The organism is Alitibacter langaaensis DSM 22999 (assembly GCF_003096995.1).
In the GTDB taxonomy this organism is placed as follows: Bacteria; Pseudomonadota; Gammaproteobacteria; order Enterobacterales; family Pasteurellaceae; genus Exercitatus; species Exercitatus langaaensis.
This window is the reverse complement of sequence record NZ_QENU01000012.1, coordinates 1-50,758: the sequence shown is the minus strand read 5'-3', so window position 1 is coordinate 50,758 and position 50,758 is coordinate 1. Positions and strand designations below refer to the sequence as shown.

Genomic DNA, 50,758 nt, shown 5'->3' with positions numbered 1-50,758 from the left:
ATTAACTTTGTTCAGCACTTTAAGTTTCTGTTTTAATTTTTTTCAAAACGAATCTTACTCGTGCCCACACAGATTGTCTGATAAATTGTTAAAGAGCAAATAAATTGGTCGGCGAGATAGGATTTGAACCTACGACCCACTGGTCCCAAACCAGTTGCGCTACCAAGCTGCGCTACTCGCCGATAATGGGGTGGCTAATGGGATTCGAACCCACGACAACTGGAATCACAATCCAGGGCTCTACCAACTGAGCTATAGCCACCATTGTAGTTGTTGTTTGCATTGTCTCTGGCGCGCTCGACAAGATTCGAACTTGCGACCTTTGGCTCCGGAGGCCAACGCTCTATCCAACTGAGCTACGAACGCGTGTTTAAGTTAATGCGTCGCAACGGGGGCGTATATTAATGATTTCCCCAAAGCTTGTCTAGCACTTTTTTATAAAAATTTGCATTTATTACATTGTTCGGCGTTATTTTGTGCAAACTGTCGAAAAACTCACAAATTTTTGTCTAAATTTTAATTCAAACTTTGATTTTTCTTTTCTTCTAACGCTTCCCAACGTAAGAAAGCATTTTCTGATTCTTGTTCTTTTTCAGCTAATTCTTGTAATTTGGCTGCGGTATATTCATGAGATTGTTGAAAAAACTCAGGTGAACTCACTTCTTCTTGAAGTGCGGTCAGTTTTTCTTCTAATTCTTCTAACAATTGCGGCAATTGCTCAAGTTCTCGTTGTTCTTTATAAGAAAGTTTCACTGTACGTTGGCGAACGGGCTGAGAAATTGGCTTAATTTCGACCGCACTTTCTGTTGTTTTTGGGTTTTGCGCTTGTTGTTCGGCGGCTTTAATCGCTAACACATTTGCCTGCTGCTGTTTGGCATCAAAAAAACCACCTACATATTTATTTAAAACGCCATTGCCTTCAAACATATAACATTCGGTTGCTACATTATCAATAAATTGTCGGTCATGGCTGACGATAATCAAGGTGCCTTGATAATCCGCAAGAATTTCCTCTAGCAATTCTAATGTTTCTACATCCAAGTCATTGGTAGGTTCATCAAGAATGAGCAAATTATTCGGTTTTAGTAATAATTTGGCTAATAATAAACGGTTACGTTCACCGCCAGAAAGCGCTTTTACTGGCGTCATTGCACGTTTAGGCGGAAATAAAAAATCTTGTAAATAGCCTAATACATGGCGTTTTACCCCATTGACTTCAACATCTTGTTTACCATCGGCGACATTGTCCATCACTGTTTTTTCAGGATCAAGATCGATTCGGTATTGATCAAAATAAGCAATATCAAGTTTAGTACCGCAACGAATCGTTCCCGATGTAGGATTAAGTTGCCCGAGTAAAAGTTTAATAAAGGTGGTTTTGCCACAACCATTTGGCCCGACTAAAGCAATTTTATCACCGCGTAAAATTGTGGTGCTGAAATCAGAAAGTAATTTTTTACCTTCGATTTCATAATTGGCATTTTCCACTTCAAACACAATTTTCCCTGAACGGCTAGATGTATCCAATTGCAACTTCGCAGCACCAAGCACATCACGGCGTTGGCGGCGTTCTTCTCGTAAAGCTTTTAACGCTCGCACACGCCCTTCATTACGGGTGCGGCGCGCTTTAATTCCTTGGCGAATCCAAACTTCTTCCTGCGCCAGCTTTTTATCAAACAGTTCATTTTGTAATGCTTCTACACGCAAGTTTTCTTCTTTTGTGGCGAGATAGGTATCATAATCGCCAGAATAAGAAACTAGCTGTCCACGATCTAAATCCACAATGCGGGTTGCCATTTTGCGAATAAAAGAGCGGTCATGGGAAATAAAAACAATGCTGCCATCAAATCCTAATAAAAATTCTTCCAACCATTCAATGGCATCCACATCCAAATGGTTAGTCGGTTCATCAAGCAATAACACATCTGGCGCACACACTAACGCTCGAGCTAATGCCGCTTTTCGCAACCAGCCGCCTGATAACTCTGATAATTGGGTATTCGCATTAAGATCTAATTTGCCCAGCACTTCTTTTATTTTATTTTCAAATTGCCAACCATTTTCGTGCTCTAATTTCGCTTGGACTTGTGCTAACTGGGTTAATGCGGTATCGCTGTACTCGGTTTCCAGTTGGGTGGAAATGCGGTGATAGTCTTTTAAAAGCGCAGAGAGATGCCCAATACCTTCAGCCACATAATCAAAAACATTGCCTTCGGCGTGGCGTGGGGGATCTTGTTCTAAGCGGGAAACGATCAAATCACGTTCAAACTGCAATTTGCCGTCATCCATAATCACATCGCCAGCTAGAATTTTGAGCAATGTCGATTTTCCTGCGCCATTGCGACCCACTAAACACACTCGTTCATTTGGCTCAATGTGCAGTTCGGCGTGATCTAATAAAGGTGCATCACTAAAAGAAAGGTATCCATTGGTTAAACTAATTAATGCCATGATTTTCAAATTCTGTCGTAAAAATTGTGCACAATCTTATCATTTTTTGATGCAAAAGTGCGGTCAAAAAATAAGAAATTTTTTGACCGCACTTTGAGATGATGAATTTACGCTTTTGGGGTGAATTTTAATAATCGATTGGCATTCGTTGCCACCGTAATCGAAGAACACGCCATTGCTGCGCCCCCGATCATTGGGTTTAATAACCAGCCAAACAGCGGATAAAACACACCAGCGGCGAAAGGAATACCTAAGCTATTGTAAATGAAAGCAAAAAATAGATTTTGTTTCATATTGCGTAATGTTGCTTTTGATAAACTTAACGCATCTGCCACCGCATGTATGCTATGGTGCATTAAGGTTAATTCGGCAGTTTCAATGGCAATATCGCTGCCAGAACCTATCGCCATGCTAACATCCGCTTGGGCTAAGGCAGGTGCGTCATTAATGCCGTCCCCCACCATCACTACTCTTCGCCCTTGCTGTTGTAATTGCTGAATAGCTTGGGCTTTGGCATCAGGTAATATCCCCGCAATCACATGATCGATCCCCACTTCATCGGCAATGGCTTGCGCGGTTTTCTCTTGATCTCCTGTGAGCATCACTAAATGATAGCCTTGAACTCGTAAACGTTGTAACGCCGCTTGGCTATCATCACGCAATGGATCGCGAATTGCAAAAATCGCCGCCAGTTGGTTTTCCACAGCGAGAAAGACAACAGTTGCACCTTTCTCACTTTCTTGCTGGAACTGGCTTTCCGCCTGCGCTGTTGCCACGCCAAGCTGTGTCATTAAAGTGCGGTTGCCTAGGGCAAGTTTTTTGCCATTTAATCGCCCTGTCACACCTAAACCTTTTAAGGTTTTAAACTCAGCCACGGCATCTAAATGTTCATTATTCAGCGCCAAAATAGCTTTTGCTAAAGGATGGTTCGCCCCTTGCTCTAAAACTGCTGCAAAACGCACCGCACTTTGTTGAGTGGTTTCGTTATAGGTATAAAGTGCGGTCACTTTTGGCTCACCTTTTGTAAGCGTGCCTGTTTTATCAAAAACCAGCGTATCTGCACTGGCGGCTTTTTGTAAAGCATCGGCATCACGCACCAACACGCCTAGCTCTGCTGCGCGCCCCACACCTGCAATAATAGACATTGGCGTGGCCAAACCTAAGGCGCAAGGACAAGCGATAATCAACACAGTTGTTAGCACGATGAAAGAATAAGAAATTTCTTTTGTAACGAAATACCAAATTAACGCTGCCAATAGTGCTATTGCTACGACAACAGGCACAAACACGGCAGCGATTTTATCGACTAATTGTGCAATTTGAGGTTTGCTGTTCTGCGCCTGACGAACTAGCTTAATAATATGGGCAAGCGTGGTTTGGTTGCCAATTTGTTCTGCGCGGAAGAGTAATGAACCATCGGTTACTAAAGTCCCCGCACTGATTTTATCCCCTACATATTTCTGCACTGGCAACGGTTCGCCTGTTAGCATACTTTCATCAAGCCATGCGCTGCCTTGGGTGACGATACCGTCCACAGAAACACGATCCCCCGTTTGTACACGTAAAATCATGCCTTGTTTAACTTGCGTCAAAGGGATTTCTCTTTCACCTTGTTCATCAGCAACCCGTGCGGTTTTAGGCGTGAGATCAAGTAAATGTTCCAACGCTTTGGAAGAATGTTGTTTGGCTTTGACTTCCAACATTTTCCCTAGGTTGATCAAGCCAATGATCATCGCACTGCTTTCAAAATAGAGATGACGCTCCGTTTCTGGGAAAAAGTGGGGGAAAACCGCGACAGACATTGAAAATAGCCAACCTGCGCCTGTTCCCAACGCCACTAAGGTGTCCATAGTGGCTGTCTTTTTCAGTAGATTTTTAGCTGCACGTTGGTAAAAATGCCCGCCTGTGAATATCATGACAATGAGCGTGATGACACCGACAATAATCCAAGCCCCTTGGTTTTCCGAGTTGACTTGGGTTTGTCCGCCTAACAAGCCCCAAAATAACAAGCCGAAACCGACAATCAAGGCAACAAAAGATTGCCATTTTCGTTGCCGAATTTCCGCTTGCGCCTGAGCTTGCTGTTTTGCTCGGCGTTCTGTTTCATTTTCAATAAGCTCAGCCCCGTAACCTGCATTAATCACCGCTTGTATCAAGCCTTGAGGCTCAGCTTCACCTGTCACAAATGCCATTTGCTCAGCTAAATTCACTCGAGCCTGTTGAACATTAGGTACACCCTGTAACGCACGTTCCACTTTTAATACACAAGCCGCACAACTTAAGCCGTCTAATAGCAACGAAACTGTATTTTCAGCTGTCATATTTTCCTGATTTTCATTCACTACCACCACAGGTGCAGGTTCCACCACTGGTTGTGTTGGTAGTTCAGGCTTTGGGCTTTCAGTGGATAACTGAGCGTCAAATCCTGCATCTATAATGGCGGCAATCACAAGTTGCGGATCCGCAGAACCATAAATCTTAGCGGATGTTTTAGTCACGTCAAAAACATCGACATTTTCCACCGCACTTAGCGCTTTTTCCGTTGCTTGAATACAATGCCCGCAATTTAAACCACTTAATGCCAATTCAAAATTCGGCTGCGCAAGTTGAGCTTGGTAACCCGCATCGATAACGGCATCAATTAAGGTTTGCGGATTTACATCGCCAACGACTTTCGCAAAGTGTAATGTAACTTGCACACTTTCTACATTAGGGATTTTTTCCAACGCTGTGGTTACTGATTTCACACAATGCCCACAAGAAAGATCTTGTAAAGCTAAAATAGTTACGCTCATATTTTTCTCCTTGTTTATTAACTTCGCTTATCATAAACCTTACCCTAAGGATAAGGTCAATCATTTTTTCAATGGAATGAATAAATTCGGCGCCACAACATATCATCCCCAATCATCACACGCATCATTTGGATTTTTCTCAAAATACGGTTAAAATGACAGCCTTTTTTATTTATTCAACGGACAAAAAATGACTCAAAAACAAGAACGCCAAACTTGGTCTAGCAAACTCACTTATATTATGACCGTTGCAGGTGCGACCGTGGGATTTGGCGCAACTTGGCGCTTTCCGTATCTCGTGGGCGAAAATGGAGGCGGTGCTTATGTACTGCTTTTCTGCGTGGCTATGATTGTGATCGGGATCCCGATGATTTTAGTTGAAAATGTGATTGGTCGCCGTTTACGCGTAAACTCGATTGATGCATTTGGCGATAAATTACAAGATAGAAGCATTTCAAAATGGTGGAAAATTATCGGTTATATGGGCTTGCTCGGCGCCTTTGGCATTATGGCATATTATATGGTGCTTGGTGGTTGGGTGATGAACTATATCATCAGCTTGATTAGTGGCAGCCTTGACATTTCAGCTCCGATTACTAAAGACACCGCTAAACAATTCTACGATCTCAGCATTGGTAATAGTCCATTACAAATTTTGCTTTATACCTTTATTTTTGTTGCCGTCAACTATGTGATTTTAGCCAAAGGGATTATTGGTGGAATTGAACGTTCGGTGAAATTCTTAATGCCACTGCTCTTTGTTTTTCTTATTGGCATGGTGATTCGCAACGTTACCTTGCCAGGTGCAATTGAAGGCATCGTCTACTATCTCAAACCTGACTTCAGCAAAATCACCGCAGAATTATTCATTAAAGTGTTAGGGCAAGTTTTCTTTGCCTTGAGCCTTGGTTTCGGTGTTTTAATCACGTTGTCGAGCTATCTTAGTAAAGAAGAAAATCTAGTTCAAACTGCCGTTATTACAGGTTTCACCAATACCATCATTGCAGTACTTGCAGGCTTTATGATCTTTCCATCATTATTTAGCTTTGGTATCGCGCCTAACTCAGGACCTACATTAGTATTCCAAAGTTTACCGATTGTCTTCTCACACTTGCCGTTTGGTACGCTGTTTGCCGTTGTGTTCTTCAGCTTATTATTAATTGCCGCATTAACCACTTCCATTACTATTTACGAAGTGATTATCACCGCATTGCAAGAAAAATTGCGTATGCGTCGTGGCAAAGCGATTTTATTGACGCTTGGTGGCATTTTCATCTTAGGTAACATTCCATCAGTGTTAAGTGACAATCTACTAAAAGATGTGCGCCCATTTGGTATGAGTATTTTTGATGCCTTTGACTACATCAGCGGAAATATTTTGTTTTTATTGACCGCACTTGGCTGTTCAATTTTTGTGGGATTTGTTTTGAAAGATAAAGCAAAAAAAGAATTATCGCCAACCCCAGATTCCCTAATCACAACAGTATGGTTTAACTATGTTAAATTCGTGGTGCCAGCAATTATTATCGTGATTTTCATCAGTAACTTTTTGCTATAACCCAACTAGGCACAGAAACGAGCCTAATTATTTCATTATAGAAAAACCTTATTTGCCGATAATAAAAAACCCGACTTCGTGTCGGGTTTATCTTTATGCCATTATTTCAATGTTTGGATTTTCTTAATCACATTGCTCGTTGAGCAGCCATTTTCAAAGTTCAATACTTTAACATCGCCCCCATTTGCCCAAACTTCTTTTGAGCCCGCGATGTCTTCGGGTTTGTAATCGCCACCTTTCACTAGCAAATCTGGCAGAATTTCGCCAATTAAACGCTGCGGTGTATCTTCATCGAATGCCACGAGCCAATCCACAGAAGATAACCCAGCTAACACCGCCATACGACTCGCTAAATCGTTAATTGGGCGAGTTTCGCCTTTCAAACGTTTTACTGAAACATCGGTGTTCACGGCAACAATTAAGCGATCGCCCAATTTGCGCGCATTCTCTAAATAAGAAACGTGCCCTGGATGTAAAATATCAAAACAACCGTTCGTCATCACAATTTTTTCGCCACGATCTTTGGCTAATTTGACCGCACTTTTAAGTTCAGTTTCCGTCATAATGCCAAAACCCGTTTCAGTACGGCCGTGAATCGCATTTTCTAATTCCACTGTAGAAACAGTCGAGGTGCCTAATTTACCGACAACGATACCCGCTGCCACATTGGCTAGATAACAAGACTCTTCCAATGAGCGACCGTCTGCCAAAGCGGTGGCGAGCACAGAAATAACCGTATCTCCCGCCCCTGTTACGTCATAAACTTCTTTAGCTTCTGTGGCTAAATGGAATGCGGGCTGATTCGGGCGTAATAATGTCATCCCTTTTTCTGAACGCGTCACTAAAAGTGCGCTCAATTCAAAATCTGCGATCATTTTTAACCCTTTCGCCACAATATCGTCTTCACTCTGGCACTGCCCTGCAACGGCTTCAAATTCTGACATATTCGGTGTGAGCAATGTTGCGCCACGGTAACGTTCAAAATCTGTTCCTTTAGGATCAATCAAAACTGGCACATTCGCTTTTCGGGCAATCTGAATCATTTTTTGCACATCGTTTAAAGTTCCTTTGCCATAATCAGACAGCACCAAAGCACCCACATTTTTGACCGCACTTTCTAGCTTTTTAAGAAGATCTTCACTTTGAACATTATTAAAATCTTCTTCAAAATCAAGGCGTAATAATTGTTGATGGCGAGAAAGAATGCGCAATTTTGTAATGGTTGGGTGGGTATCTAAACGCACAAAATCACAGGTTATTTTTTGATTTTCTAACAAATGAATCAACGCTGAACCTGCTTCATCATTTCCAGTTAATCCTAATAATTCAACAGGCACATTAAGAGAAGCAATATTCATTGCCACATTGGCAGCACCGCCTGCACGTTCTTCATTGTCTTGCACGCGCACCACCGGCACAGGCGCTTCTGGTGAAATACGATTCGTTGCGCCAAACCAATAACGATCGAGCATAACATCGCCTAATACTAAAACTTTTGCATTGGGAAAGTGTGCTGAATATTGAGCCATTTTTATTTTCCTAATTCTATTATCTAAAAAATTATTGCGATTTTATCACAGCCATACTGTCTTTGGCTTAATATTTAGTGAAATTTACGTTAAACTAGCCGCACTTTACGAGAATTATCACTATGTCTAAAAATCATTTGCCACAATTTGAAAAATCTTATCTTTATCCCAAACATTGGGGATTTTGGCTCGCTGTGGGTTTGTTTTGGCTTATTTTATGCTTGCCCTATCCTGTTCTGCGCAAAATCGGTTTAGGCTTAGGCTGGCTATTTTCTAAATTAAGTGTTGGTAAACGCCGCGCTAAAATCGCACGCCGAAATTTGGAATTAGCCTTTCCGCAAATGCCTGAGACAGAACGCGAAAAAATTCTACAAGAAAATTTACAATCTGTGGGCATGGCAATTATCGAAACGGGTATGGCTTGGTTTTGGTCTGATCGCCGAATTAAGAAATGGTCCACCATTGAAGGCATTGAACATTTAAAAAATCACGCCAAAGATGGCATTATTTTGGTAGGCGTGCATTTTCTAACCCTTGAAATTGGTGCGCGTATTGTTGGCATTGAGCATCAAGGCGTTGGTGTTTATCGCCCAAATGACAACCCAATTTTTAACTGGCTACAAGTTTGGGGGCGTTTGCGTTCGAATAAAGACATGGTGGATCGCAAAGATTTGCGCTCAATGATCCGCGCCTTAAAGCACGGTGAAACAATTTGGTATGCGCCTGATCACGATTATGGTCGCAAGAATGCGGTGTTTGTGCCGTTTTTTGGGGTAAAAGATGCGGGCACGACTTCAGGCACGTCTTATTTACTGCGTTCATCGCCTAATAGCAAAGTCGTTCCCTTTGCACCATTGCGCAAAGCCGATGGTTCTGGCTATCATGTCAGCATTTCGCCTGCGGTGGATTTTTCTGATTTAGATAATGCCACTGATATTGCGATTCGGATGAATCAAGTGGTTGAAAAAGAAATTATGAAAGGCGTGAGCCAATATATGTGGCTGCACCGCCGTTTCAAAACTCGCCCAGATGCGCATTCGCCAAGTTTATACGATTAAACATCTACTTTATCAATTAAACATCCACTAGAATCAAAATTGCCGCATCGCCACCCCATTCTTTAGGGGCTTGATGCAAAGCGCGCACTCTTGGGTGTTGCACCAGCCAACGTGGAATTTGCTTTTTCAGTGTGTAAGTGCCGTAGCCTGTCATAATACTCGCGCAATACACATGTTCATCAACACAAGCCTGCAATAAACTGGCTAATTCCAGTTTCGCTTGTTCACGCGTTAAACCATGCAGGTCTAAAAATAATTCAGGCGAGAAATCGCCTCGTCGTAGCTGTTTCAGCAAATAACTGTCTTCATTTTCTCGCAAATATTTGACCGCACTTTCTTCATCTAACAGCGGCTCATATTCATCGGAAAAGTAAAACAGCGTGTCTTGTTTTTCTCGAATTTCACGCTGCTCTGATTTTTTCTTGGTCGTGATTTGTCGAGGAGGCACAAAGGTGTTTTGTTGCATTTTTTTCGTGCCTTGGACATTTTCGCGAAATAAGGCAATATCTTCTTCGTTTAACATTCTGCTTTCCTTTAAATTTCACGTATAATAGCACAAATTTTTTCCCATAAGGTGTTTCTATGACTACACATAATCAAGAACTTATTGATCTGATCAGCTCAGATGATGTTCCTAACAGCCTACAAACCATTAAAGATTTTTTACGCTGGACATACAGCAATTTTAATCGTTCCGATATTTATTATGGGCATGGTCAAGATAATCCATGGGACGAAAGTTTGCATTTGATATTAACTGGCTTGGAACTGCCAATGGATTTACCCAATGATTTATTTGATACCCGTTTAACCTTATCCGAAAAACAATTATTAGTCGGCTTAGTCACAGAACGATTAGCCAAACGTGTTCCTGTTGCTTATTTAGTGAATAGTGCATGGTTTTGCGGGCTCGAATTTTATGTGGATGAAAGAGTGATCGTGCCACGTTCGCCGATTAGTGCATTAATTGAAGAACGTTTCCAAGGTTTGTTAGAGCATAACCCTAAACGCATTTTAGATCTCTGCACAGGCAGTGGTTGCATTGCTATCGCTTGTGCCAATATCTTTCCACAAGCTGAGGTCGATGCTGTTGATCTCTCTTTTGATGCGCTCAACGTAGCGGAATTAAATATTGAGCGTCACGGTATGCTTGATCGCGTATTCCCGCTACAATCAGATTTATTCAACAATCTTATTGGCGAAAAATATGATTTAATCGTCACCAATCCGCCTTATGTGGATTCAGAAGATTTAACCGATATGCCGGAAGAATTTCATTTTGAGCCCGAACTCGCTCTCGGCTCTGGCGCAGATGGCTTGGATATTACCAAACAAATCCTTGCGAAAGCAGCCGATTATTTGAATGATGATGGGCTATTAGTCTGCGAAGTGGGCAATAGCATGGTGCATTTAATTGAACAATTCCCTGAAGTGCCGTTTAATTGGGTTGAACTCAAAAACGGCGGCTTAGGAGTTTTCGCCTTAACCAAAGCGCAACTAATGGAATATCGTGATTTATTTGCTTAGCTAAAACAGAAAAAGTGCGGTCAATTAACCGCACTTTTTTGTCGATAACAATTGTAAATAGACAGACTCGAAATTAACTTTCTTTCACAAATTTTACGCCATTTTCAATTTCTGTGCGTAATGCGGGCAACATTTCATCGAGTGCAGCCTGTTCAAATGCGCTTAATGGACCAATTGGTAATAATTGATCCACGCCGTCTTTGCCTAATAATAATGGTTGGGCAAAGAACGGTGCATATTTGCCATCGCCTTCTACATAAGCGCAAGTCACCACATTTTCGCCTTGTGCTGCACGCACTAATGATAGCGCAAAACGCATTGCGGCATATGCCATAGAAAGTGTAGCAGAACCTGCTCCTGCTTTGGCTTCAACCACTTCAGTACCTGCATTTTGAATGCGGGTGGTTAATGATTTCACTTCATCATCGCTAAACTCAACGTGTTGCACTTGTGATAATAATGGCAAAATAGTTGTGCCAGAATGTCCACCAATCACACTAATGTAATTTGGGCGCAATTCGGTATTTTTTAGCTCGGCAATAAAGGTTTCTGAACGAATCACATCTAAGGTTGTTACGCCAAATAATTTACGCTTGTCATAAACGCCCGCTTTTTTCAACACTTCTGCTGCAATGGGTACGGTAGCGTTTACAGGGTTAGTGATGATACCAATGCAAGCTTTTGGACAAACTTGTGCGGCTTTCGCTACCAAATCACGCACAATGCTTGCATTAATATTGAATAAATCTGCGCGAGTCATGCCTGGTTTGCGAGCTACGCCAGCGGGAATTAATACAATATCCGCGCCTTTTAATGCTTCGCTAGGATCTTCTCCCGTAAAACCTTCTACTTTGACATCGGTTGGAATATGGCTAACATCTTTTGCCACACCTGGAGTGGACGGTGCAACATCATATAAACTCAATTCGCTCCCCGCGGGAAGATTAAGTTTTAATAATAAAGATAAAGGTTGACCAATACCACCGGCAGCGCCTAATACTGTCACTTTCATCGTAGGACTCCTCGATTTTAAAAAAGTAATAACTTAAATTGGGTATAAGTGTACGGGCTATTATCGCGAATTTCAAATGTGAAAGTTCATTTTTGCGATCTAGCGCAAATTTTTGGCGAAAAAAGCAATTAAATAAATTTCTATTGCATATTTCTGAATTTTTATGCAAAATTCATGCATTATTTATGCATTTATCTTGAATTTTTATGACTGGAAAAACCAATAACTTACTCTCTGCTTTCAAAGATTTACTTGCCCAAGAACGTTTTGGTTCGCAAAGCGAAATTGTTACTGCGCTGCAGGATATGGGATTTAGCAATATTAATCAATCAAAAGTATCGCGAATGCTGACTAAGTTTGGCGCAATTCGTACGCGTAATACCCGTATGGAAATGGTCTATTGCTTGCCTAATGAACTGAGCGTGCCGAACACGAGCAGCCCGCTGAAAAATTTAGTACTGGATATTGATTATAATGATTTGCTAATTGTGGTGAAAACCAGCCCTGGTGCGGCACAGCTTATTGCTCGCTTGTTAGATTCAGTGGGAAAAGCAGACGGTATTTTAGGCACCATTGCGGGCGATGACACCATTTTCATCACGCCAACAAAAGGCACATCCATTGAACAGCTCATTCGCAACATACAACAACTTTTTGAAAATTCACTGTAAATGAACATTTTCATCACTGGGGCAACAGGTTTTATCGGCAAGGCATTAGTCAATAAATGGCTTGCTGATAACCACCAAATTACCTTGCTCTCTCGTAATCCCGAACGAGCCAAATCTCAGTTTCCACAGCCCGTAAGTGCGGTCAAAAATTTAGATATTTTTGAACATTTCAATGACTTCGATGCTGTCATCAATTTAGCTGGAGAACCTATCTTTGATCAGCGTTGGACAAACAAACAAAAAAGCAAGCTTTGGCATAGCCGTATTGATTTAACTGAAAAACTGACCGCACTTATCAATCAAAGCCAAACACCGCCAGACTGTTTTATTTCTGCTTCAGCCACGGGGTTTTATGGCGATGCTGGGGAAAATCTTTTAACCGAAAATTCAGCTGCGAGCCAATGTTTTACAGGCCTATTGTGTCAAGCGTGGGAAAATGCAGCGAATCAAGCCCATACCCGAGTTTGTACAATTCGCACAGGAATGCCACTGGCTCGGTCGGGTGGCGCATTGGGAAGAATGCTGAAATTATATCAATGGGGGCTTGGGGGAAAATTAGGCAACGGCAAACAATTTATGCCTTGGATCGCCTTGCAAGATATGGTTGCTGCGGTGAATTTCTTAATGCAAAACAACCAATGCCAAGGGGCATTTAATATGAGTTCGCCAAACCCAATCCGCAATCAAAATTTCAATTCAATTTTAGGATCTCAGCTAAACCGACCGCACTTTGCCCACGCGCCAGCATGGCTTTTACGTCTATTATTAGGCGAACGCGCCAAGTTAGTTTTAGACAGTCAGCGTGTTTATCCTGAAAAATTACAGCGTGCAGGATTCCAATTTCAATTTGAAGATTTTGAGCATTGGTTAGCCACTGAACTGAAATAAAAAAGCACCTTAAGGTGCTTTAATACGCAACAATACGCTACGATAACTGCTTATAGACTTTCAACGCATAAGCATCTGACATTCCAGCCACATAATCACAAATGATCCGTTTTTTGCCTTGCTCTTCCGCATTGAGCCAACGGTTGACCGTATTCCGCGGCAATAAACGTGTTGGATCACTGTCGAAAACTTGGAACATTTCAGTGAGAATGCGCTGCCCTTTGTACTCAATTCGCTGTGTTTCTACATCTCGAATCACATATTTGAATACAAAATCTTTGAAGATATTTAGCACACAAATCACATCATCTGGCAACTCGGCATTATAACGCAATAATGGGTCATCAAAATCGTCAGTGATTTTCCAGCGCACGTGGGTAATTAAATAATTCACCAACGCCCCGATGGCATTTTTGCGTTCATAATGATAATTAGAAAATAGCTTTTTCGTGAGTTGTTCCACATTAGCACGCATCCAATCTGAAGAGCACGATTTCAGTTCATCATAAGCCACTTGCCATAAATTAGGCGTGATCATCCCCACTACGATAGCATCTTCTAAATCATGCACGCCGTAAGCGATGTCATCTGCCAGTTCCATAATACTGCAATCCAATGATTTAAAACGTGTTTTCAAAAACTCGCTCGGATTTGACCGCACTTTGGCAAAGGAGGTAAACAATTTGCGGTCAGACTCAGTTAAAGGCTGCAAAAGCCAATTCATCATGGCTAAATCATCTCGATATAAGCCTTTACTCGGACGCCAATCTGCAATTCTTAAATTATGGGGATCCGTATGCGCTGGCAAATTCAGCGCGGCATATTGCGGAGAAGCTTCGTCTAAAATAGAGGGATATTTCACAAGTCCCAATATGGTGCGGCGAGTTAAATTCATGCCAGCATTGGGCGTATAAGGCTCTAGTTTGGTGATGATCCGAAAGGTTTGTGCATTGCCTTCAAAACCACCATGATCTCGCATCATACAATTCAATGCGGTTTCGCCACCGTGCCCAAAAGGGGGATGTCCAATGTCATGGGCAAAACATAAGCTTTCAATCAGATCGGTACTGGGTAACAGCGGCTTTAGCTCTCGTTGTAAATCCAGCTTGTTTACGGCTAATTGCTCCGCAAGTGCGGTAAAACTTTCCGCAAATTTTAATTGAGAGGTTAAGCTGCTGCCGATTTGTGCCACTTCTAAAGAATGGGTTAAACGGGTGCGGAAAAAATCATTTTCGCCCACGGCGTGGATCTGAGTTTTGGCTTGTAAGCAACGAAAAGCGGCGCTGTGCAAAATACGTGCGCGATCTCGGCGAAATGGAGGGCGATGGTCTTTTTCGCGTGGTTCGTCAGCTAAAAAACGGGCTAACCACGCTTGGTTTAACAATAAATTCATAGGGCAAAATAGATCAATTTAAATACCAATGGGGCAAGAATTGAGCTGATAATACCACATAGTACCAAGGAAATTGAACTATAACTGCCTGCTTTTTGATCCACCTCCATGACGGTAACCGTACCTAAAGCGTGGGACATCGATCCTATCGCCAATCCCATGGCTTCATGATTTTTAATACGCAATTTTTTCATCACCAGATAGCCGAACATAGAACCTTGTAATCCTGCTAAAACCACACCCACAGCAGCTACGGCTGGCACGCCACCTAGATGGCTAGAAACTTCCATAGCAATAGGCGTTGTCACGGATTTGGAAATCACGGTCGCCACAATTTCAGGATTCGCCCCCAGCAACAATGCCATAATTGCCCCTGATGCCATCGCAAAGACGGAAGCGATAGTGGTGGTGAGCAACACCGCTTGCCAGCGTGCAGCAATTTGGCGTAACTGTTCATACAGTGGCAGCGCCAAGGCGACAACACTCACGCCAAGCAAATTATTAAGGGGCACATTGCCTTGCATATAGGTATCATAAGGAATATGCGTGATCAACAACACGCCCACTAAAATCAACACAGTTAGCACAAAAGTATTCAACAACATCGATTTCAAGCGTTTATTAATTTGCAACGCCAAAAAAAATGCCGCAATTGTTAATAAAGAAAAGCCATAAATCATACCATTTACTCCTTATTACGGCGTTTAGTCACTTTTTTGCGCAAATGCTTAAATGAGCTAAGAGAAAAGAGATAATCCCCCAACAAGCCCACCACCACAAGGGTCACCATTGAGCTAACCATATTAGGAATGAGCAAGGCTTTCGCTTGGGAAATTAACAGATCCGAATATTTCATGATGCCTACACTCACAGGCACAAATAAAATCGCCATATAGCGAATGATCAAACTCGCGCCGAAAAAAATCCAGTTAACGCGAATAATTTGGGTGGTTAAACAAAGGAAGAGAATGAGCAACCCTACAATACTGCCGGGAATACCGATGGGAACAAGATGCACGACCCACTCGCCAAGATAGAGCATTAAGTATAAAATAGCGAGCGAGCGAACCAATTCAAACGCTTTTTTTGATAACTCTGGGATATTCATAATTCAACTTTTTTTGAAATTTTGTATAAATATTTTACGCCAAAAATATCAGAAATATTAGCCTTAATTTGTAGAAAACTTGATATAAACTAATAAATATGTGGAAAAACGCTCTCCTATGCAGCCTGCTTGCGCTCTTTTATACAAACTTTGCGAATGCTGACCGCACTTTAAATTGCTTGGTGGTGCGTATTTCTGATGGCGATACGCTAACCTGTTTAACCCAAGAGAAAAAGCAATTACGGGTTCGACTTAGTGAAATTGATGCACCAGAGCGCCGACAAGCCTATGGTAATCAATCTCGAAAAGCCTTGAGTAAACTTGTATATAAACGCCAAGTGCAATTATCTATTTCGGGTTATGATCGCTATTACCGCACGCTGGCGACCGTGTTTAACGCCCAAGGGCAAAATATAAACTTAGAAATGGTTAAAATGGGGATGGCATGGGCATACGATCAATACGTACAGCATGATGAATATATTCAAGCGCAACAACAAGCAAAACAACAAAAAATCGGGCTATGGCGAGATAGCCACCCCATACGCCCAAGTGAATATCGCAAACATAAAAAACATCAATAAAGAGAAAAACAATGTTTTACCCAGAACAATTTCGCCAACAATTTCCCTATTTTAAACAAAAAGATGCCGTGGTTTATTTAGACAACGCTGCGACAACCTTGAAACCCCAAATATTAATTGATGCCACCAGCGAGTTTTATGTCTCTGCTGGTTCCGTTCACCGTAGCCAATATGATGCCAAACAAACCGCACTTTATGAGCAGGCGCGCTCTCGAGTTCGCCAATTCATTAATGCGGAAAGTGACAACGCCATAATTTGGACGAGCGGCACCACACAAGCCATTAACACCGTGGCAAATGGGCTAATTCCCCACATTCACGCAGGCGATGAAATTATTATCAGCGAAGCAGATCACCACGCAAATTTTGTGACATGGCATGAAATTGCCCAAAAGTGCGGTGCAAAAATTCATATTTTACCGCTGCTGGATAATTGGCTCATTGATGAAAATGCTCTCGTTAGCGCGTTAAATGAACGAACAAAACTCGTGGCGTTTAATTTTATTTCTAATGTGACGGGTACAGAGCAGCCCATTAAGTATTTGATTCAATTAGTGCGCCAACACAGCCAAGCCCTGACATTAGTGGATGCGGCGCAAGCGATTAGTCATGTGAAAATTGATCTACAAAAACTCGATGCGGATTTTCTCGCCTTTTCTGCGCACAAAATCTACGGGCCTAATGGCATTGGCGTTTTAGCGGGAAAATTGGCCGCACTTGAACAACTTCAGCCCTTACAATATGGCGGGAAAATGGTGACAGACGTTTCAAAAGATGCAATTCATTTCGCCCCTTTGCCCTATCGCTTAGAAGCGGGCACGCCGAATATTGCTGGCGTCATCGCGTTCAATGCTGTATTAGAATGGCTAGCACAATGGGATTTCATTCAAGCAGAAAAACACGCGATTGCCCTTGCTGAACAAGTCAAAGTGCGGTTAAAAAATGATAAAAATTGTCAATTATTTACCAGCCCCGAACCAAGCAGCGTAGTGAGTTTTGTGTTTAATGGCATTGCTTCGTCTGATCTCGCCACCCTGTTAGCGGAACAAAACATTGCACTACGCACAGGCGTTCACTGCGCAATGCCTTATCTCTCTCGTTTAGGCGTGCCAAACACATTAAGATTAAGCTTCGCGCCTTATAACACAGCAAGAGAAGTCGAATTATTTTTCCAAGCATTAGAGAAGGCATTGGCATTATTAGATTAATAATTCTCCAGATTGAACACCATTCTCCGCTTTAAATCAAAATCATTTTCGATTAGAATAAGCGCCCATTTGTTTTAAGCGCATTTAATTTAGGAGAGTTTGTGTTTATTGTTGAAAATGCTACCTTTAAAATTTCTCAACGCACCTTATTACATCCTATTTCTGCGCGTTTTGAACGAGGAAAAGTCTATGGTTTGATTGGGCATAATGGTTCTGGTAAATCAACGCTAATCAAACTCCTCGCCAAGCAAAATCCCTATTCTTCTGGCAAAATTAGTTTTGACGATAAAGACATTAACAGCTGGCCGCAGCGTGAATTTGCCAAGCATGTGGCTTATTTGCCACAACAGTTGCCGCAATCCACCAATCTTATCGCCCGTGAACTTGTGGCTATGGGGCGTTATGCTTGGAATGGCTTGTTTGGGTCACACCCGAAAAAAGATCAGGAAGCCATTTCACAAGCGTTTGCTTTCACTCATACGGAACAATTTGCAGATCAATTTGTTGACACGCTTTCCGGTGGAGAGCGTTCTCGTATTTGGCTAGCGATGCTATTAGCGCAACAAAGCCAATTTTTATTACTTGATGAGCCCTTAGCCGCGCTAGATATTGCGCATCAAGTTGAAGTGATGGAATTGATACATAAACTCGCCCATGAACATAATTTGGGCATTATTATTGTGATCCACGACATCAATCTTGCAGCCCGTTATTGCGATCATTTAATTGCATTACACGGTGGCAAACTACTTGCTGAAGGCAATGCTTTCGACATTGTTAACTCGCCTAAATTAAAAGAAATTTATGGCATAGACCTCACTGTCATTCCACATCCCAAAACCCAACGTCCTGTGAGTTTTTATTAATGTATAACCGCATTTCTCACTTTATTTTGACCGCACTTTTTATGTTATGCAGTAGTTTTTACGCATCAGCAGAACAACAACATGAGAAGTTTGCTACGCTGGATTGGACAGTGGCGGAAACCTTATTAGCACTAGGGGAAAATCCTGTTGCAGTAGGCGATAAAAAAAGTTATACGAAATGGGTAGCATATCCAGAATTACCTGACTCCACCATTGATCTCGGCGTGCGTATGCAGCCTAATTTGGAACTGCTGATTCCATTTGCTCAAAATGCTGAATCTAGTCAGCTCATTTTTATTAATAGCTCGTTCTATACATCGGCAACGCCTATGCTCAGCCAATTTTCTCGTAAAGTAGAAATTGTGGATTTTTATGGGGAAGGCTATATTTGGCGCCATGTTATAGAAGCGACTAAAAAAATCGCGCAGCTTATTGGGAAAGATAACGCCTTTGAGCAACTTATCGCCAACTATAAGCAAAAAATTGATGAAATTCGACCGCACTTACAAAGCTTAATGCACCGCCCTATTGCCTTGGTGCAGTTTATTGACACGCGCCATTTGCGAATTTATGCGCAAAATAGCCTATTAGGTGCCGTTTTGTTTCAACTTGGCTTTGAAAATGCATGGAATGGTAGCCATAATCAATGGGGATTTGAAACCATTGATATTACCCAATTAGCCAAATTACCCACAAATACGCGTCTTGTGGTCATTAAGCCTTATCCTGCCAATGTAAAACACGATCTTAAATATAATACCCTATGGCAGCACTTAAGATTGTCAGCCGATCCCGTGGTGCTCCCTGCTATTTGGACATTTGGTGGCATTCCATCGGCACAACGTTTTGCTGAAAGCTTAAAAGAGAGCTTATTAAATGGAGGGGAAATATGGTAACTCGCTATTTGATTATTCTACCATTCTGCTTATTTATCGCACTATTTATAGGCTTGTTAAATATACAAATTCCTTCGCAATTTAATATTGCGGATTTATTTTTACCAACGGAAAATTTAGATCTACTCTTAATTCAAAATTATAGTTTGCCACGTATTGCAATGGCAATTTTATCGGGTGGAATTTTAGGTTTTGCCAGTTTATTATTGCAACAAGTAATGGCGAACCCTCTGGCTTCAGACAGTACGCTAGGGATTAATAGTGGCGCCCAATTTGCGTTATTTCTAGCCACCATTTTTGTGCCTGATTGGTTAGACAATGGCGCAAACTTAATTGCGATCTGTGGGGCAGCGCTCAGTTTAGTTCTCGTGCTCACACTGGCTATGCGCAAAACCATGTCGCCATTGATTATAATTTTAGCAGGCTTGGTGGTGAATCTATATTTTGGCTCATTTTCAGCCTTAATGATGTTGTTCTATCCCGAAGAATCCCGTGGTTTGGCGCAGTGGGGTGCGGGTTCATTAGTGCAGGAAAGTTGGTATGATACGATCAGCTTAATCAGCTATGCGATCCCCGCTTTTATCATTATCGCTATGCTGATTCGCCCACTTAGCATCCTTTCTCTCAACGATGCAAATGCCAATAGCCTTGGCGTGCCAGTGGGTAAATTACGCATTATTAGTGTGCTCATCTCTGCGTTCTTAATCGCAATTGTGGTATCCAAAGTTGGAATGTTAGGTTTTGTTGGGCTTGCCGCTGCCACTATCATACGCCAAATGAATGTTCGCACCTTAAAAGCCCAGCTGAGCGGTGCATTCATCATCGGCGCATTATTGCTCTCGATAACAGATCTATGCTTACAATTACTCGCCCATTTTAAAAATATCAACTTGCCTACTGGCGCTGTCACCTCTGTGCTAGGAACGCCATTATTATTATGGCTCATGTTCCGTGCATTACCACAATCTGGGCGGTTGCAAGAAACGGGCTCGGCAAAATTTTATCAATTTCGACCGCACTTTACGTTGGTCATTTTAGCAAGTTTACTGCTTGCGATATTTATTAGCCTTTTTGTCGGTCAAGGCAATCAAGGCTGGTATATGCTTCACTTCGATTCGCGGGAATACCCCATTTTAGCATTGCGCACACCGCGTATCTTAACGGCATTATCTGTTGGCATGCTGTTGGCAATTGCTGGCGTCATCTTACAACGTCTCACCCAAAATCCAATGGCAAGCCCAGAACTGCTGGGGGTGTCATCTGGTGCATCAATGGGGATTTTAGCCGTAATCTTTTTATTTTCCGCCCAGTCCAATCAATGGTTTTGGATAGCTGGCATTGTTGGCGCGATCATTGCTCTGTTTATTTTAGCCGCGATCAATCAACGCAACGGTATGCTACCCGAGAAAGTATTACTCACGGGGATAAGCCTCTCTGCATTATTTGATACATTGCAACGCATTGCCATTGCCAGTGGCGATCCCCGTGCGAATCAATTAATCGCATGGACATCAGGCTCCACGCAATATATTCAAACGGATTTTGCCCTATTTTTTATGGTGATAAGCCTATTGCTATTGGCGAGCAGTCTGATTTTCAGTCGTTGGTTAGACATTTTGTTATTGCAAGCGCCAATGGCACAAGCATTAGGGTTAAACCTAAAACAAACACGTTGGACTTTAATTATTTTTGCTGCAATTTTGACCGCACTTGCCACGTTACTGATTGGCCCACTTAGCTTTATTGGCCTACTCGTGCCACAAATTGCAACATTTTTAGGCGTGAAGAAAGCACGCCACCAACTATTATTGTCCGCTTGCCTCGGTGCATTAATTATGGTGCTAGCAGATTGGCTAGGTAGACAAATGATATTTCCTTATGAAGTACCAGCAGGCTTAGTGGCAACGCTAATTGGCGGCACTTATTTTTTAACCATGATCAGAAAAGTTTAATTTGCTCTTTCTTGATTTTTTAACCTACTCCTTAGAGGATTATTTATGAAAAAAATATTTTTCAATACTAGTATTGTCAGTGTATTAGCACTGACATCCGCCGCCGTTATGGCTGACGAGGTCGAACAACTTGACGAAATTTCTGTTGTCGGCTCTGTGGCTAAATCGGGCAAAGTAGACTATATGACCCCGAAGTCAGTAGATGTGATTACAGAACAACAAATTGCTGATGAAAATGCACAAAAAGTAGATCAAGCATTACGTTATCAAGCGGGAATCGTAACTGAGCCCTATGGCGGCGATAACGATACGGATTGGTTTAAAATTCGTGGTTTTGATGCGTCAATGACTTTAGATGGCACGGCACTAGGTAAAAATGGGTTCTTCGTATGGTTACCTAACACCTATGGTCTGGAAAGCCTTGAAGTGGTGAAAGGTGCAGATTCCTTCACTTATGGGGCGGCAGAAACAGGTGGGCTGGTTAATTTAGTCAGCAAACGCCCCACTAAAGATCCGAAAGGTGAAATCAAACTCACGGCAGGAAATAAAGATGAACGTGGCATTAGCTTTGATGTCAGCAATAAATTAGCCGATAATTTACGTTATCGTCTTGTCGCTGATTATAACAAGCGTCATGGTCAAGTGAATGGCACTTGGTTAGAAAGTTATTATCTTGCACCAAGTTTCACTTGGGATATTTCTGACAAAGCCTCTTTTACCTTGCTTGCCAGCGTGCAAAAAGATGTGGGCGTGCCAGTTAACCCATTTTTACCCGCTTATGGTTCATTGATCCCAACCGTGAATGGCACCATTCCTCATGGCGTAAATTTGGGCGAACCTGATCAAGATTATACCGATCGTAGTCAATATTCTATCGGCTATGAATATATCAATAAATTTGCCGATGGTTGGACATTTGCACAAAACTATCGCTTTAGCCGTTTGAATATCGATCAATATAACACTTTTGCTTACAGCTCCGATGCGCTTGCAAATGCTTACCGTGGGTATAGTTATACTGTCGGTCATACAACCAATCACACCATTGATAACCGCATAAGCAAAGTCTGGAAAATTGGTGAAGTAGAAAATACCACCACGGTAGGAGTGGATTACCAATATTCTGATACTAAAGGGATAAATAATGGCTTTGGCGCAGTAAATGCCATTAATATGTTCCACCCCGTGTATAACCAGACACCATATAATCCAACTGGCACAGATTACAACTTAAAAACGATTCAACTTGGTTTATATGCGCAAAATCAATTGCGTTATAAAAACTTATTATGGAATGTTTCTGCTCGCCATGATAAAGCCCGTGCAAATTCTGTTGCCAATAGCGCCAATACCAGTTATCACGTTAGTCATAATTCCTACTCAACGGGCATTATGTATCAATTTGAGAATGGTTTAGCCCCTTATGCGAGTTATAGTGAATCATTCCGCGTCTCTGCAGGTAATGACGGCTATGGTAGAGCTTATCGCCCTTATGAAGGTAAACAATATGAAGTGGGTTTAAAATACCTACCAAGTTTTGTTAATGGCACATTCTCTGTTGCTTGGTTTGATTTAAAAGAGAAAAATACGCTCGTCACAGATCCCTCTAATATTTCAATACAAGCGGGTAAACAAACTAGCCACGGTGTTGAAGCTCAGGCAAATCTTGAATTTAACGATAATATTTCAGGTCAATTTGCTTACACTTACACCAAAGCAGAAACTGATTTAGCCTATAATCAGACAATCCGTAGCGCACTCATCCCTCGCCATGCTTATTCAGCAAAATTAAATTATCGATTCACTGATAATGTATTAAATGGGCTGACTGTTGGCGCAGGTGTGCGTTATACAGGCTCAACCGTGGACGAACAATATTATAAAGGCTATAAAGTCGGCAACTATACCCTTGTTGATCTTTCTGCTAAATATGAGTTTGCGAACAACTGGGTGGCTCAGATCAATGTTGATAATCTATCAAATAAAAAATATCTTGCGAGTTGTAGCTACTACTGTTATTACGGAGAAGGACGTAAAATTACTGGCAACTTAACCTATAAATTCTAACTTCTTCGTTTATTTTGAAGGGCAGTCTTTATCGCTGCCCTCTTTTTTTATACAATTTCTAAAATTTTGACCGCACTTTATTCTTAAATATGACTATTGAACAAATCAAAGCTGCCCCGAATTGGGAAGAAAAGTATCGCTCTCTCATTCAATTGGGCAAAACGCTGCCTGTTCCGGCAGCGGATGAACTCCGTCATTGGCAGCAAATTCATGGCTGTGAAACCAATTTATGGGTAAAAATCTCGCTAAAATCTGACCGCACTTTACAGCTACAAGCTTATAGCGAGGCACGTATAATGAATGGTTTGTTGATGATTTTAATGGAGCAAGTCAACGGGAAAAGCCTTGAAACACTCACTAGCTTTAACATCACGGATTTGTTTAGTTCTTTGGGCATTGCGCAACGTTTAAGTGAAACACGTCTAAATGGCTTAAAACAAATCGAACAGAAAATAAAGGAATTGGCATGACAACTCGCCGCACTTTTTTAACGCTAGGTACAGGGGCTGCCATTGCTGTCAGCTTGCCTAACTTCGTTTTTGCAAATCAACAAAATTTACCGATAAAATTGACCGCACTTTCTCAAATATTCGGCGATGGGGCAAAATGGGTGGGCGTTGCCATTGAGTTTGAACAGCCGCTCAAGGCGGAAGATATTCCAAATCAACGCTTTCAGGTGCAAGATCGACACATTCTCGGGCTTTATGTCACCGATAGTTTTGAGAATGGCGCCAAAAGCGAAGGTAAATTTGTGGTGTTAAATTTAGATCCTGATGATGCCAACGCAAATCTCGTTCAAACAGCGCCTTTAACGCAGAGAGAAGCGCAAAATTACCAGATTGGTGAAAAGAAAGAAAATGCGCCAAGCTTAAAATCGATTTCGCAAAGGGCAACGATTAATGGTTTGACATTATTCGTTAGCGACACTAAAACCGCAATTATGGATGAATTCAAGCAAGAGAAATGGACGGATTCTGCAACGGGAAAAACGATACGCTATAATTTGTTTACGCCGAACAATTACGATCCCAAACAGAAATATCCATTAGTGTTATTTATGCACGATGAAGGCATTACTGGCACAAAAACGAAAGTGGCGTTATATCAAGGATTGGGCGCGATTTCGTGGGCGTCTCCTTCAGATCAAGCAAAGCACCCTGCCTTTATTCTTGCGCCTGAATTTGATGAAATTGTCGTAGATGATAAGGGCAAAACCTCAGATTATTTAGAGACAACGATTAATCTGATTAAATACCTAAGCACGCAATACACCCTTGATGAGAATCGTTACTATAGCACGGGGCAATCAAGTGGTGGCGCCTTATCTATGGCGATGAATGTGAAATATCCTGATTTCTTTGCCGCAAGTTATTTAGTTGCTTGTCAATGGGATAATAACGCTGTTACGCCAATGGCAAAAAATAAGTTGTGGATCACGGTTTCGGAAGATGACCATAAAGTCTTACTCGAACAACGTTCTCTGCTTGATGTGTTAGAAAAAAATGGCGCTAAAGTTGCTCGAGCCAGCTGGAATGCACAGTGGTCTCAAGAAGAATTTCAGCAAGCGTTTAATCAGCTCACGAGTGTAAATGCTAATGTATATTTTGTGGTGTTTGAGAAAGGATCTATTTTTACTGATAAGAATGAAAAAATAGAAGAATCCGCACATCGCAATACATGGAAATATGCCTATTCTATTGAACCAATTCGCGATTGGATTTTTGAGCAACGAAAAAATTAGCTATGACATAAATGAAAATAGGGCATCGTATTTTTGTACCATGCCCTATTTTTTGTTTTGCTCTTAGCTATTTTGCAGTGAAGCATTAATTGAGCGTAATACTTCTGCTGGATTTTCTGCTTGTGTAATCGGGCGCCCAATCACTAAATAGTCAGATCCTGAACGCACCGCCGCTGCTGGTGTCATCACTCGACGTTGATCACCAAATTCAGAACCAATTGGGCGGATGCCTGGTGTCACTAATTTAAAATCTTGACCCAAATTTTTACGCAAAATTTCAACTTCTTGCGGAGAACAAACCACGCCATCCAATCCCGCACGTTGCGCTAAATGAGATAAACGGATTACTTGCTCAAGTGGTGAAGCATTAATGCCAATTTGTAATAAATCTAAATCTTCCATACTGGTTAGCACGGTGACGGCAATAAGCAATGGCGCATCTTTGCCATAAGGTTCAAGAATTTTTTTCGCCTCTTCCATCATTGCTAAGCCACCTGAGGCATGCAAATCCACCATCCATACACCAAGATCAGCCGCAGAGCGTACAGCTCGAGCAACAGTGTTTGGAATATCGTGGTATTTTAAATCTAAGAAAACATCAAATTTACGTTCATGTAGTTGTTTCACAAAGTGAATACCAAGGCTTGTGAACATTTCTTTGCCCACTTTTAAGCGGCAAAGGCTCGGATCAATTTGATCCACTAAGCTGAGTGCTTCTGCTTCTGTTTCGTAATCTAACGCAACAATAATTTTGCTATCCATGTTGTTTTCCTTTTATATTTGATTTTCAATTCCACGAATTGGTTTGATTTTTTCCCATTGGCGACAAGAAGGGCAGCACCACATAAGTTTATGCGTTTGGTAACCACAATTTGTACAACGATATTCAAAGCCTTGTCGAATCCGCTCGCCTACCATTCTATGCAACAAGACTAAGCTATCTTTGGCTCTTCCCTCTTCGGCATCTTCAACTTGATATTGAATAAAGCGATGAAAGAGGAACATATTAGGATGTTGACCAATTTGTTGATACACTTTGCTTTGTGCACTGGCACGGCTATCTTGTTGTTCGATCAAATCAGCCAAAGCTAAATCAACACTGGCATTACCACTGGCTTGACTTGCTCGAATCAAAAATAACTCAAAATTATCAAGTTGCCCTAAGGCTTGATAGCATTCTTTCAACATTGGTAAGGTTTCGCCAACAAAATCGGGGTTTTGTGTTAATACATTTTCCAAAATTTTGACCGCACTTTGGTAATCTTTTTGCTCAATGAATTTCTCGCCTAGCATCATAGATGCACGAACACAGCTCGGCGAAACCGTTAAAGCTTGCTGTAAAATCTGTTGTGCATTCTCTTTACTATCTGCCGGCAAAGTGCGGACAAATTCGCAATAGAATTGCGCTAATTCGATATTGTCATCTTTGGGCGATATTTTGGCTAATTTTTCGGCGACATTAACGGCTTTTTTCCACTCTTTGGTTTTTTGATAAATAACCGCAAGTTGTTGCAACGCACCTTCGGCAAAATCAGGTTCATCAACTAACATGATATAAATAGCTTCGGCGCGATCAAAAAAACCGACAGACATAAAATCTTTCGCCAATTGCTGTTTTGCCAACAGTTTTTGTTCAAAGGAATAGTTAGGACTGCGGTCAAGAGCTTGATGAATGCGCAATGCACGATCCACTTCACCTCGCGAACGGAAAAGATTACCCAGTGTTAATTCAGCTTCAAATTGTGAACTTTGTTCAATTTCATTCTCCGTTTCTTGTTTTTGTAGCATATTCAAAAACAAGTCAACCGCTTTTTCTGTTTGGTTAGATAAAAGAAAATTGACCCCCGTCACATAATCACGAGAGAGCTTATTACTGATATCTTCCTGATCCTTTTTGGCACTACGATGCCCCATATACCAACCATAAGCCGCAGCAATTGGTAACAACAGGAAGAGCAACTCAATCATTATTAAGCAGCCTTATTGAGACTTGTAGTAAGTTCATTTACCTGTTGGTTCAGGCGTTTTACTTGGCGTGTTAAAGCAATATTTTTAATTTTAAGTTTAAGATAAAAAATACCCGTAATTAACCAACCTAAAATCAATCCAACCCCAAAAAGAATAGCAACTAGCGTAGAAAGTTTAAAATCACTTTGTGCAAACATATAATTGAATGTAATGACCTGATCATTATTAGCGCCCACGGTGATTGCCACTAACACGATAGCGAGTACGATGATAAAGCCGAAAATATATTTGAGCATAGTGCTGTTCTCCTAATACAAATTTTCACCATTATGCCAAAATTCCAAACAAAAAACGACACTTTAGGGTGTCGTTCTTTGAATAATTTCATGTTTATAGAAATATAGAAAAGAATCGCGGCTAAATATCTACACGCTCTTTCAAATCTTTACCTGCTTTAAAATGCGGTACACATTTTGCTTCTAATTTTACACTTTCACCTGTTTTAGGGTTACGTCCTAAACGCGGTTGGCGAAAATGTAATGAAAAGCTACCAAAACCACGAATTTCAATGCGCTCGCCTTTTTCCATGGTATCTGACATTTGTTCTAAGATTTCTTTTACTGCATTTTCTACGCTTTTTAATGCAATAGAGGGATTGCGTTCACTTATCGCTTCAATTAATTCAGATTTAGTCATAACAATATCCTTTATGTTTTGCTGTTTTTAATAAAACAACGTCATTTCTGACCGCACTTTAACATAGTTAGTAAGCAAAAATCACGTTGTTTTACTAAATATCGACTATTTAATAAACAACTGGCGAGCCCAAACTCGCCAGTTTTATTTATTCAAGAACGAATAAATTATTCGCCTTTAGCTTGAGCAAATGCCGCTGCCATTGCGTTTGGAACAGCAATTTCTTCTTGTTTGCTATTCACTGATGCAAGTGCTGCTGCTTCTTCTGCTTGATCTTTCGCTTTCACTGATAAGTGAACAATGCGAGCTTTACGATCTGAACCAGTATATTTTGCTTCAACAACATCGCCAGCTGCAACTTCAGATACTAAATCTGCTGCACGGATATAGCCTTCAACGCCACCCGCTAATTCAACTTTAGCACCTTTGTTATCTGCTTCAACAACAGTTGCTGATACTACAGCACCTTTTTTGTTCATCGCAACAAAGTTATTGAACGGATCATCTTCTAATTGTTTGATACCTAAAGAGATACGTTCTTTTGCAGAATCAACTTGTAAAACAACAGCTTCTACTTCATCACCTTTTTTGTAGTTACGAACCGCTTCTTCACCTTGAACATTCCAAGAAATGTCAGATAAGTGAACTAAACCGTCAATACCACCTTCAAGGCCGATGAAAATACCGAAGTCAGTGATTGATTTGATTTTGCCTGAAACTTTATCACCTTTGTTGTGCGTTTCTGCAAATTGTAACCATGGGTTTGGTTTGCATTGTTTTAAGCCTAAAGAAATACGACGACGTTCTTCATCGATTTCTAATACCATAACTTCAACAGTATCGCCTAAGTTAACCACTTTTGAAGGGTGGATATTTTTGTTTGTCCAATCCATTTCAGATACGTGAACTAAACCTTCAACACCATCTAAAATTTCAACGAAACAACCATAATCTGTTAAGTTTGTTACTTTACCAGTTAATTTGCTGTTTACTGGGTGATTTTCAGCGATTGCAGCCCAAGGATCTTGACCTAATTGTTTTAAGCCTAATGAAACGCGAGTTTTTTCTTTGTCAAATTTTAATACTTTAACAGTGATTTCATCGCCAACATTAACAACTTCGCTTGGGTGTTTCACACGTTTCCAAGCCATATCAGTGATGTGTAATAAACCATCAACACCGCCTAAATCAACGAATGCACCGTAATCAGTCAAGTTTTTAACAATACCTTTTACTTCAGCGCCTTCAGCAAGATTTGCTAATACTTCATCGCGATCTGCTGAGCTTTCTGATTCGATTACTGCACGACGTGAAACCACGACGTTGTTACGTTTTTGATCTAATTTGATCACTTTGAATTCTAATTCTTTACCTAAAAGATGATCTGCATCACGCACTGGACGAGTATCAACTAATGAACCTGGTAAGAATGCGCGAACGCCGTTTAGCTCAACTGTGAAGCCACCTTTAACTTTACCGTTTACTAAACCAACAACGCTTGCTTGTGCTTCGAATGCTTTTTCTAATTCGATCCAAGACTCGTGACGTACTGCTTTTTCACGTGAAAGTTTAGTTTCACCGTAACCGTCTTCAACAGCGTCTAAAGCAACGTTTACCACGTCGCCAACTTTAACGTCAACTTCGCCCTGTGCATTAGCGAATTCTTCAGCTGGGATACGCGCTTCAGATTTTAAACCTGCGTCTACGTATACGAAGCCTTTTTCGATAGCAACAACAGTACCGTTGATGATTGAACCTAAACGTTGAGTTTCAAGGGTTTTTAATGATTCTTCAAATAATTGAGCAAAAGATTCTGACATATTTAATCTTCTTTAAAAGTTAATAACATCCACTCACAATCCGTCATAAGTGGGGTTGATAATAAAGTTTATTCATCCGTGAATAAACGAGTTAAATCTAAAATACGATGAGATTAATTTAACGCACGCCTATTTTTTACTTTCGATAAATTGCAATGCTTGCGCAATAACTTCGTTAATATCAAGTTCTGTGCTGTCAAGCAACAATGCATCTTCAGCGGGTTTTAATGGCGCAACTGCGCGATTTCGGTCGCGGAAGTCTCGTTCTTTAATCTCGGCGAAAATCTGGTCAAAGTTACCATTAATTCCTTTACTTTGCAACTGTTTAAGACGTCTTTTTGCACGCTCTTCTGCGCTAGCATCTAAAAATAGTTTGGCTTGTGCATTAGGGAAAACCACCATTCCCATATCTCGCCCATCGGCAATTAAGCCATTTCCTTGTTTTGCAAAGTCTTTCTGCAGCTGCAACAGCGCCTTTCTCACCCCAGGGAATACAGCAACTTTTGACGCTGCGTCCGCAACCTCTTGAGTACGAATTTGCGCACTCACATTTTCGTTATTCAGTAAAATTTGTACTTCACCATTTTGCGGTACAAACTGAATATCCAAATGGCGGGCTAAATCGGCTAACGCGAATTCATCGTCTAATTTGACCGCACTTTTAAGGGCCGCTAACGCCGTAACACGATAAATCGCGCCACTATCTAATAATGTATAACCCAATTTTTCTGCCAATGCATAGCATAGCGTGCCTTTGCCCGCGCCACTTGGACCATCCACAGTAATAATCATATTTCCACCTATTTTTTAGCTAATTCATCAAACCCTTGCGCCATAACATCAAACATTTCATAGCGCTTACGATACATTGAACGTTTTTTACTCTGAATTTCTTCTAGTGGTTTGCGCTCAACGGCTAAAGGCAATGCCCAATAACCTTGCGTATTTAATACTCCATCATTTTCCTGCCAAAATTCATCATAATTAAAGAGCAATTTTGAATGGTCATTCCAACGATATTTGGCTTGATTTTTATGGGCAATTCCTACTAATTCGCAGCCTAAACTTTGAGCCAAATTTTTAAAGGCATTCACTAACATATACATGGGTCGCATACCGTGTAATTCTTTGGTTGCGGCTTTCACTAATTCTTGCGCATCGTCAGAATTTGGCCCTTGAATAGAGGCGATCAACAACTGATTATTCGGCAAAAATGTGAATGACGCATCATATACTGAACGCCCTTCTGCATTTTTGATATTTAATGAGAAAAAACCCTCAAAAGGATCAATGACATTAATATTTAAATATACCGCCCAATTTTCGGTGAGTTGAGCAATTAAGAGAGAACGCTGTTCCACTAATTGACAACAACGTTGCTCGCCCAACTTTTCCACTGCGCAATCCAAGCTATATTGAATGGCGTGTAAACGTTCATCAGCAGAAAAACGACGATCACAAAACTTCTGCAACAAGGCATTTACACGATAATAATTCTGCGTAAAGACTGGCTGCCATAAACTATTTTTCGTTAGATATTGCTCAAATTGGGCAATACGGCTGCGATGTAATAAAGTATGAAAATGATAACGAATGAAAGAACGTACTCGTTTTCCAAAACGGCGCTCTCCAGCATACATCTGATGAAATGAAGGGAATGAAAATGAACTCACGAAAATCCTGTTGTCTAATTGAGCTGAACTCTTTAAAATTTGCGAAATTATACTAAAACTGACCGCACTTTGAAACCACTAGGACAAATATGAAACACACAACGCTTTCTCTTGCATTATTATTTTCTTTTGTTTCATTTTCAGCCAATGCCGATCTTGAACAACAACGCCAAACGTATCAAAAAATTAATGAATTATTAGCGCTTTCACAAAGCGACGCCACACAAAAAATTGCCAATCAATTATTAACGACACTGTCAGACTATCCGCTCGCTGCTTATGCTGAAGCAGCATTATTAAATGCGAACAAAGCGAATTTAACCTTGGCAGACATTGAGGCTTATCAACAAAAAAATCCGACTTTGCCATTTGCTAACAGCTTAAAAAAAGAATGGTTAAAACAGCGTCAACAAAATCAAGATTGGAAAGCGATTATTGAAAATGCAGGAAAATTGCCGTTAGATCAGGGCTCGCAATGCATTTTAGTGCAAGCCAAAGCCAATATGTTAGCGACACAGCCCACAGAAAATAATGCTGAAAAAGCTGCCGAAAATACGCCCCCTATCACACCTAAATTACAAGATGATTTAGCAACAATTTGGCTAACTGGGCAAAGCTTGCCAAGCCAATGCGATCCTTTGCTCGATCAATGGCATGAGCAAGGTGGTCTTACCCCTGAGCTAGCCAAACAGCGTGCGGTATTAGCCTTTGAGCAAGGTAACACCGGTTTATTGCGTCATTTGGAAAATCTACTCACAGATAAAAAAAATAAAGATTGGGTGGCTGATCTCAATCGTGTTTTAGCGGATCCAAGCAAACTTAACGATGAAGATAATCAGTTTTACATTGATATTATCCCGAACAAGCCTTTGGAAAAACGTGTGGTGCTTGCGACTTTCCCTGCCTATGTAAAAACCTTAACGGAAACACAGGTGCCTGAGCCTGCCAAATATTTCGCAAAATTTGAGACTTGGGCAAAAAGTTTTGAGCTCACGGCAGATCAACTAACGGAATGGAAAAAACTTTATTTATCTCAATTTTTTGACAGCGAAAATGCGGAGTTTAAACAATGGCGTGACGATCAACTTGTCGCATTGAAAGATGATAAATTAACAGAACGCCGTATCCGTATGGCTATTCGTGAAAAAGCCGATTATAGCGCGTGGCTAAACTTGATTTCCGATGGCTATAAAGCGAAAGAAGAATGGCAATATTGGATTGCACAAACAGCAGATAAAGCAAAATCTAAAGAAATATTGACCGCACTTGCCAAAACCCGTGGCTTCTACGGCATGTTAGCCGCCAAAGATTTAGGCTTGGAATACAAACCTGAAATGCAAAAATTCACGATTCCAGCCACGAAACAGGGGCAAGCTGCACCAGCCAAAATCACCGATACATTCAAAACAGAATTGGCACGCATTGCAGAACTGCGCTATTTCAACGATAACGCTAATATGAACAGCGAATGGAATAATTTATTGAATGCTGCGAGTTTTGAACAAAAATTGCAACTTTCCGAATATGCCTCACAACAAGGTTGGTATGATCTTGGCGTAGAAGCGACAATTCAAGCGAAAGCTTGGAGCTACATTAGCTTACGCCTGCCAAATGCTTATACCGATTGGTTTGACGTAAACCTAAATGATAAAAAAATCAACCGCACTTTTGCGATGGCAATCGCACGCCAAGAAAGTGCATGGCGACCAGCTGTTGTTTCTTCTGCCAATGCCTATGGTTTAATGCAATTATTACCTAGCACAGCCAAGCTCACTGCGGGCAAAACAGGCTTGCCTTTCACAGATAACAAACAATTATTTGAACCCTTTAATAATATTATGCTTGGCACTGCACATTTGCAGGAATTACAAGACAAATATGGCGACAACCGTATCTTAATTGCGGCAGCTTACAATGCTGGCGCGCAACGTGTAGATGCGTGGCTTGAAAAATCCGCCGGCAAATTGACTATGGCGGAGTTTGTGGCTTCCATTCCATTTTTTGAAACCCGCGGATATGTGCAAAATGTGTTGGCTTACGATACCTATTACCAAATTTTGCAACAACAGCCACAACAATTATTTTCACAACAAGAAACAGATCGGTTATACTAATCGCACTAGTTTAATAGTGTAGGAGAGATTATGTATATCAGTCGTAATATGGATCATTGGGGCGCTTTTATTGAAACCTTGCGCAATGCCTTTGCGGAAGGTAAAGAGCAAGAGCTGCTCACACTTATTCTCACACCAGATGAACGAGATGCGGTGGGATTGCGCTTACAAATCGTATCCCAATTGTTAGATAAAAATGTGCCACAGCGTGAAATCCAGCAAAATCTAAATACAAGCGCGGCGACAATTACGCGTGGTTCAAATATGCTGAAATTGATGGAACCCGATTTTCTCGCTTGGGTAAAAGAACAAATCGATGCGAAAACGCAAAAATAGTTTAGTTAGCTTAAAGATTCTCCGTGCTTTTTTTCGGTTAAGCACAAGCTTAGCACGAAGAAAGTGCGGTCGATTTTTCGCACGTTTTTTAATGGTATTTTTTGCTATTACCCTATTTTTTCGCTTTGTTCCCATTCCCTTTTCAGCCTATATTGCCCAACAAAAAATCAGTCATTTGCTGCAATTCGATTTCGATTACGATGTACATTATAATTGGGTCAGCCTTGATAAAATTTCTCCCAATATGCAACTGGCGGTCATCGCTTCGGAAGATCAAACCTTTCCGAGCCATTGGGGATTTGACTGGAACGCGATTGCCAAAGCCTTTGAACACAACGAAAAATCCAAACGTATTCGTGGCGGTTCAACGATTAGCCAGCAAACAGCGAAAAATCTCTATTTATGGCACGGGCAAAGTTGGATCCGTAAAGGGCTAGAAGTGCCCGTAACGCTCAGCCTAGAGCTGTTATGGTCAAAAAAACGTATTTTAGAAGTGTATTTAAATATTGCTGAATTTGGAAACGGCATTTTTGGTGTCGAAGCGGCGAGCCGTTTTTACTTCAAAAAATCCGCCAAAAATCTGACGCCATCTGAAGCAGCGCTCCTTGCTGCGGTGTTGCCTAATCCCATTATCTACAAAGTTAATGCGCCGAGCAATTTAGTTAAACGCAAACAGGCTTGGATTATGCGCCAGATGAATGGACTGGGAAAAGCGTATTTAAAGCATTTATAAAATGGCTTGTGCGGCTAATTTTTATCTAATTTAGCCGCCGTAAAATCACAGTATGAATAAATATTTGTTATCCACTAGGAAATTTTATGCTTAAGCGATCACTTGGGGCAATTTACCCTATTTTTATCTTCTTCATCACCAATCTTATCCTGCTATCTTGCAGCCGCGTTCTTTTAGGATTATGGCAAAAAGAACGTGTAGATTCCGTTGACGGCTGGCTGCCAATGCTGTTGCAAGGCGTTCGTATTGACGTTTCTGCACTCTGTTGGTTATTTGCCCCCCTCGTTATTATCGCCCTCTTTTTAGGCGGAAAAAATGCGCTAGGAAAAGGCGTTGATTTCATCGTTCGTTTAGGTTTAACGGCATTTAGCACATTCATTATCTTCATGGAAATTGCCACACCGCCATTTATTGAAACTTACGACACTCGCCCTAACCGCCTTTTTATTGAATATTTAATTTATCCAAAAGAAGTATTTAATATGCTGGCTAATGGGCATTTAGTGGCGCTGATTGTGACACTCATTTTCACCGCACTGAGCGCTTGGGTATTTTGGAAATTCGCTAAAAAACTCAGTCAAAACTTATCTTATTTCTCTTGGAAATGGCGCCCTGTTGCTTTCTTGCTTATTGGCGGCCTGATGTTTTTAGGCGCGCGTTCAAGTTTGCAACATCGTGGCATCAATCCATCTATGGTGGCATTTTCATCAGATCCACTAGTTAATGCGCTCACACTCAACTCGGGATATTCAGTGATGTTCGCGCTGCAACAACTGAGCGATGAAGAAAATTCCTCTGAAATCTATGGCAAAATGGACTTTGAAGAGATTATTAAGACCCTTAAAGACGTGCGTGGCCGCCCTGAGTCTGACTATATTTCTTCTACGCTGCCAACACTCACAACAAATCACGCCACTTATCAAGGCAAACCCAAAAACATTGTCATTATTTTGGAAGAAAGCTTTGGCGCACAATTTGTTGGCACGCTTGGCGGAAGACCATTATCCCCAAACTTCGACAAATTAGCCCAACAAGGCTGGTTATTTGAAAATCTTTATGCCACAGGAACACGCTCAGTGCGCGGAATTGAAGCCGTGACAACAGGCTTTACGCCAACGCCAGCCCGTGCAGTGGTAAAACTCACAGGCGCACAAACTGGCTTTTTTAGCATCGCAGACGTGCTTAGCAAACAAGGCTACAACACTTCATTCATCTACGGTGGCGAAAAACATTTCGACAATATGGCAAGTTTCTTCTACGGTAATGGATTCCAACAAATCATTGACGAAGGTGATTATAAAAACCCTAAATTTACCAGCACTTGGGGAGTGAGCGATGAAGATCTTTTCGACAAAGCGCATGAAAAATTCACCGCACTTGCCAAAGAAAATAGTCCATTTTTTAGCCTTGTGTTTACCTCAAGCAATCATGACCCATTCGATTTCCCAGAAGGGAAAATTGAACTCTATGAACAGCCGCAAAAAACACGAAATAATGCAGCGAAATACGCCGATTATGCGCTTGGGCATTTCTTCGATCTGGCGAAAAAATCTGATTATTGGAAAGACACCATTTTCTTAGTCATTGCTGATCACGATTCTCGTGCTGGCGGTGCGGCTTATGTGCCAGTAAATAACTTCCATATTCCTGCGTTAATTTTAGGCAATGGCATTCCAGTGCAACGGGACAATCGCTTAGTCAGCCAAATTGATATGCCAACAACCTTGCTTTCTCTCGCGGGTATTAACGCAAACTATCCAATGTTAGGCTATGACTTAACCAAAGAAAACCCAAATCGCGCCCTAATGCAATACAACAAAGTATTTGGCTATATGCGCGAAATCAATGGGCAAAAAGAGCTGGCTATTTTGCAAGAGAAAAAACCGATTGAAGGGTTTAAATACGACACCAAAAACCAAGTGTTAATTCCTACGGATATTCCCGAAGAAATGAAAAACCAAGCTTTAGCCTATGCGCTCTGGGGAAGCATTGCCTACAAGGAAAAACTGTATCGCTCTGAACCACAAAACAATGCCAAATAAAAACTAAGTTTAGAAAAAGTGCGGTCAAAAATTGTGAAGTTTTTGACCGCACTTTGTGTTTATATCGAACAGTATAGATTATCCCAAGATTTTTGAGATTGTTCTATCCATTTTCTTGCGCCATTGTTTTGCGATCGCTTGCTGCGTAATCGCTTTACCGCGCCCGTTAAACGCTTCTTCTTTCGGTAACTTTTCTACACGACAAGCACAGACTTTATACTCAGGAATACGCGCATATTTGTCTAACGCTGCATTAGTTAGATAATTGGCATTACCATCAGCAAAATGGAATGGCATCCAACACTCCCCTTTATTGGTTTTGTCTGATACACGGGCTTCAGAAGTAATCGTGCCACGGCGAGATGTAACTCTCACTCGTTCGCCATCCTCAATCTCAAGACGTTGCGCATCGGCAGAATTAATTTCAATAAAGGAATGCCCTGCAATTTCCATTAATCCTTCCGTACGACTGGTCATCACAGCAGTGTTGTAATGATACAAAATCCGTCCAGTACTCAGCATTAGCGGATATTCTTTATCTGGCAATTCTTGTGCTTCTTGATATTCCGTTGGATAGAACCACGCTAAGCCTCTCACAGGTTTTCCCATATGCATAATTGGCGTACCAGGGTGATATTTATCCGTACAAGGCCATTGTAAAGATTGAGTAGGTTCACTTTCTAAGCGAGTATAACTCATACCTCTGTATGATGGGGTGAGCGATGCCATTTCATCAAAAATTTCTGATGCGGTTAAAGTAGGTTGGTTATAGCCCATGCGACGCATTAATTCACAGATAATATCTGTATCTAAACGCGTATTGCCTGGGATAGTAACGGCTTTACGTACACGTTGCACGCGGCGTTCTGTGTTAGTGAATGTACCATCTTTTTCCGCATAAGAACGACCTGGTAGCACAACATCAGCTAAAAGGGCTGTTTCAGTCATAAATAGTTCTTGTACCACTAAGAAATATAGACTTTTTAATGCCTTAATCACATGATGGGTATCGGGATCGGTTACTACGGGATCTTCACCATAAATATACAGACCTTTCACTTCTCCTTTAATCGCTTTGGGAAAAATATCAGTAGCATGTGTACCAAGATGGGCAGGCAAACTAACGCCCCAAGCTTTCTCAAATTTTGACCGCACTTCTGGATCTAGCACTGATTGATAACCTGGGTATTGATTAGGTGATGCTCCCATATCACAAGCACCCTGTACATTATTCTGTCCACGTAATGGGTTTACCCCACAACCTGAGCGTCCAAGTTTACCCACTAATAATGCCATATTAGACATAGACATCACGCCTTCCGTGCCAGTGGAATGCTCTGTTACGCCTAAGCAATAAATGATCGGCGCTTTTTTCGCTGTTGCATAAATTCGTGCTGCTGCGCGCAAATCATCAGGATCAATATTACAGATTTTCGCCACTTTTTCTGGCGTATAATCCTTCACAATTTTTTTCAACTCTTTAAATCCTTCAGTATGCTCAGCGATATATTTTTCGTCTAATAAACCTTCTTTGATAATGACATGGCACATACCATTGGCAAAAGCAATATTAGTACCAGGACGAAGTTTTAAATGCAGATCAGCTTGTTTTGTTAAACCAATATCACGAGGATCAACCACAATTAATTTAGCGCCATTGCGTACGGCTTCACGAATTTGCATACCCACTACAGGATGTGCTTCTTCAGGATTTGATCCCACCAGTAAAATCGCATCAACATCATGAGTAATGTCATAAATTGGGTTAGTCATTGCACCTGATCCTAAGGTTTTTGCCAACCCCTCCACAGACGCAGAATGGCATACACGTGCGCAATTGTCCGTGTTATTCGTACCGAAACAAGTACGCACCATTTTTTGCACCATATAAATATCTTCATTTGGCGAACGTGAACACGCAAAGCCAGCTAAAGAATCTGCGCCGTGCTGACGTTTTAACGCCATAAATTTAGAAGCAACCAAATCAAGTGCTTCATCCCAACTTGCTTTGCGGAATTTTCCTGTCGCACGATCCTTAATTAGTGGATCAGTTAAACGATCACCAGAATGAACAAATTTATATGAACCGAAGCGCCCTTTTACACATAGACGCCCTCCATTTGATGGGCCATCTACAGCTTCAGCACCAACTAATTTGTTGTCTTTTACTAATAAATCATATTGACAACCAACTGCACAATGTGGGCAAGTTGTACGAACACGGCTAATTTCCCAAGTGCGGTAAGATTTTGCTTCTTTTTTATAAATTGCACCTGTTGGGCAAGCTTCTGCGCAATTACCACAAGATTCACACTCAGTTTCTTTCCAATTGATACCAAATGGTGTTTCAATAGAACGGAAAATACCACGAGAAGTTAATTTAATTGCATCACATCCACTCACATTGGTGCATGTGCTAATACAACGTTGACAATGAATACATAAATCAGGGCGATAGCCTAAAAATGGATGATCTTCTACATGAGGAACTTCAATACCTGGTAAACGGAAATTCGGAAATGTTGATTCACTAATACCACATTGATGAGCTACATTTTGTAACTCACACGCACCATTTGATGGGCAAGAAAAGCAAATTAAATTATGGTGCGATAAAATCAGATCTAATGCCATGCGGCGAGATTTGACAACCCTATTGGTTTTAGTTTTGATGACCATACCGTCTTGCGCCAAAGTATTACAAGATGTTGGCAATTTATCATAACCATCTATTTCTACTACACATAAACGGCATGAACCAATATCACTGACATTTTTTAAATAACATAACGTAGGAATATCTACACCAACAGATTTTGCGGCCTCAAGAATGGTTGTTCCTTCTTCTACTTGAACATTAATCCCATCAATTTTTACATTAATCATAAGTCACGCCCTCCTTGTAGTACACCACAACCAAAATGATCACAACGCAAACAACGTTCCGCTTCTTGCATTGCTTCTTCATGGGTATAAGGATTTTCAACATGGTCAAAATCACATTTTCGAATATATGCTGGACGTTCGGTTGTATTTGCACGACCAATTTGCATACGCACATTAGCTTTTGGCACCGGTGCTTTCGTCTCGCAAGGAAATTCATGATGATACCCTAAGTATTCATCAATATTATGAGCAGCAACTTTACCTGCAGCAATGGCTTTTATAGCTGTTGAAGGCCCTGTTGCACAGTCTCCTCCTACAAATACGCCATCCATATTAGGCACTGCCGTAGTAAGCTCTGATTTGAAGACTCCCCAGTTTGCTTCCATACCAAATTTTTCAAATGGCACACTAATAATATCTTGCCCTACAGCAATCAAAATCACATCACAAGCAATAGTAAATTTAGGCTTATTAACAGCAACAGAACTTGGACGACCACCATGATCATAAGGGCCAGTCATTTGCGGTTGTACAGTTAACCCCACACAATTTCCTTGCTCATCGGTTTCAATTTTTACTGGCGCGGCAAGAGTAATTAACTCAATACCTTCCATAATCGCCGCTTCAATTTCTGTATGAAGTGCGGTCATATCATCTTGTCTTCTACGATATACAATACGAACATCTTTAGCTTTACAACGTACAGCTGAGCGTGCAGCATCCATCGCTACATTTCCACCGCCAATCACAACAACAACTTTATCGGTATAATCAGGGATAATGTCATTCCCAATGCCGTCTAACATTTCAACTGCAGAGAAAACATTGTTTGCATTCGCACCTTCTATACGCAAGGTTTTACCTTTTTGAGCCCCGATACCAACAAACATCGCATCATGTGATTTACGGATCGTTTCAATAGCAATATCCTCCCCAACCATCACGCCATATTCCACATTGATATTACCAGCCGATAATACCGCATTGATGTCTTGATCAAGACGATTTTTAGGAAAACGATAGTTAGGAATACCATAGCGTAGCATTCCCCCCAAAGCCTTTTGACGTTCATAAATGGTGACTCTATGTCCCATTTGAGCAAGAAAATAAGCACAGGTTAGTCCCGCAGGCCCCCCTCCAATGACAGCCACTTTTTTTCCCGTATCAGGTAAAGGCTGCGGCACTTTTACTGTATCTGCAGCTACTTGATCCACTGCGTATTTTTTCAAGCCTCGAATATTGATAGCATCGTCAATTAACCGACGACGACAACGTTCTTCGCAAGGATGCTCGCAAACCAACCCACAAGCGGTTGGTAATGGATTATCTTTACGAATCAGATTAATCGCATCAGCATAATTACCATCACCTATATGCGCAATATAACCAGGAATATCTACATGAGCAGGGCACATATTAATACAAGGAATTTTTTGACCAATACTTGAAGAACAAGACTTATTTTTTATATGACTCTCATATTCTTCTTTAAATTCTTCAATACTATCAAGAATCTCAAAGGCTGGCTGATAACCAATTGCACAGTCAGAACCATCTCGTACCATTTCAGCTAATTCATGAATTTGGCGCATCGTATTTTCATCTGCTTCGCCTGCCAAAATATCGCGCAATAGGAATGAAAGATGGGGAATGCCATCACGACAAGGCACACATTTACCACAAGTTTGGCTCATAGATGCACGAAGTGATGCATATTGCACGACTAATGGGCAGGTACCTGGTGGAAAACTTTTTACTTTGCTATTAAATTTATTAATCAGCACACCAATTTTAGTGTCGTAGTTCTCCTCTGGTTGCAAATAATATTTAGCCATATCAAATCACTCCAACTGTATATAAATAAAATGAAATGAGAAAAAAGTAATAGATTATAGAATAATGATTTTCCACCATATGAATAGTACCTATCTATAAATAACCTTATTAAAAATGCATGTATTTTGATCTAAATCATTTCTTCCTATTTACAACGATATTTTAGGTAGATTTCTATTCTTATTTTTCCCTACTCACCGAGTTACACGCCTTTACAAAAATTCACGAGTTTAAATTTCCCTTAAAGTGCGGTAGAATTTGCCTCCATTTTTACGGAGCCTGTTTATGCGTTTGTTTATCGCCGAAAAACCTAGCCTTGCGCGCGCTATTGCCGATGTGTTGCCAAAACCGCACACGCGTGGCGATGGGTTTATTCGTTGTGGCGACAATGACTGCGTAACATGGTGTGTCGGGCATTTATTAGAACAAGCCGAACCCGATGCTTATAATCCGATTTTTAAACAATGGCGGTTAGAACATTTGCCTATTGTGCCTGAAAAATGGCAGCTAATTCCGCGTAAAGAAGTGGCGAAACAGCTTAAAACCGTTGAAAAACTGATTCACCAAGCGGATGAACTGATCAACGCGGGCGACCCAGATCGAGAAGGGCAATTGTTAGTTGATGAAGTGTTTAGTTACGCCAATTTAAGTGCCGATAAACGAGATAAAATTCAACGTTGTTTAATCAGCGATCTCAACCCAAGTGCGGTGGAAAAAGCGGTTAAAAAATTACAGCCTAATCGCCACTTTATTCCCTTAGCAACATCCGCACTCGCACGAGCCCGCGCAGACTGGCTTTATGGCATTAATATGACGCGCGCTTACACCATTCGCGGACGTCAAGCTGGCTATAATGGTGTTTTGTCTGTTGGGCGTGTGCAAACCCCTGTGTTAGGGTTGATTGTGCGCCGTGATTTAGAAATTGAAAATTTCCAGCCTAAGGATTTTTTCGAGGTCATGGCACATATTCAAACGCAAGAAAAAACGCCGCAAAAATTGACCGCACTTTGGCAACCAAGCAAAGCCTGTGAAGATTATCAAGATGATGACGGGCGTGTGCTTTCGCGCGCTCTCGCTGAAAACGTGATAAAACGCATCACAGGGCAACCCGCTGAAGTCACCGCTTATGAAGATAAGCGAGAAAAAGAAACCGCGCCATTGCCTTATTCTCTTTCTGCATTGCAGATTGATGCTGCCAAACGCTATGGTATGTCCGCGCAAGATGTGCTAGACACCTGCCAGAGCCTTTATGAAAAGCATAAGCTCATTACCTATCCACGTTCTGATTGTCGCTATTTGCCCAATGAGCATTTTGCTGATCGCGAGAAGGTGATCGCAGCACTTCAAGTGCATTCAACCCAATATCAGCCGCTGCCAAGTGCGGTCAATATTGAGCAAAAAAATCGCTGCTGGAATGATAAAAAAGTCGAGGCGCACCACGCCATTATTCCCACGGCGAAAAACCGCCCAGCGAGCCTTAGCCTATGGGAGCAAAATGTTTATAATCTCATCGCGCGTCAATATCTGATGCAATTTTGCCCTGATGCCGAATATCGCAAAAGTAAAATCACCTTTAATATCGCTGGCAGATGTTTTATCGCCCAAGCGCGCAATTTACAAACCGCGGGTTGGAAAGCACTTTGGGGCAAAGAAGACGATGACGAACAATTAGATTCGCCCTTGCCAGTGGTAAAAAAAGGGCAAATTCTCTTGTGTGAAAAAGGCGAAATCATCAGCAAAAAAACACAGCCACCTAAACCCTTTACCGATGCTACGCTATTGTCCGCAATGACGGGAATCGCTCGTTTTGTTCAAGATAAAGAATTGAAAAAAATCTTGCGTGAAACTGATGGTTTAGGCACAGAAGCGACCCGTGCAGGCATTATTGAATTGCTATTTAAACGCGGATTTCTTACTAAAAAAGGGCGCAGCATTCACAGCACTGAAGCAGGACGAATTCTGATCCAAGCGCTGCCTGATGTAGCGATACAGCCCGATATGACGGCACAATGGGAATCACAACTAAACGCGATCAGCCAAAAATCAGTGAGCTATCAACAATTTATGCATCAACTCACTCAAATGTTGCCCGATTTGGTGCAATTTGTGAATTTTTCAGCATTACGCCAGCTCAGCCAAGTTGCCAATAATCCAAAACCGCCGTTCACAAAACGCAAAACTAAAGCAAGCAAAACAAAAAGTGCGGTCAAATCTGAGCAAATTTCTGAATAGATTTTCAGCAAACGAGCAAAAACTCCTTGCTAAGCATCAAAATATTAGGTAGTATTCGCTCCGTTTTTATTCACAGAGAAAAAGATAATGTATAACGTTTTAATATTTGTTTACTTGCTCGTTGCAATCGTCATGGTTGGCTTTATCTTGATTCAACAAGGTAAAGGTGCCGATGCAGGCGCATCATTCGGTGGTGGCGCATCTGGTACAGTATTTGGTTCTGCAGGTTCAGCAAACTTTTTATCACGTACAACAGCGATTTTAGCAACAATTTTCTTTGTGATTAGTATTGTATTAGGGAATTTAAATTCTCATCATGGCAATGTTGAACAAGGTAAATTTGATGATTTATCTGAAACGGCTCAGCAAATTCAACAACAAACTGCGCCTGCGCCAGTAGAAAATAAAAACGCAGATATCCCACAAAATTAATACAAATTAAAATCAAATAACGCTCTGGTGGTGGAATTGGTAGACACGCTATCTTGAGGGGGTAGTGACCGTAGGTCGTGCGAGTTCAAGTCTCGCCCAGAGCACCATTTGACTAAATTTAGCTCAACACAGCTAAACGAAAAAATCTGATAAAGCCTGTAAAATCAACGTTTACAGGCTTTTTTCTTATCTTAGCTTAACGTATCTAAACATTTCCTATCGCAAATTTTAGTTACACGTTTAGTTACACGATTTGAAACGTGTTACTATAAATTATTCTGTGTCTAACATCTTGTAAGATCAAAATATGGCTAGAACAACCAAAGCACTAAACAAAACTCAAATAGAAAATGCTAAACCAAAAGACAAAGAATATATATTAGCTGACGGTAACGGGCTAATTCTTAGAGTGAAACCTACAGGATCTAAAATATGGATTTTTAACTACATATCCCCTATTACGAATAAAAGAACAAATCTAACTATCGGGCATTATCCTGCTCTATTACTTTCTGACGCGCGGGCAAAACGTGAAGAATATCGTTCTCTACTTGCGAAAGATATTGATCCACAACAAGAAAAAATACGCATTCAGCAAGAACATGAAAGCCGTCTGAAAGATACCTTTCGTTCTGTTGCTGAAAGCTACTTCAGCGGTATTTACAAAGAAAAAGCTAAAAATCTAGAAACACGAAAAAAGAATTGGGAACGCCTAGAAAATCATATATTCCCTTACATTGGTGATACACACGTATCAGAAATAAAAGTTAAAGAATTAGTAAGCATTTATGAAAAAATAGCAGATAGAAGTAACACACTGAAAAAAATACATCAGCTTGTAAGTGCCATTATGGATCATGCTATTACGCAAGGCATTATAGAAAGCCATAACTGTAGATTAGCTGTAAAGAATTTTCATATAAAATCATCTACTCCCCACCCTACGATTAAATCTGATGAATTGCCTAAATTATTTCAAGATTTGGCTAACGCCCGCATAGAAAAGAAAACTTATTTACTAATTTGTTGGTCTTTCTTAACAGCCCTGCGCCCCAATGAAGCCGTTAATGTTGAATGGTCTGAAATCGATTTTGCTAATAAGCTATGGCATATTCCTAAAGAGAAAATGAAAGGGAAAGCAGATAAAAAACGCCCGCATACTGTGCCGTTATCATCTCAAGCAATCCAATTATTAGAAGTGATGAAAATATTTTCAGAAAATAGCCCTTTTGTTTTTGTGGGTCGTTCATCAAATAATAAACCCATGAATAAAGCCACAGTAAACGTAACTTTAAAACGAAACGGCTATAAGGGTAAACTCACTCCCCATGGAATACGCGCTTTTATAAAAACATTCTTAGCATCTAAAAAAATTGAACGTAACGTATCTGAAACCGTTCTTTCTCATTTATTGGAAGGTGGGGACGAATTAGAAAATACTTACAATCGCTATGATTATTTAGAAGAGCGAAAGCCTGTAATGCAGCTTATAGGTGACTATTGCGAACAATGCGGAATGAACTTAAATTTCTAATTAATGCTTATAAAAAAACTTTTTTTATCTTTAACTCTTCATCTCTTCACCTTTGGATATTTTTCATTATAAATCAATAGGTTAATCGGTGATCAGTTGGGTTTAACTCTTCACCAACTCTTCACCCAAAGGGTGAACAGTCATAAAAAAAGCGGGATTTTAACCCGCTATTTTTAATTTGATACCTCATTCCGAAAGTTATCAAAATCCTTGTAATGAACATTCGTTCGCACTCCTGTTTTAGTAGATTTCTTTATAAAATCATATTCATTCCCATGTTGTTTTAAGGCTTGTTCAATGCCCGTTACAAAGTTTCTTAAGCCTAATTCACTGATATTCATTGCCCTTGTGTAAGCTAAATAAGCGGGGTAAAGATGCGTTCTGATTCTATCAAGCCCCATATTCGCCACGCCAATAAAAAGCCCATTCATTTGTTCTGTAGTGTAGAAATACCCGAAGAAGTCTGTAAGTGGGTCGGATAACTTTTTCACTTCTAAGGCTTCTTGGCTATTCATCTGCGCCATTAAAGCTTTTTTTGCGTCTGTTGGTTCAGAGAATGTATCAAGCACTTTACGAATAATTCCGCCTACTTCAAGAGTGATTTTATCCATAAAATGCGGATCGCGTTCATCTTCAGGAACACTCTTTTTGAAGTCAAAAATCACGCGTCTGCGATTAATACCGCCCGAACGTTCGGTAAATCGGCAAGGTTCGTTATTTATCAGCATAACTAAAGCCGTGATTTTCGTATTGAACGGATCTTTATAGTTATAACGTACTCTTACTGTATCACCGCCACTAATTGCTTTTAATCCGCCACCATCTCCGCCATATTTAGCTTGTTCAGCGCAAATAATCAGCATTTTATTTTCAAGCCCTGCTAACCCCCGTTCATCATCAAAATTTTCTAATTTGCTAGATGCAGTATTTTTATCACCAGCTAATAGCGTTGCAATACTCGCAAAAACAGATTTCCCGCTACCGCCTTTCCCCGTGATTTCAAAGAACATTTGCCAGTTATAGCGATTTGTTAAAATCGCATATAACACAGCTAGAATGTTTCTCGCCTTGTCTTTGTTACCATCTGATACAAACGCCAGCCATTTATCAAAGTGCGGTGTATTTGTTGCTTGTTCATCATAATTATGTGGAATATAAGCCGTTAACCAATTTTGGCGATTGTGCGGTTCAAATTCCAATGTATTACGGTTTAGTACGCCATTATCAAAAGCGATTAAATCGCTAGATGTTTCACCCATTCGGGGAAGTTGGGCTTTTAGCGTGTTGATTAAACGATCTATTGTGTTATCACTATAGCCTAGTTCGCTTTCATCAAGAAATTTGACCGCACTTTCTTCTAAATCATCATTTTCTAGCTTATTCCATATTTGGCCGTTATACGCATAGATTTCACGGCTACCACGCTGTAAAGCCATATCTAAACCCAACCACTTTTGAAAGGCTCTTGATTTTTCATTAGTAGGGTCCTTTTCCTTGATTTTAGGTGTATCTACTGACATTTCAGCTAATACGCGTGTATCATCTTCAGTGCGCAAGCGTTGAATATGGCTACTCCAATTATCAAGTAAATCAAGTTCACTCGAAAGCAAAGATACAATTTTAGCATTCGTATTTTTCGCAATATTTAAGCAAAGTTCGGTCTTTTGATTGCTCGTAAGCTCACCACATTGAATAAATTTAATTGCGCTTTGCTCTTTATCTGCTATGCGTGTTTTCGGGATATTCTCAAGCGTATCACCCGCAATAATCACGGGTGCTTGATCGTAAGGATTAATACGCTTTCCTGTGCTAGTGGTGAATGTATCAATTTTTAAGCCGTCTACTAGCAACCGCCAGTGAACGCTATCACCCTTGCCCCATACATTCCACGCGTCCGCACCTACTAATACAATCAAATCAGAATAGTGCTGTTTATTCCACGGTTCTTTTAAAAATGGTGCGTTAGTGAATTTCATAATATGCCCCCGTTGTTGTACCGTGTTCAATCATAGCAAGGCGTATTTCAATCATCTTTTGAATAGCTTGTAAATCGCTAACTAACGTAGTTACTAGCCCTGTTTTTAACATTCCATCAATCAGTTCATCATTAGAAACTAAATTTGCTAATTCATCAGGATCTAGGCTTGGCGGTGTTGGCGCAAGAGCAAGTAAATGACGTGAAATAGTTGTTAATTCATCATAGAAAATCTTTAACGAACCAGCATTTTCAGCGGGATAATCTATAAACTGTTCGCCCAACGTTTCCATCACCGCACTAAAATAGGGATAGGGCGAATTATTGGTATGCTGAAGCATGTTTTCATAAGCAATAGAAATCGCCTTAAGTTCTACCGCGTTCAATTTTGAATAATCGAGTTCTTTATTCATGTTATGCTACCTTTTGAATTTTTAGTCCTGCGCTTACCGCACGTTTAATAGATTTCAGTGCGTCCGCTGCGCCTTTTAAGTGTCCGTTGTGAATGTAGTCTTTAGCAAAATTTAAGTATAAATCTGCGTCTTTAATCGCTTTGACTAATTGCTCCCATTCTGGCAAACGTTCATCTTCAATCCGTTTTTGCTTACGTGCGGAATAAGGTTTTCTTGCTCTACTCATTTTTGCCCCCTTTCACAATCTCAACTTCTAGTACATCACGATAACTAAAATCATCCGGATTAGATTCAATATAGACTTTGATTTCTTCTGCCCGGGCAAGAATCACGTCTTCATCACAAATAAACGTGTGCCCGTCTTGATAGTGTAGGATTACGTTATACATGGCTTTCGTCTCTCATGTTGTTAAGGTGATAATCTGCATTACTTGCGCTATTTCGTAACGAATTGAGCAAATAAGCGTTTGCTTGAATTAATCCGCCTAGTTGTCGCACAGTGCTGTTGTCTAAGGCTTTATTATTGAAATTCTGCTTTTCTTCATCAGCAAAATACCCTAAATGTTCCATCATCTTGCCTATGGCAAATAAACCATATTCAATCGATTCGCATAGATTTTCGCTTTCAGTGCGGATAGTTTTTAGCCTTTCCTTGCTGGTGTCGTCACTATCGACTTTTTCAAATAGAATGTTTTGAATAGCATTGTGATTAAGCATAAACCACCCCCAACACAACAAAGAAAGGGGCAATTTTGGCGCGTGCTTGTGCTAATGTATCGGCATTAATACGCACGGTGTATTTTGGAAAGGCTGAATAGTGTTTTGCGGTATTGCGTAAATCTGAACGGTTTACGGCTTTGAATAGGTAGATCATGGCTGATAACTCCGTATGAAATTTTGAAGAAGTTACCACGCTGAAGTTTCCAGGCTTAGGGTGGTAACGTGTAACGGGCTGGAAAACTGCGACATACGGAACACAGCAAAGGGCGAAACCTTTCCCGCTACACGCCACCATTGAGAGAAATTTACAAAATCCAATTTTGGATTTTGTGATTTCATATGTTGGAAAAATATAGTCAAATTTGACCGCACTTTCTTTAGGTGTGCGTAAGCTACGAACAAAAAAAGCACGGTTCAAAGGCGTGCTACTGTTCGCCGTATGTAAATAGTTCGAGTTTCCAGGCTCGGCAGTCGATTTTGCGACTGCGTGGAAAGAATAAAAAATTTCACCGCACTTTGTAAAGAATTTTTGTTGTGAAATATTTTCACATTCTTTATAATATATTTGATTTAAATTCATTTAATTCCTCTTCATGGATTTAAATTAAAGGCAGATACTGCACTTATTCAATTCGTTCTAAGCGTAATCAGCCGTTAGTTTAGGCATAGCTAACGGCTTTTTCTTTAGGTTTAGTTGCTCTTTAACGTTAAGATAAAATCGGATAACGCTTTTAGAAAATCGGGCGATAACCATAGAAAAAAAGCAATAGCGACGCCAATCCCACAAGACTTAAAAAAGAATTTTAAGCCTGTCGATATTTCTAACCCCGCTTTATCTGCGCCTGTTTCGCTCATATTTTCCCCTATGTTGACTGTTGTTAATAAATTGCTAATAAATCGCACAATGCTATAATTTGGTTGTGATAGGTTCGCTCTATGTGGACTTAAAAGCTCTGAATGATTGGTTATTCTGGGCTTTTTTCTTTTCGCCATTTACTTTCCTTTATGACTTAAAACGTGAATACGCATACTTTTCTTCATGCTGCGTAAGCTCGCCACCTTTCGCTTTATAAATCGCTATCACTTGTTTTAACTGCTCAAGATTAGCGATTTCATAACGGTAGTATTGCCCTAGACCGTCTTTTGTTTTCTCTCTCGTGCGTTTCACTTTTTCGGTTAAATGATTACGTTCAAGGTCACTGATATAGTTACGGGCTGAAGTCATATTCATTGAATAACCATCAATGCCGCTTACACTTGATACAATCAGACGGTGTATCACTTTTAAAAATTGGCTTGGTTTTCTTGCTTCGTTCATCTTCCACCACCTTAAGCACGCGCGGCTTTTTGTTGTTCAATCCAGTTATTCACTTCTTCTAAATCCCATCGGATAAAGTTTTGAGAAAAGCGGATCGGTTGTGGGAATTGATTAGCTTTAACAAGTAAATTCAATTTTGTGCGCCCAAAGCCAACGACGGCACAAGTTTCTTTTCCAGAAATCAGTTTTTTAGATTGGGTTTGAGATTGGTTCATAAAAATACCTCTCGTTTGTTTAACTGTGTGAAACTTTGTTTAGTTTCGTTGAGTTGTCTAGACGAGAGGTATTTAAAAGGATTTTATAAAGTTTGAAAAATCAATAACTTACTTATGCTAATAAAAAAGCAACTTATCATAGTGAATAAGTTGCTTATCATAGTGAATAAGTTGCTTTTGATCATTCTGTTCTTATTTCTTAGGCTGAAAAGGTCTGATCCAGCGGATTATTGTTTGAATAGTTTGTTGTAGTTCTAACTTGTCTTTTAATTGATAAGCCATGTTTTCTTGTGTGATAGTCGGGTCTTTTTTCCATATATCTATGGCATATTCTTCAGCCTCAATCTGTTCAGGCTTTTTAGATTTTTTAGGGGGCTGACGTAGATTAGGTACTATGCTAATCTACAAAAATGAATATAACTCATTGTAAACTAAAGAAATCTATACAGAGAAAATTACTTGAATTTTTTGTGCTAGAAGTCACGGCTCGCTCAGCTGCAGATTTACTTGG

The 50,758-nt window shown here is 40.7% G+C and carries 46 protein-coding genes, 4 tRNA genes and 1 pseudogene; 22 read left to right on the top strand and 29 right to left on the bottom strand.

Going from position 1 to position 50,758, the window contains the following annotated elements:
• Window positions 1-105: 105 nt before the first annotated feature.
• From C8D76_RS07875 to C8D76_RS07855, 5 genes are all read right to left on the bottom strand, one after another.
• A tRNA-Pro gene (locus tag C8D76_RS07875) sits at window positions 106-182 on the bottom strand.
• A gap of 4 nt (window positions 183-186) precedes the next feature.
• Window positions 187-262: transfer RNA gene (locus tag C8D76_RS07870), tRNA-His, on the bottom strand.
• 27 nt (window positions 263-289) lie between these two features.
• Window positions 290-366, bottom strand: a tRNA-Arg gene (locus C8D76_RS07865).
• A 150-nt stretch (window positions 367-516) separates the two neighbouring features.
• Window positions 517-2,451, bottom strand: coding sequence for an ABC transporter ATP-binding protein (locus tag C8D76_RS07860; RefSeq protein WP_116632238.1), 1,935 nt, complete (start codon window positions 2,449-2,451; stop codon window positions 517-519).
• A gap of 107 nt (window positions 2,452-2,558) precedes the next feature.
• Entirely contained in the window at window positions 2,559-5,246 is a 2,688-nt protein-coding gene (locus tag C8D76_RS07855; protein ID WP_116632237.1) for a cation transporter, read from the bottom strand.
• 190 nt (window positions 5,247-5,436) lie between these two features.
• Here C8D76_RS07855 and C8D76_RS07850 point away from each other — a divergent pair, with 190 nt between their 5' ends.
• Window positions 5,437-6,804 carry a sodium-dependent transporter gene (locus C8D76_RS07850; RefSeq protein ID WP_116632236.1) on the top strand — a complete coding sequence of 456 codons (1,368 nt, stop codon included), beginning with the start codon at window positions 5,437-5,439 and terminating at the stop codon, window positions 6,802-6,804.
• Window positions 6,805-6,905: 101 nt separating this feature from the next.
• Here C8D76_RS07850 and hldE read toward each other — a convergent pair whose 3' ends face one another.
• Window positions 6,906-8,333 (bottom strand): bifunctional D-glycero-beta-D-manno-heptose-7-phosphate kinase/D-glycero-beta-D-manno-heptose 1-phosphate adenylyltransferase HldE, encoded by a 1,428-nt coding sequence (gene hldE, locus C8D76_RS07845; protein ID WP_116632235.1) that lies wholly within the window; start codon window positions 8,331-8,333, stop codon window positions 6,906-6,908.
• A gap of 122 nt (window positions 8,334-8,455) precedes the next feature.
• Here hldE and C8D76_RS07840 point away from each other — a divergent pair, with 122 nt between their 5' ends.
• Window positions 8,456-9,391, top strand: a complete 936-nt coding sequence (locus C8D76_RS07840) for a Kdo(2)-lipid IV(A) acyltransferase (protein WP_116632234.1) — start codon at window positions 8,456-8,458, stop codon at window positions 9,389-9,391.
• 16 nt (window positions 9,392-9,407) lie between these two features.
• Here the strand turns inward: C8D76_RS07840 and smrB are convergent, their stop codons facing one another.
• Window positions 9,408-9,914 carry an endonuclease SmrB gene (gene smrB, locus C8D76_RS07835; RefSeq protein ID WP_116632233.1) on the bottom strand — a complete coding sequence of 169 codons (507 nt, stop codon included), beginning with the start codon at window positions 9,912-9,914 and terminating at the stop codon, window positions 9,408-9,410.
• Window positions 9,915-9,973: 59 nt separating this feature from the next.
• On the opposite strand from smrB, the gene prmB reads away from it, so the two are divergent.
• Window positions 9,974-10,918 carry a 50S ribosomal protein L3 N(5)-glutamine methyltransferase gene (gene prmB / locus C8D76_RS07830; RefSeq protein WP_116632232.1) on the top strand — a complete coding sequence of 315 codons (945 nt, stop codon included), beginning with the start codon at window positions 9,974-9,976 and terminating at the stop codon, window positions 10,916-10,918.
• Between the two features lie 73 nt (window positions 10,919-10,991).
• On the opposite strand, the gene mdh is transcribed toward prmB, so the two are convergent.
• On the bottom strand, window positions 10,992-11,930 hold the full coding sequence (gene mdh / locus C8D76_RS07825) for a malate dehydrogenase (RefSeq protein ID WP_116632231.1): 939 nt from the start codon (window positions 11,928-11,930) through the stop codon (window positions 10,992-10,994).
• A gap of 206 nt (window positions 11,931-12,136) precedes the next feature.
• Here mdh and argR point away from each other — a divergent pair, with 206 nt between their 5' ends.
• Together argR and C8D76_RS07815 are read left to right on the top strand one after the other, a co-directional pair.
• Window positions 12,137-12,601, top strand: coding sequence for a transcriptional regulator ArgR (gene argR, locus C8D76_RS07820; RefSeq protein ID WP_116632230.1), 465 nt, complete (start codon window positions 12,137-12,139; stop codon window positions 12,599-12,601).
• Window positions 12,602-13,489, top strand: coding sequence for a TIGR01777 family oxidoreductase (locus C8D76_RS07815; RefSeq protein ID WP_116632229.1), 888 nt, complete (start codon window positions 12,602-12,604; stop codon window positions 13,487-13,489).
• Between the two features lie 37 nt (window positions 13,490-13,526).
• Here the strand turns inward: C8D76_RS07815 and C8D76_RS07810 are convergent, their stop codons facing one another.
• The 3 genes from C8D76_RS07810 to C8D76_RS07800 are packed head-to-tail and all read right to left on the bottom strand — an operon-like array spanning window position 13,527 to window position 15,990.
• The gene (locus C8D76_RS07810; protein WP_116632228.1) at window positions 13,527-14,882 is read right to left on the bottom strand and encodes an anti-phage deoxyguanosine triphosphatase; all 1,356 of its coding nucleotides are present in this window, start codon (window positions 14,880-14,882) and stop codon (window positions 13,527-13,529) included.
• Complete coding sequence (locus C8D76_RS07805) at window positions 14,879-15,562, bottom strand: CidB/LrgB family autolysis modulator (RefSeq protein WP_116632227.1); 684 nt, start codon at window positions 15,560-15,562, stop codon at window positions 14,879-14,881. The genes C8D76_RS07810 and C8D76_RS07805 overlap by 4 nt, the downstream gene beginning before the upstream one ends.
• Before the next feature lie 5 nt (window positions 15,563-15,567).
• Window positions 15,568-15,990, bottom strand: a complete 423-nt coding sequence (locus C8D76_RS07800; RefSeq protein ID WP_116632226.1) for a CidA/LrgA family protein — start codon at window positions 15,988-15,990, stop codon at window positions 15,568-15,570.
• Between the two features lie 98 nt (window positions 15,991-16,088).
• On the opposite strand from C8D76_RS07800, the gene C8D76_RS07795 reads away from it, so the two are divergent.
• From C8D76_RS07795 to C8D76_RS07760, 8 genes are all read left to right on the top strand, one after another.
• The gene (locus tag C8D76_RS07795) at window positions 16,089-16,574 is read left to right on the top strand and encodes a thermonuclease family protein (RefSeq protein WP_116632225.1); all 486 of its coding nucleotides are present in this window, start codon (window positions 16,089-16,091) and stop codon (window positions 16,572-16,574) included.
• An 11-nt stretch (window positions 16,575-16,585) separates the two neighbouring features.
• Window positions 16,586-17,782 (top strand): aminotransferase class V-fold PLP-dependent enzyme, encoded by a 1,197-nt coding sequence (locus tag C8D76_RS07790; RefSeq protein ID WP_116632224.1) that lies wholly within the window; start codon window positions 16,586-16,588, stop codon window positions 17,780-17,782.
• Window positions 17,783-17,883: 101 nt separating this feature from the next.
• Window positions 17,884-18,648, top strand: coding sequence for an ABC transporter ATP-binding protein (locus C8D76_RS07785; RefSeq protein ID WP_116632223.1), 765 nt, complete (start codon window positions 17,884-17,886; stop codon window positions 18,646-18,648).
• 41 nt (window positions 18,649-18,689) lie between these two features.
• Window positions 18,690-19,544, top strand: coding sequence for an iron-siderophore ABC transporter substrate-binding protein (locus C8D76_RS07780; protein WP_207775013.1), 855 nt, complete (start codon window positions 18,690-18,692; stop codon window positions 19,542-19,544).
• Window positions 19,538-21,496 carry a Fe(3+)-hydroxamate ABC transporter permease FhuB gene (gene fhuB, locus C8D76_RS07775; RefSeq protein ID WP_116632221.1) on the top strand — a complete coding sequence of 653 codons (1,959 nt, stop codon included), beginning with the start codon at window positions 19,538-19,540 and terminating at the stop codon, window positions 21,494-21,496. The genes C8D76_RS07780 and fhuB overlap by 7 nt, the downstream gene beginning before the upstream one ends.
• Before the next feature lie 45 nt (window positions 21,497-21,541).
• Window positions 21,542-23,563: a TonB-dependent siderophore receptor gene (locus tag C8D76_RS07770; RefSeq protein WP_116632220.1), complete on the top strand. Its 2,022-nt coding sequence runs from the start codon at window positions 21,542-21,544 to the stop codon at window positions 23,561-23,563.
• Between the two features lie 89 nt (window positions 23,564-23,652).
• Window positions 23,653-24,033: a SufE family protein gene (locus C8D76_RS07765; protein ID WP_116632219.1), complete on the top strand. Its 381-nt coding sequence runs from the start codon at window positions 23,653-23,655 to the stop codon at window positions 24,031-24,033.
• The gene (locus C8D76_RS07760) at window positions 24,030-25,304 is read left to right on the top strand and encodes an alpha/beta hydrolase-fold protein (protein ID WP_116632218.1); all 1,275 of its coding nucleotides are present in this window, start codon (window positions 24,030-24,032) and stop codon (window positions 25,302-25,304) included. Before C8D76_RS07765 ends, C8D76_RS07760 begins: the two co-directional genes overlap by 4 nt.
• 63 nt (window positions 25,305-25,367) lie before the next feature.
• Here C8D76_RS07760 and pyrF read toward each other — a convergent pair whose 3' ends face one another.
• The 7 genes from pyrF to C8D76_RS07725 form a co-directional block, all read right to left on the bottom strand.
• A complete protein-coding gene (gene pyrF, locus C8D76_RS07755; RefSeq protein WP_116632217.1) occupies window positions 25,368-26,066 on the bottom strand; it encodes an orotidine-5'-phosphate decarboxylase in 699 nt (232 codons plus the stop codon).
• 12 nt (window positions 26,067-26,078) lie between these two features.
• Complete coding sequence (gene lapB, locus C8D76_RS07750) at window positions 26,079-27,272, bottom strand: lipopolysaccharide assembly protein LapB (protein WP_116632216.1); 1,194 nt, start codon at window positions 27,270-27,272, stop codon at window positions 26,079-26,081.
• Between the two features lie 2 nt (window positions 27,273-27,274).
• On the bottom strand, window positions 27,275-27,568 hold the full coding sequence (locus C8D76_RS07745) for a LapA family protein (protein WP_116632215.1): 294 nt from the start codon (window positions 27,566-27,568) through the stop codon (window positions 27,275-27,277).
• A 121-nt stretch (window positions 27,569-27,689) separates the two neighbouring features.
• Entirely contained in the window at window positions 27,690-27,968 is a 279-nt protein-coding gene (locus C8D76_RS07740) for an integration host factor subunit beta (RefSeq protein WP_116632214.1), read from the bottom strand.
• 167 nt (window positions 27,969-28,135) lie between these two features.
• Window positions 28,136-29,788 (bottom strand): 30S ribosomal protein S1, encoded by a 1,653-nt coding sequence (gene rpsA, locus C8D76_RS07735; RefSeq protein WP_116632213.1) that lies wholly within the window; start codon window positions 29,786-29,788, stop codon window positions 28,136-28,138.
• 129 nt (window positions 29,789-29,917) lie between these two features.
• Complete coding sequence (gene cmk / locus C8D76_RS07730; RefSeq protein ID WP_423802752.1) at window positions 29,918-30,580, bottom strand: (d)CMP kinase; 663 nt, start codon at window positions 30,578-30,580, stop codon at window positions 29,918-29,920.
• 8 nt (window positions 30,581-30,588) lie between these two features.
• Window positions 30,589-31,428 carry a VirK/YbjX family protein gene (locus C8D76_RS07725; protein WP_116632240.1) on the bottom strand — a complete coding sequence of 280 codons (840 nt, stop codon included), beginning with the start codon at window positions 31,426-31,428 and terminating at the stop codon, window positions 30,589-30,591.
• A gap of 122 nt (window positions 31,429-31,550) precedes the next feature.
• On the opposite strand from C8D76_RS07725, the gene C8D76_RS07720 reads away from it, so the two are divergent.
• The 4 genes from C8D76_RS07720 (at window position 31,551) to C8D76_RS07705 (ending at window position 36,686) form a co-directional block, all read left to right on the top strand.
• Window positions 31,551-33,575: a transglycosylase SLT domain-containing protein gene (locus C8D76_RS07720; protein WP_116632211.1), complete on the top strand. Its 2,025-nt coding sequence runs from the start codon at window positions 31,551-31,553 to the stop codon at window positions 33,573-33,575.
• Between the two features lie 30 nt (window positions 33,576-33,605).
• The gene (gene trpR, locus C8D76_RS07715; protein ID WP_116632210.1) at window positions 33,606-33,911 is read left to right on the top strand and encodes a trp operon repressor; all 306 of its coding nucleotides are present in this window, start codon (window positions 33,606-33,608) and stop codon (window positions 33,909-33,911) included.
• A complete protein-coding gene (gene mtgA / locus C8D76_RS07710) occupies window positions 33,892-34,644 on the top strand; it encodes a monofunctional biosynthetic peptidoglycan transglycosylase (protein ID WP_133241338.1) in 753 nt (250 codons plus the stop codon). Before trpR ends, mtgA begins: the two co-directional genes overlap by 20 nt.
• 86 nt (window positions 34,645-34,730) lie before the next feature.
• Window positions 34,731-36,686, top strand: a complete 1,956-nt coding sequence (locus tag C8D76_RS07705) for an LTA synthase family protein (protein ID WP_116632209.1) — start codon at window positions 34,731-34,733, stop codon at window positions 36,684-36,686.
• 78 nt (window positions 36,687-36,764) lie between these two features.
• Here the strand turns inward: C8D76_RS07705 and fdhF are convergent, their stop codons facing one another.
• Together fdhF and C8D76_RS07695 are read right to left on the bottom strand one after the other, a co-directional pair.
• The gene (fdhF, locus tag C8D76_RS07700) at window positions 36,765-39,572 is read right to left on the bottom strand and encodes a formate dehydrogenase subunit alpha (RefSeq protein WP_116632208.1); all 2,808 of its coding nucleotides are present in this window, start codon (window positions 39,570-39,572) and stop codon (window positions 36,765-36,767) included.
• Entirely contained in the window at window positions 39,569-41,407 is a 1,839-nt protein-coding gene (locus C8D76_RS07695; protein WP_116632207.1) for an NAD(P)-binding protein, read from the bottom strand. The genes fdhF and C8D76_RS07695 overlap by 4 nt, the downstream gene beginning before the upstream one ends.
• 286 nt (window positions 41,408-41,693) lie before the next feature.
• Here C8D76_RS07695 and C8D76_RS07690 point away from each other — a divergent pair, with 286 nt between their 5' ends.
• The 4 genes from C8D76_RS07690 (at window position 41,694) to C8D76_RS07675 (ending at window position 45,606) form a co-directional block, all read left to right on the top strand.
• On the top strand, window positions 41,694-43,640 hold the full coding sequence (locus tag C8D76_RS07690) for a DNA topoisomerase III (protein WP_116632206.1): 1,947 nt from the start codon (window positions 41,694-41,696) through the stop codon (window positions 43,638-43,640).
• Between the two features lie 87 nt (window positions 43,641-43,727).
• Window positions 43,728-44,072 (top strand): preprotein translocase subunit SecG, encoded by a 345-nt coding sequence (gene secG / locus C8D76_RS07685; protein ID WP_116632205.1) that lies wholly within the window; start codon window positions 43,728-43,730, stop codon window positions 44,070-44,072.
• Between the two features lie 21 nt (window positions 44,073-44,093).
• Window positions 44,094-44,179 (top strand) — tRNA-Leu (locus tag C8D76_RS07680).
• Window positions 44,180-44,379: 200 nt separating this feature from the next.
• A complete protein-coding gene (locus C8D76_RS07675; protein ID WP_116632204.1) occupies window positions 44,380-45,606 on the top strand; it encodes a tyrosine-type recombinase/integrase in 1,227 nt (408 codons plus the stop codon).
• Between the two features lie 173 nt (window positions 45,607-45,779).
• On the opposite strand, the gene C8D76_RS07670 is transcribed toward C8D76_RS07675, so the two are convergent.
• The 9 genes from C8D76_RS07670 to C8D76_RS07635 form a co-directional block, all read right to left on the bottom strand.
• Entirely contained in the window at window positions 45,780-47,582 is a 1,803-nt protein-coding gene (locus C8D76_RS07670; protein ID WP_116632203.1) for a DNA primase family protein, read from the bottom strand.
• Window positions 47,569-47,994: a hypothetical protein gene (locus C8D76_RS07665; protein ID WP_116632202.1), complete on the bottom strand. Its 426-nt coding sequence runs from the start codon at window positions 47,992-47,994 to the stop codon at window positions 47,569-47,571. Before C8D76_RS07665 ends, C8D76_RS07670 begins: the two co-directional genes overlap by 14 nt.
• A 1-nt stretch (window position 47,995) precedes the next feature.
• The gene (locus C8D76_RS07660) at window positions 47,996-48,220 is read right to left on the bottom strand and encodes a hypothetical protein (protein ID WP_116632201.1); all 225 of its coding nucleotides are present in this window, start codon (window positions 48,218-48,220) and stop codon (window positions 47,996-47,998) included.
• Window positions 48,213-48,383 (bottom strand): hypothetical protein, encoded by a 171-nt coding sequence (locus C8D76_RS09920; RefSeq protein ID WP_165814359.1) that lies wholly within the window; start codon window positions 48,381-48,383, stop codon window positions 48,213-48,215. The genes C8D76_RS07660 and C8D76_RS09920 overlap by 8 nt, the downstream gene beginning before the upstream one ends.
• Window positions 48,376-48,711, bottom strand: coding sequence for a hypothetical protein (locus tag C8D76_RS07655; RefSeq protein ID WP_116632200.1), 336 nt, complete (start codon window positions 48,709-48,711; stop codon window positions 48,376-48,378). Before C8D76_RS07655 ends, C8D76_RS09920 begins: the two co-directional genes overlap by 8 nt.
• Window positions 48,704-49,294, bottom strand: a complete 591-nt coding sequence (locus C8D76_RS07650; RefSeq protein WP_116632199.1) for an ash family protein — start codon at window positions 49,292-49,294, stop codon at window positions 48,704-48,706. The genes C8D76_RS07655 and C8D76_RS07650 overlap by 8 nt, the downstream gene beginning before the upstream one ends.
• A 110-nt stretch (window positions 49,295-49,404) precedes the next feature.
• A complete protein-coding gene (locus C8D76_RS07645) occupies window positions 49,405-49,707 on the bottom strand; it encodes a hypothetical protein (protein WP_116632198.1) in 303 nt (100 codons plus the stop codon).
• Between the two features lie 10 nt (window positions 49,708-49,717).
• Window positions 49,718-50,032 (bottom strand): hypothetical protein, encoded by a 315-nt coding sequence (locus tag C8D76_RS07640; protein WP_116632197.1) that lies wholly within the window; start codon window positions 50,030-50,032, stop codon window positions 49,718-49,720.
• An 11-nt stretch (window positions 50,033-50,043) separates the two neighbouring features.
• Window positions 50,044-50,247: a helix-turn-helix transcriptional regulator gene (locus tag C8D76_RS07635; protein WP_116632196.1), complete on the bottom strand. Its 204-nt coding sequence runs from the start codon at window positions 50,245-50,247 to the stop codon at window positions 50,044-50,046.
• Between the two features lie 410 nt (window positions 50,248-50,657).
• Here C8D76_RS07635 and C8D76_RS07630 point away from each other — a divergent pair.
• Window positions 50,658-50,758, top strand: a pseudogene (locus C8D76_RS07630) (IS1595 family transposase); the annotation flags it as partial.

Bases quoted from the DNA above. Each gene is read 5' to 3' on its own strand.
- C8D76_RS07860 (WP_116632238.1), bottom strand. From the start codon at position 2,451: ATGGCATTAATTAGTTTAACCAATGGATACCTTTCTTTTAGTGATGCA.
- C8D76_RS07855 (WP_116632237.1), bottom strand. From the start codon at position 5,246: ATGAGCGTAACTATTTTAGCTTTACAAGATCTTTCTTGTGGGCATTGT.
- C8D76_RS07850 (WP_116632236.1), top strand. From the start codon at position 5,437: ATGACTCAAAAACAAGAACGCCAAACTTGGTCTAGCAAACTCACTTAT.
- hldE (WP_116632235.1), bottom strand. From the start codon at position 8,333: ATGGCTCAATATTCAGCACACTTTCCCAATGCAAAAGTTTTAGTATTA.
- C8D76_RS07840 (WP_116632234.1), top strand. From the start codon at position 8,456: ATGTCTAAAAATCATTTGCCACAATTTGAAAAATCTTATCTTTATCCC.
- smrB (WP_116632233.1), bottom strand. From the start codon at position 9,914: ATGTTAAACGAAGAAGATATTGCCTTATTTCGCGAAAATGTCCAAGGC.
- prmB (WP_116632232.1), top strand. From the start codon at position 9,974: ATGACTACACATAATCAAGAACTTATTGATCTGATCAGCTCAGATGAT.
- mdh (WP_116632231.1), bottom strand. From the start codon at position 11,930: ATGAAAGTGACAGTATTAGGCGCTGCCGGTGGTATTGGTCAACCTTTA.
- argR (WP_116632230.1), top strand. From the start codon at position 12,137: ATGACTGGAAAAACCAATAACTTACTCTCTGCTTTCAAAGATTTACTT.
- C8D76_RS07815 (WP_116632229.1), top strand. From the start codon at position 12,602: ATGAACATTTTCATCACTGGGGCAACAGGTTTTATCGGCAAGGCATTA.
- C8D76_RS07810 (WP_116632228.1), bottom strand. From the start codon at position 14,882: ATGAATTTATTGTTAAACCAAGCGTGGTTAGCCCGTTTTTTAGCTGAC.
- C8D76_RS07805 (WP_116632227.1), bottom strand. From the start codon at position 15,562: ATGATTTATGGCTTTTCTTTATTAACAATTGCGGCATTTTTTTTGGCG.
- C8D76_RS07800 (WP_116632226.1), bottom strand. From the start codon at position 15,990: ATGAATATCCCAGAGTTATCAAAAAAAGCGTTTGAATTGGTTCGCTCG.
- C8D76_RS07795 (WP_116632225.1), top strand. From the start codon at position 16,089: ATGTGGAAAAACGCTCTCCTATGCAGCCTGCTTGCGCTCTTTTATACA.
- C8D76_RS07790 (WP_116632224.1), top strand. From the start codon at position 16,586: ATGTTTTACCCAGAACAATTTCGCCAACAATTTCCCTATTTTAAACAA.
- C8D76_RS07780 (WP_207775013.1), top strand. From the start codon at position 18,690: ATGTTATGCAGTAGTTTTTACGCATCAGCAGAACAACAACATGAGAAG.
- fhuB (WP_116632221.1), top strand. From the start codon at position 19,538: ATGGTAACTCGCTATTTGATTATTCTACCATTCTGCTTATTTATCGCA.
- C8D76_RS07770 (WP_116632220.1), top strand. From the start codon at position 21,542: ATGAAAAAAATATTTTTCAATACTAGTATTGTCAGTGTATTAGCACTG.
- C8D76_RS07765 (WP_116632219.1), top strand. From the start codon at position 23,653: ATGACTATTGAACAAATCAAAGCTGCCCCGAATTGGGAAGAAAAGTAT.
- C8D76_RS07760 (WP_116632218.1), top strand. From the start codon at position 24,030: ATGACAACTCGCCGCACTTTTTTAACGCTAGGTACAGGGGCTGCCATT.
- pyrF (WP_116632217.1), bottom strand. From the start codon at position 26,066: ATGGATAGCAAAATTATTGTTGCGTTAGATTACGAAACAGAAGCAGAA.
- lapB (WP_116632216.1), bottom strand. From the start codon at position 27,272: ATGATTGAGTTGCTCTTCCTGTTGTTACCAATTGCTGCGGCTTATGGT.
- C8D76_RS07745 (WP_116632215.1), bottom strand. From the start codon at position 27,568: ATGCTCAAATATATTTTCGGCTTTATCATCGTACTCGCTATCGTGTTA.
- C8D76_RS07740 (WP_116632214.1), bottom strand. From the start codon at position 27,968: ATGACTAAATCTGAATTAATTGAAGCGATAAGTGAACGCAATCCCTCT.
- rpsA (WP_116632213.1), bottom strand. From the start codon at position 29,788: ATGTCAGAATCTTTTGCTCAATTATTTGAAGAATCATTAAAAACCCTT.
- cmk (WP_423802752.1), bottom strand. From the start codon at position 30,580: ATGATTATTACTGTGGATGGTCCAAGTGGCGCGGGCAAAGGCACGCTA.
- C8D76_RS07725 (WP_116632240.1), bottom strand. From the start codon at position 31,428: ATGTATGCTGGAGAGCGCCGTTTTGGAAAACGAGTACGTTCTTTCATT.
- C8D76_RS07720 (WP_116632211.1), top strand. From the start codon at position 31,551: ATGAAACACACAACGCTTTCTCTTGCATTATTATTTTCTTTTGTTTCA.
- trpR (WP_116632210.1), top strand. From the start codon at position 33,606: ATGTATATCAGTCGTAATATGGATCATTGGGGCGCTTTTATTGAAACC.
- mtgA (WP_133241338.1), top strand. From the start codon at position 33,892: ATGCGAAAACGCAAAAATAGTTTAGTTAGCTTAAAGATTCTCCGTGCT.
- C8D76_RS07705 (WP_116632209.1), top strand. From the start codon at position 34,731: ATGCTTAAGCGATCACTTGGGGCAATTTACCCTATTTTTATCTTCTTC.
- fdhF (WP_116632208.1), bottom strand. From the start codon at position 39,572: ATGATTAATGTAAAAATTGATGGGATTAATGTTCAAGTAGAAGAAGGA.
- C8D76_RS07695 (WP_116632207.1), bottom strand. From the start codon at position 41,407: ATGGCTAAATATTATTTGCAACCAGAGGAGAACTACGACACTAAAATT.
- C8D76_RS07690 (WP_116632206.1), top strand. From the start codon at position 41,694: ATGCGTTTGTTTATCGCCGAAAAACCTAGCCTTGCGCGCGCTATTGCC.
- secG (WP_116632205.1), top strand. From the start codon at position 43,728: ATGTATAACGTTTTAATATTTGTTTACTTGCTCGTTGCAATCGTCATG.
- C8D76_RS07675 (WP_116632204.1), top strand. From the start codon at position 44,380: ATGGCTAGAACAACCAAAGCACTAAACAAAACTCAAATAGAAAATGCT.
- C8D76_RS07670 (WP_116632203.1), bottom strand. From the start codon at position 47,582: ATGAAATTCACTAACGCACCATTTTTAAAAGAACCGTGGAATAAACAG.
- C8D76_RS07665 (WP_116632202.1), bottom strand. From the start codon at position 47,994: ATGAATAAAGAACTCGATTATTCAAAATTGAACGCGGTAGAACTTAAG.
- C8D76_RS07660 (WP_116632201.1), bottom strand. From the start codon at position 48,220: ATGAGTAGAGCAAGAAAACCTTATTCCGCACGTAAGCAAAAACGGATT.
- C8D76_RS09920 (WP_165814359.1), bottom strand. From the start codon at position 48,383: ATGTATAACGTAATCCTACACTATCAAGACGGGCACACGTTTATTTGT.
- C8D76_RS07655 (WP_116632200.1), bottom strand. From the start codon at position 48,711: ATGCTTAATCACAATGCTATTCAAAACATTCTATTTGAAAAAGTCGAT.
- C8D76_RS07650 (WP_116632199.1), bottom strand. From the start codon at position 49,294: ATGAATTTAAATCAAATATATTATAAAGAATGTGAAAATATTTCACAA.
- C8D76_RS07645 (WP_116632198.1), bottom strand. From the start codon at position 49,707: ATGGCGAAAAGAAAAAAGCCCAGAATAACCAATCATTCAGAGCTTTTA.
- C8D76_RS07640 (WP_116632197.1), bottom strand. From the start codon at position 50,032: ATGAACGAAGCAAGAAAACCAAGCCAATTTTTAAAAGTGATACACCGT.
- C8D76_RS07635 (WP_116632196.1), bottom strand. From the start codon at position 50,247: ATGAACCAATCTCAAACCCAATCTAAAAAACTGATTTCTGGAAAAGAA.